The sequence below is a fragment of the Chryseobacterium proteolyticum genome, from assembly GCF_046591535.1.
In the GTDB taxonomy this organism is placed as follows: domain Bacteria; phylum Bacteroidota; class Bacteroidia; order Flavobacteriales; family Weeksellaceae; genus Chryseobacterium; species Chryseobacterium proteolyticum.
Genome location: NZ_JBJLWK010000001.1, coordinates 1,151,808 through 1,209,478 on the forward strand (window position 1 = coordinate 1,151,808; position 57,671 = coordinate 1,209,478).

49 protein-coding genes, 1 tRNA gene and 7 pseudogenes (2 of these 57 cut by a window edge) are annotated in these 57,671 nt (G+C 36.3%); 9 read left to right on the top strand and 48 right to left on the bottom strand.

What is annotated here, in order from left to right; all coding sequences use genetic code 11:
* Positions 1 to 1,271, top strand: partial view of a hypothetical protein gene (locus tag ACJ5H0_RS05405; protein WP_273648352.1) — the 3' portion only. 46 nt of this gene lie to the left of the window's left edge; the window shows 1,271 of its 1,317 coding nt (coding positions 47-1,317); the start codon falls outside the window, past its left edge; its stop codon occupies positions 1,269 to 1,271.
* 36 nt (positions 1,272 to 1,307) lie between these two features.
* On the top strand, positions 1,308 to 1,547 hold the full coding sequence (locus tag ACJ5H0_RS05410) for a hypothetical protein (protein ID WP_007845674.1): 240 nt from the start codon (positions 1,308 to 1,310) through the stop codon (positions 1,545 to 1,547).
* A gap of 49 nt (positions 1,548 to 1,596) precedes the next feature.
* Here the strand turns inward: ACJ5H0_RS05410 and ACJ5H0_RS05415 are convergent, their stop codons facing one another.
* The 3 genes from ACJ5H0_RS05415 to dnaN form a co-directional block, all read right to left on the bottom strand.
* Positions 1,597 to 2,007: an META domain-containing protein gene (locus tag ACJ5H0_RS05415; protein WP_172278924.1), complete on the bottom strand. Its 411-nt coding sequence runs from the start codon at positions 2,005 to 2,007 to the stop codon at positions 1,597 to 1,599.
* Positions 2,008 to 2,152: 145 nt separating this feature from the next.
* Complete coding sequence (gene pheT, locus ACJ5H0_RS05420) at positions 2,153 to 4,555, bottom strand: phenylalanine--tRNA ligase subunit beta (protein ID WP_172278926.1); 2,403 nt, start codon at positions 4,553 to 4,555, stop codon at positions 2,153 to 2,155.
* A 207-nt stretch (positions 4,556 to 4,762) separates the two neighbouring features.
* Positions 4,763 to 5,893, bottom strand: a complete 1,131-nt coding sequence (dnaN, locus tag ACJ5H0_RS05425; RefSeq protein WP_172278928.1) for a DNA polymerase III subunit beta — start codon at positions 5,891 to 5,893, stop codon at positions 4,763 to 4,765.
* Between the two features lie 257 nt (positions 5,894 to 6,150).
* On the opposite strand from dnaN, the gene ACJ5H0_RS05430 reads away from it, so the two are divergent.
* Positions 6,151 to 6,450, top strand: coding sequence for a diacylglycerol kinase family protein (locus ACJ5H0_RS05430; RefSeq protein WP_411247894.1), 300 nt, complete (start codon positions 6,151 to 6,153; stop codon positions 6,448 to 6,450).
* 48 nt (positions 6,451 to 6,498) lie between these two features.
* Here the strand turns inward: ACJ5H0_RS05430 and ACJ5H0_RS05435 are convergent, their stop codons facing one another.
* From ACJ5H0_RS05435 to ACJ5H0_RS05500, 14 genes and pseudogenes are all read right to left on the bottom strand, one after another.
* On the bottom strand, positions 6,499 to 6,831 hold the full coding sequence (locus ACJ5H0_RS05435; RefSeq protein WP_172278932.1) for a gamma-glutamylcyclotransferase family protein: 333 nt from the start codon (positions 6,829 to 6,831) through the stop codon (positions 6,499 to 6,501).
* The gene (locus ACJ5H0_RS05440; RefSeq protein WP_411247896.1) at positions 6,832 to 7,458 is read right to left on the bottom strand and encodes an SGNH/GDSL hydrolase family protein; all 627 of its coding nucleotides are present in this window, start codon (positions 7,456 to 7,458) and stop codon (positions 6,832 to 6,834) included. It abuts the gene before it with no gap.
* Positions 7,459 to 7,548: 90 nt separating this feature from the next.
* Entirely contained in the window at positions 7,549 to 7,929 is a 381-nt protein-coding gene (locus ACJ5H0_RS05445; RefSeq protein WP_411247898.1) for a barstar family protein, read from the bottom strand.
* Positions 7,930 to 7,943: 14 nt separating this feature from the next.
* Positions 7,944 to 11,639, bottom strand: a complete 3,696-nt coding sequence (locus ACJ5H0_RS05450) for a phosphoribosylformylglycinamidine synthase (RefSeq protein ID WP_411247900.1) — start codon at positions 11,637 to 11,639, stop codon at positions 7,944 to 7,946.
* Between the two features lie 51 nt (positions 11,640 to 11,690).
* Positions 11,691 to 13,121: a serine hydrolase gene (locus ACJ5H0_RS05455; protein WP_411247902.1), complete on the bottom strand. Its 1,431-nt coding sequence runs from the start codon at positions 13,119 to 13,121 to the stop codon at positions 11,691 to 11,693.
* 17 nt (positions 13,122 to 13,138) lie between these two features.
* Positions 13,139 to 13,315, bottom strand: coding sequence for a hypothetical protein (locus ACJ5H0_RS05460; RefSeq protein WP_411247904.1), 177 nt, complete (start codon positions 13,313 to 13,315; stop codon positions 13,139 to 13,141).
* A gap of 26 nt (positions 13,316 to 13,341) precedes the next feature.
* The gene (locus tag ACJ5H0_RS05465) at positions 13,342 to 14,100 is read right to left on the bottom strand and encodes a WG repeat-containing protein (RefSeq protein WP_411247906.1); all 759 of its coding nucleotides are present in this window, start codon (positions 14,098 to 14,100) and stop codon (positions 13,342 to 13,344) included.
* A gap of 46 nt (positions 14,101 to 14,146) precedes the next feature.
* A pseudogene (gene purB, locus ACJ5H0_RS05470) lies at positions 14,147 to 15,575 on the bottom strand (adenylosuccinate lyase).
* A gap of 336 nt (positions 15,576 to 15,911) precedes the next feature.
* Complete coding sequence (locus ACJ5H0_RS05475) at positions 15,912 to 16,325, bottom strand: hypothetical protein (RefSeq protein WP_172278943.1); 414 nt, start codon at positions 16,323 to 16,325, stop codon at positions 15,912 to 15,914.
* A gap of 109 nt (positions 16,326 to 16,434) precedes the next feature.
* The gene (gene bglX, locus ACJ5H0_RS05480) at positions 16,435 to 18,765 is read right to left on the bottom strand and encodes a beta-glucosidase BglX (RefSeq protein WP_411247908.1); all 2,331 of its coding nucleotides are present in this window, start codon (positions 18,763 to 18,765) and stop codon (positions 16,435 to 16,437) included.
* Between the two features lie 76 nt (positions 18,766 to 18,841).
* Complete coding sequence (locus ACJ5H0_RS05485; RefSeq protein ID WP_172278947.1) at positions 18,842 to 19,543, bottom strand: carboxylesterase family protein; 702 nt, start codon at positions 19,541 to 19,543, stop codon at positions 18,842 to 18,844.
* A 45-nt stretch (positions 19,544 to 19,588) separates the two neighbouring features.
* Positions 19,589 to 20,974, bottom strand: coding sequence for a glucoamylase family protein (locus ACJ5H0_RS05490; protein ID WP_411247910.1), 1,386 nt, complete (start codon positions 20,972 to 20,974; stop codon positions 19,589 to 19,591).
* A gap of 73 nt (positions 20,975 to 21,047) precedes the next feature.
* Complete coding sequence (locus ACJ5H0_RS05495; RefSeq protein WP_411247912.1) at positions 21,048 to 22,523, bottom strand: RagB/SusD family nutrient uptake outer membrane protein; 1,476 nt, start codon at positions 22,521 to 22,523, stop codon at positions 21,048 to 21,050.
* Between the two features lie 4 nt (positions 22,524 to 22,527).
* The gene (locus ACJ5H0_RS05500; RefSeq protein WP_411247914.1) at positions 22,528 to 25,368 is read right to left on the bottom strand and encodes a SusC/RagA family TonB-linked outer membrane protein; all 2,841 of its coding nucleotides are present in this window, start codon (positions 25,366 to 25,368) and stop codon (positions 22,528 to 22,530) included.
* Positions 25,369 to 25,743: 375 nt separating this feature from the next.
* Here ACJ5H0_RS05500 and ACJ5H0_RS05505 point away from each other — a divergent pair, with 375 nt between their 5' ends.
* Positions 25,744 to 26,421 (top strand): DUF4197 family protein, encoded by a 678-nt coding sequence (locus ACJ5H0_RS05505; RefSeq protein ID WP_273648363.1) that lies wholly within the window; start codon positions 25,744 to 25,746, stop codon positions 26,419 to 26,421.
* A 40-nt stretch (positions 26,422 to 26,461) separates the two neighbouring features.
* A complete protein-coding gene (locus ACJ5H0_RS05510) occupies positions 26,462 to 26,767 on the top strand; it encodes a DUF493 family protein (protein ID WP_172278957.1) in 306 nt (101 codons plus the stop codon).
* Between the two features lie 51 nt (positions 26,768 to 26,818).
* On the opposite strand, the gene ACJ5H0_RS05515 is transcribed toward ACJ5H0_RS05510, so the two are convergent.
* From ACJ5H0_RS05515 to ACJ5H0_RS05635, 25 genes and pseudogenes are all read right to left on the bottom strand, one after another.
* Entirely contained in the window at positions 26,819 to 27,001 is a 183-nt protein-coding gene (locus ACJ5H0_RS05515; RefSeq protein WP_411248067.1) for an ArsC/Spx/MgsR family protein, read from the bottom strand.
* Positions 26,970 to 27,170, bottom strand: a complete 201-nt coding sequence (locus tag ACJ5H0_RS05520; protein ID WP_411247916.1) for a glutaredoxin domain-containing protein — start codon at positions 27,168 to 27,170, stop codon at positions 26,970 to 26,972. The genes ACJ5H0_RS05515 and ACJ5H0_RS05520 overlap by 32 nt, the downstream gene beginning before the upstream one ends.
* A gap of 91 nt (positions 27,171 to 27,261) precedes the next feature.
* Positions 27,262 to 27,876 (bottom strand): deoxynucleoside kinase, encoded by a 615-nt coding sequence (locus ACJ5H0_RS05525; RefSeq protein ID WP_172278961.1) that lies wholly within the window; start codon positions 27,874 to 27,876, stop codon positions 27,262 to 27,264.
* A gap of 41 nt (positions 27,877 to 27,917) precedes the next feature.
* Positions 27,918 to 28,895 carry a hypothetical protein gene (locus ACJ5H0_RS05530; RefSeq protein WP_411247918.1) on the bottom strand — a complete coding sequence of 326 codons (978 nt, stop codon included), beginning with the start codon at positions 28,893 to 28,895 and terminating at the stop codon, positions 27,918 to 27,920.
* An 87-nt stretch (positions 28,896 to 28,982) separates the two neighbouring features.
* Positions 28,983 to 30,008, bottom strand: a complete 1,026-nt coding sequence (locus ACJ5H0_RS05535) for a glutaminyl-peptide cyclotransferase (protein WP_411248069.1) — start codon at positions 30,006 to 30,008, stop codon at positions 28,983 to 28,985.
* 192 nt (positions 30,009 to 30,200) lie between these two features.
* Positions 30,201 to 31,224: pseudogene (locus tag ACJ5H0_RS05540) on the bottom strand (glutaminyl-peptide cyclotransferase).
* A 35-nt stretch (positions 31,225 to 31,259) separates the two neighbouring features.
* Positions 31,260 to 31,643 carry a VOC family protein gene (locus tag ACJ5H0_RS05545; RefSeq protein WP_411247920.1) on the bottom strand — a complete coding sequence of 128 codons (384 nt, stop codon included), beginning with the start codon at positions 31,641 to 31,643 and terminating at the stop codon, positions 31,260 to 31,262.
* A 57-nt stretch (positions 31,644 to 31,700) separates the two neighbouring features.
* Positions 31,701 to 32,129: an SRPBCC family protein gene (locus tag ACJ5H0_RS05550; RefSeq protein WP_411247922.1), complete on the bottom strand. Its 429-nt coding sequence runs from the start codon at positions 32,127 to 32,129 to the stop codon at positions 31,701 to 31,703.
* Positions 32,130 to 32,151: 22 nt separating this feature from the next.
* On the bottom strand, positions 32,152 to 33,765 hold the full coding sequence (locus ACJ5H0_RS05555; RefSeq protein WP_411247924.1) for a Na+/H+ antiporter: 1,614 nt from the start codon (positions 33,763 to 33,765) through the stop codon (positions 32,152 to 32,154).
* Positions 33,766 to 33,839: 74 nt separating this feature from the next.
* Entirely contained in the window at positions 33,840 to 34,844 is a 1,005-nt protein-coding gene (locus ACJ5H0_RS05560; protein WP_411247926.1) for a bestrophin family protein, read from the bottom strand.
* Positions 34,845 to 34,854: 10 nt separating this feature from the next.
* A pseudogene (locus tag ACJ5H0_RS05565) lies at positions 34,855 to 35,530 on the bottom strand (DUF2490 domain-containing protein).
* 38 nt (positions 35,531 to 35,568) lie between these two features.
* Positions 35,569 to 35,982: a nuclear transport factor 2 family protein gene (locus tag ACJ5H0_RS05570; protein ID WP_411247928.1), complete on the bottom strand. Its 414-nt coding sequence runs from the start codon at positions 35,980 to 35,982 to the stop codon at positions 35,569 to 35,571.
* Complete coding sequence (locus ACJ5H0_RS05575) at positions 35,979 to 36,329, bottom strand: hypothetical protein (RefSeq protein ID WP_411247930.1); 351 nt, start codon at positions 36,327 to 36,329, stop codon at positions 35,979 to 35,981. The genes ACJ5H0_RS05570 and ACJ5H0_RS05575 overlap by 4 nt, the downstream gene beginning before the upstream one ends.
* A 265-nt stretch (positions 36,330 to 36,594) precedes the next feature.
* Entirely contained in the window at positions 36,595 to 37,044 is a 450-nt protein-coding gene (locus ACJ5H0_RS05580; RefSeq protein WP_172278979.1) for a VOC family protein, read from the bottom strand.
* A gap of 34 nt (positions 37,045 to 37,078) precedes the next feature.
* Complete coding sequence (locus ACJ5H0_RS05585) at positions 37,079 to 37,279, bottom strand: SRPBCC family protein (protein ID WP_411247932.1); 201 nt, start codon at positions 37,277 to 37,279, stop codon at positions 37,079 to 37,081.
* 4 nt (positions 37,280 to 37,283) lie between these two features.
* Positions 37,284 to 37,622 (bottom strand): SRPBCC family protein, encoded by a 339-nt coding sequence (locus ACJ5H0_RS05590; RefSeq protein WP_411247934.1) that lies wholly within the window; start codon positions 37,620 to 37,622, stop codon positions 37,284 to 37,286.
* Positions 37,623 to 37,630: 8 nt separating this feature from the next.
* The gene (locus ACJ5H0_RS05595) at positions 37,631 to 38,002 is read right to left on the bottom strand and encodes a VOC family protein (protein ID WP_273648373.1); all 372 of its coding nucleotides are present in this window, start codon (positions 38,000 to 38,002) and stop codon (positions 37,631 to 37,633) included.
* 39 nt (positions 38,003 to 38,041) lie between these two features.
* A complete protein-coding gene (locus tag ACJ5H0_RS05600; protein WP_273648374.1) occupies positions 38,042 to 38,512 on the bottom strand; it encodes a hypothetical protein in 471 nt (156 codons plus the stop codon).
* Between the two features lie 132 nt (positions 38,513 to 38,644).
* Positions 38,645 to 39,100: a DUF1569 domain-containing protein gene (locus tag ACJ5H0_RS05605; protein ID WP_411247937.1), complete on the bottom strand. Its 456-nt coding sequence runs from the start codon at positions 39,098 to 39,100 to the stop codon at positions 38,645 to 38,647.
* Positions 39,101 to 39,310: 210 nt separating this feature from the next.
* Positions 39,311 to 40,204 carry an ABC transporter permease gene (locus tag ACJ5H0_RS05610; protein ID WP_411247939.1) on the bottom strand — a complete coding sequence of 298 codons (894 nt, stop codon included), beginning with the start codon at positions 40,202 to 40,204 and terminating at the stop codon, positions 39,311 to 39,313.
* Positions 40,152 to 40,517 carry an ABC transporter permease gene (locus tag ACJ5H0_RS05615; protein WP_411247941.1) on the bottom strand — a complete coding sequence of 122 codons (366 nt, stop codon included), beginning with the start codon at positions 40,515 to 40,517 and terminating at the stop codon, positions 40,152 to 40,154. Before ACJ5H0_RS05615 ends, ACJ5H0_RS05610 begins: the two co-directional genes overlap by 53 nt.
* A gap of 63 nt (positions 40,518 to 40,580) precedes the next feature.
* The gene (locus tag ACJ5H0_RS05620) at positions 40,581 to 41,537 is read right to left on the bottom strand and encodes an HlyD family secretion protein (RefSeq protein ID WP_172278991.1); all 957 of its coding nucleotides are present in this window, start codon (positions 41,535 to 41,537) and stop codon (positions 40,581 to 40,583) included.
* A gap of 19 nt (positions 41,538 to 41,556) precedes the next feature.
* The gene (locus tag ACJ5H0_RS05625; protein ID WP_411247943.1) at positions 41,557 to 42,966 is read right to left on the bottom strand and encodes a TolC family protein; all 1,410 of its coding nucleotides are present in this window, start codon (positions 42,964 to 42,966) and stop codon (positions 41,557 to 41,559) included.
* Positions 42,967 to 43,223: 257 nt separating this feature from the next.
* Positions 43,224 to 43,712 carry an ecotin family protein gene (locus ACJ5H0_RS05630; protein WP_411247945.1) on the bottom strand — a complete coding sequence of 163 codons (489 nt, stop codon included), beginning with the start codon at positions 43,710 to 43,712 and terminating at the stop codon, positions 43,224 to 43,226.
* 42 nt (positions 43,713 to 43,754) lie between these two features.
* A pseudogene (locus ACJ5H0_RS05635) lies at positions 43,755 to 49,650 on the bottom strand (alpha-2-macroglobulin family protein).
* 18 nt (positions 49,651 to 49,668) lie between these two features.
* Here ACJ5H0_RS05635 and ACJ5H0_RS05640 point away from each other — a divergent pair.
* From ACJ5H0_RS05640 to ACJ5H0_RS05650, 3 genes and pseudogenes are all read left to right on the top strand, one after another.
* Positions 49,669 to 50,334 (top strand): UbiA prenyltransferase family protein, encoded by a 666-nt coding sequence (locus ACJ5H0_RS05640; protein ID WP_411247947.1) that lies wholly within the window; start codon positions 49,669 to 49,671, stop codon positions 50,332 to 50,334.
* A gap of 94 nt (positions 50,335 to 50,428) precedes the next feature.
* A pseudogene (gene recF, locus ACJ5H0_RS05645) lies at positions 50,429 to 51,509 on the top strand (DNA replication/repair protein RecF).
* Positions 51,510 to 51,777: 268 nt separating this feature from the next.
* Positions 51,778 to 52,014 (top strand): hypothetical protein, encoded by a 237-nt coding sequence (locus tag ACJ5H0_RS05650; RefSeq protein WP_411248071.1) that lies wholly within the window; start codon positions 51,778 to 51,780, stop codon positions 52,012 to 52,014.
* Here the strand turns inward: ACJ5H0_RS05650 and ACJ5H0_RS05655 are convergent.
* From ACJ5H0_RS05655 to ACJ5H0_RS05665, 3 genes and pseudogenes are all read right to left on the bottom strand, one after another.
* Positions 51,992 to 54,024, bottom strand: a pseudogene (locus tag ACJ5H0_RS05655) (recombinase). The gene ACJ5H0_RS05650 and the pseudogene ACJ5H0_RS05655 sit on opposite strands and share 23 nt — an antisense overlap.
* A 13-nt stretch (positions 54,025 to 54,037) precedes the next feature.
* A pseudogene (gene mtgA, locus ACJ5H0_RS05660) lies at positions 54,038 to 54,681 on the bottom strand (monofunctional biosynthetic peptidoglycan transglycosylase).
* Between the two features lie 42 nt (positions 54,682 to 54,723).
* Entirely contained in the window at positions 54,724 to 55,770 is a 1,047-nt protein-coding gene (locus ACJ5H0_RS05665) for an ABC transporter substrate-binding protein (protein ID WP_411247949.1), read from the bottom strand.
* A gap of 59 nt (positions 55,771 to 55,829) precedes the next feature.
* Between ACJ5H0_RS05665 and ACJ5H0_RS05670 the strand changes: the two genes are divergently transcribed.
* A tRNA-Arg gene (locus ACJ5H0_RS05670) sits at positions 55,830 to 55,903 on the top strand.
* An 11-nt stretch (positions 55,904 to 55,914) separates the two neighbouring features.
* On the opposite strand, the gene ACJ5H0_RS05675 is transcribed toward ACJ5H0_RS05670, so the two are convergent.
* The 3 genes from ACJ5H0_RS05675 to ACJ5H0_RS05685 all read right to left on the bottom strand — a co-directional run.
* On the bottom strand, positions 55,915 to 56,970 hold the full coding sequence (locus ACJ5H0_RS05675; RefSeq protein ID WP_411248073.1) for a recombinase family protein: 1,056 nt from the start codon (positions 56,968 to 56,970) through the stop codon (positions 55,915 to 55,917).
* Positions 56,948 to 57,439, bottom strand: coding sequence for a recombinase family protein (locus ACJ5H0_RS05680; RefSeq protein WP_411247951.1), 492 nt, complete (start codon positions 57,437 to 57,439; stop codon positions 56,948 to 56,950). The genes ACJ5H0_RS05675 and ACJ5H0_RS05680 overlap by 23 nt, the downstream gene beginning before the upstream one ends.
* 99 nt (positions 57,440 to 57,538) lie before the next feature.
* Positions 57,539 to 57,671 carry the 3' portion of a hypothetical protein gene (locus tag ACJ5H0_RS05685; RefSeq protein WP_411247953.1) on the bottom strand. It continues 95 nt past the right edge of the window, so 133 of the gene's 228 nt are visible here — the last part of the coding sequence; its start codon lies off the right edge, out of view; its stop codon occupies positions 57,539 to 57,541.

Sequence of the window (57,671 nt, forward strand, 5' to 3'; positions counted from 1 at the left end):
TTGTAATGATGACCATTTTACGTTTTTTACTCAATGAGAAAGGCAGGGTAAGCCCGGATTCAATCCGGTATATGAGATTTGCTCATGTATTCCCGACTATTGATAATACGACAACACCTGTAGGATATCCGTTAAGTATTAAGCTTTTTACATATCTGGGGATGGACGAATTCTGGAGCAGTAAAGTAATCGGGATTCTGGCTTTTCTTTTTATTGTGGCCTTTGCCTGGAAAAAAAACTTTTTCTTTAAAGAATCTGTTATCGTCAGTGCTTTATTCAGTTTCGTTTCAATTTACTCTTTTACGATGAGTGAAGCGCTCATCCTTCCATTTGTATTTTTATTCCTGTATACAGCACATTTAATTATTACTGGACAACTGGAAAAAGGAAAAGCTGTATTTTATCTTTCTTTATCATTAATTGCCTTATATAATATCCGCTATAGTTCATTGTTTATTATGGGGGGAACAGGGCTTTTCGGATTATTGGTATGGAAAAAAAAGTATGCCCGTACTTTCATTATTTCAGGTTTCATTGGTTGTGGTTTTGTAGCTTTATACAAGTTTACTTTTTTGGATTATTTTAATGAAAACTACATTAAGCAATCCTTAGAAATGGGTCTCCACCCTACTTCACAGCTGTTGGTTGAATTGTTTCAGGGTCTGGCTACTACTTTTAATCCTTTTATTCATATTGCAGATCCGGGAGGTGGTTTGATTAATAATGTGATTTATGGTATCGGATTTCTGAATATCTGTCTGATGGTATTTCTTTTTATTAAGATCCGGTTATCTGACAGTGATCTGTTCTTTCTTGTTATTGGAATTTCAGGAATCATATGTTCCTTTTTTGTTCAGTATTTTTATCCTGTCAATCCTATAGATTATCGGTTATTAGCTCCATTCAGCTTACCTCTGTGGCTAATGTACTTCAAAAGACTCTTTGATATCTTCAATATAAAAGTGTATGCAATCGGAGCATTAAGTTTGCTGTCAGGAATACTCTTTACCTGGCTTTCAAAAGGCAATTATCTGGAAAACAGAAAAAATATCAGTCAATTTTTAGAGACTGAAAATCTTAAGGATAAACCTATCACATTTTATTTGGAAACGACCGAAGACCTGGAAAAAATACAGGTTGCAGAATTAATAAGCACAGTCAATTCCAATATAAGCCTGACATTCAAGCCTCAAGATACCCTACAGAAAACTACACTTACCCAGTACAAAGTTTTACAAAAAATTAGGATCGACAAGAACAAATATCAATAATTTTATTATCTTTGAGAAAGTTAAAATATTAAAAAAATGAAATTACCAAAGTTTTTATTAGCAGACAATTCGGAATTTCCTGAGGATTTATTCGTGGTTCATACAGAATACCCAAGATTTATCTTGAACGTTGAGGAAGAAGAAGTTGAGTGGCTGGATGATTTGGAAGGAGACGATGAAGAGACCATGGCAGACGAAGCTACTAAAGTGGTAGAAGCAGCGTTCAAATGGTGTGACGAAGAATTAGCTAAATACGACGAAGAAGAGGAAGAATAAGAAAACCCTAAAACATAAAAAAGGAACTCAATTGAGTTCCTTTTATTTTTTATTCTGATTTATTAAATTTCAATAATAAAAGATTGTCCTTATACAATTCCAAAGTTGTTCCTGAAATTACGTATTTGTTTGCTTTTCCCATCATATCCATGAAGTTCTGCTCCACATTCATATTATCACAGGCCATTTTTGTAGAACCCATTTGCCCTGCTGAAAAATTACCTGTAGAAGCATCAAGCTTTACCGTACCAAAATAGTTATTACATCCGGCATTTCCATTGATCTTTTCTCCCTCGATATTCAATGTAGGAACTTTCCCTTTTACATTATCCGCTAAAGTCCATTTTGTATTGACCAATGAAGGCTGAGATTTTCCTACTTTTGAAGCAGATGCGCTTGACATAGTTCCGCACGACGCCAAAATCACGGCTGCACTTATACTTAAAAAAAGATTTTTCATTTTTTTCTTTTTTGATTTAACCAAATTTACGGAAATTATATTATTTAAACGGCTTTGAAAGAATTTTATTATTCTTAGAAGGCTAAAGCCTGTCCGTTATCAATGTATATAACAAAAAAACGGGCTTTAGCCCGTTTCTTTATATTTATGATCTTAATTCTGCGTTGAATTCTTTCTGGAAAGATTTAATCAAAGAATCCATTACTTCGGAAATTTCTTTTTCCTCAAGAGTTTTTGCCTCATTTAATAACTCAAAACTCATCGCATAGGATTTCTTTCCTTCCGGAAGGTTTTTTCCTTCGTATACATCAAACAGATTGATGTTTTTAATGAAAGGAGATTTATTCTTTTTGGCTGTCTGATACAGCTCCTGATATGTTATATTCTTATCGATCAGCAATGCCAGATCTCTTCTGATTTTATTGAATTTAGGAATATCCCTGAATTTCAATTCATTCCCAGATCGTAATTGTTGAGCCAATTCAAGTTCAATTTCGGCATAGAAACAGTCCTGGTCAATATCGAAATCTTTCAATAATTCCGGAGCCACTTTTCCAATTCTTACCAATACTTTTCCATCAGCTTCATAAGCAATTGCATCCGAGAATCTGTTATCGGACAAAGCAACTTCTTTATAATCGATTGCCAATCTTTCCAGCAATACTTTCACATAAGCTTTCAGGTTATAGAAATCCGTTGCTGATTTCGGCTGTAACCAGTTTTCAGCAACCTCTCTTCCTGAAACAAGAATAGCCAGCTGTTTTCTTTCCTCATATTGAGCTCTTTTGTGATAAATCTTTCCAAACTCAAAGAATTTAATATCCTGGTTCTTTCTGTTAATATTATAAATGGAATTTTGAAGAAGCCCTTCCAACAACGATTTTCTCATGAAAGCCAAATCACCACTCAAAGGGTTCAGAAGTTTCACAGCATCCGTTTCATCTTTTACAGAAGTAAGTGAGTTGTTCATTACTTCATTGAAACCTAAACTTTGTAAAGTTCTTGCCCAATTGTTTTCCAATTCATCCTGATCATTAGCGCTTAGCTTTACAGGTGTAAATGATATCTTTTGTGGAGCATCAATCTTATTATATCCGTAGATCCTTAAAATCTCTTCGATAACATCAATTTCCCTCGTCACATCAGCTCTGTAAGCCGGAACAGAAATTTCCAAACCATTCTGAATTTCGTTCAAAACTTTAATTTCAAGAGCTTTTAAAATTTCTTTTACTTTTTCTCTGTGAATTTTAGTTCCAAGAATCTGTTCTATTTTAGAGAACCTGATGATAACATAGCTGTCTTCAATTTTCTTTGGATATTCTTCCAGCAACTCTCCAACCAGTTTTCCTTCTGCAATTTCCTGGATCATTTTGATAGCGTGGGTAATAGCTGTTCTTGTAAGGTTAGGATCCACTCCTCTTTCAAACCTGAATGATGCATCCGTGTTCAATCCATGAAGTTTAGCTCCTTTTCTTACCGCTACCGGATTAAAATAAGCACTTTCCAAAAAGATTGTTTTTGTCTCATTAGAAACTCCGGAATTGGCACCACCAAAAACACCGGCAATACACATCGGTTTATCTTTTCCGTCTTTGATCATGACTTCAGAACCGTTTAAAGTTCTTTCCACACCATCCAAAGTCGTAAATTTTGTTCCTTTTTTTACAGTCCCTACTTTTACTTTTTTATCAGCAATTTTGTCTGCATCAAAAGCATGGAGCGGTTGTCCGAATCCGTGAAGAATATAATTGGTAATATCCACGATATTGTTGATCGGGCTTAAACCGATTGCTTTCAATCTGTTTTTCAACCATGCCGGAGATTCTGCTACTTTTACATCTTCAATAACAGCTCCGATATATCTAGGGCATAATTCAGCATCTTCTACTTCTAAAGTAAAGTTATGAGCACCTTCATTATTTAATGGTTCCGAAGCTACCTTTTCGAACTGGGCTTTTTGCTGATTGGTTGAAAGAAAAGCATAAAGATCCCTTGCTACACCGTAGTGCGACATAGCATCGGTCCTGTTAGGCGTTAAACCAATTTCAATTACCTCATCAGTTGCCAATTCAAAATAATCTGCAAAATTCTTTCCTACTTCATATTGTGCTTCGTCAAGAACCATGATTCCTCCATGATCCTCACTAAGGCCTAGCTCATCTTCTGCGCAGATCATTCCTTGTGAAACTTCACCTCTGATCTTTGCTTCTTTAATTTCAAAAAAGTTTCCGGTCTTATCGTAGATTTTTGTTCCCACCACTGCAACTGGAACAGTTTGTCCGGCTTCCACATTAGGAGCACCACAAACGATGTTAAGCACCTTTCCGTTTCCTACATCTACAGTTGTTTTCTTGAGTTTGTCAGCATTCGGATGTTTTTCGCAGGTTAAGACCTTACCTACTACAATTCCTTCCAGGCTTCCTTTTACACTTTCAAATTTATCTATACCTTCAACTTCAAGACCAATATCTGTAAGGAACTCACCGATTCTTTCAGTTTTCAATTCCGTTTTTATGTAATCTCTCAGCCAGTTATTTGATATTTTCATCTGCTTAAATCTATTTTTTATCGGTTAAATGCCAACCTATAAGGTTTCATTCACTTTATTTTGAAAATTTTTACTTCGAATTTTGCGTTTACAAAGGTCGTGTTTTTTTTAAGAAATAACGAAATTTTTAACTTCCCAACTGAACGCAAAAACAAAAAAAAGAGGTCCTGAAAATTCAAAACCTCTGTTATTTAATTGAGCTTAATCTTATAGTCCGATTACCGGCATTGATAACATTAAGATATTTTCGTTTTCTTCAAGACCGTCAAGAGGTTCAATGATTCCCGGTCTGTTTGGCTGAGACATTTTCATTGTGATATCGTCAGAACCAAGAATAGTCAACATTTCTGTTAAAAACTTAGAGCTAAACCCGATGTTGATATCTTCTCCGTTATAATCACAAGGGATCTGCATATCTGCTTTGTTTGCATATTCCGTATCTTCTGCGTGAAGGTGAAGGATGTTGGCAGATAATTTAAATCTTACCTGATTGGTTGATTTATTAGACATGATCGATGCTCTTTTGATCGCACCTAATAGCAGGTTTCTGTTGATTGTTAATACATTCGGATTTTCTTTTGGAATAACCGCAGTATAGTTAGGATATTTTCCGTCAATCAGTCTACAGATCCAGATATGTTTACCAAAAGTAAATTTAGCCATGTTCTCATTGAAATCGATAGTAACGTCTTCGTTGGAACTTGCCAATATATTTTTGAAAATATTTAAAGGTTTTTTAGGCATGATGAACTCCATAGGTTCTACGTTCATCAGGTCCATTCTTTTGTAAACAACCAGTCTGTGAGAATCTGTAGAAACAAAATTCGTCTCATTTTCCCCGAACTGGAATAGAACTCCTGTCATCACCGGACGAAGAGAATCATTACTTGTTGCAAAAAGAGTATTGGTAAGTGCTTCAGATAAAATACCTGCGGACATAGTCACGCTTTGTGAAGCATCAAATTCAGGAAGCTCCGGATAATCATCCGCATTATCCAATGCTACTGCGAAATTATCCTTTTCATCCAAAATTTCCAGCTGGCTACCCGTTCCCTCAGCATTATCCTTTACAGAAAATGTAAGCGGTTGTTCACCATATGTTTTGATAAAATCTTGAAAAATTTTAGCAGGAACAGCAAATTTACCCGAATCATCAGACTTTACTTCCAAAGAAGTTACAAGAGTTGTTTCGCCATCAGATGCTGTAATGGTAACCTGGGTTTCGTTTAATTCGAAAAGATAGTTTTCTAAGATCGGTCTCGATTGAGAGCTTGATATTACGCCACTTACAGTTTGCAAAGCCTTCTGCAATTCACCACTTGAAATAATAAATTTCATAGATTTAAAAATAAATTTTTACAAATATAATAAATAGAAAATAGATTAAAAAATATAATTCTGAGAGTTATTAACAACGAGTAAAAGATTTTTAAAACTACTTCCGGGATACTTTTTTAATGGATAAACCATCATTAAGGACTAAAGATAGGCATTTTCTTTGATCAATTAATTATATTTGTACATAATCTTTTTTATCATGCGTAAACCTCCTATTCATACAAGTTTCCGGAATGCTTTTCGAGGTCTTTTTTTTAATGATAAAAACAGAAAGAAATTTTCAGATCGAGTGTATTGCTCTGCTGATCAACATTTTCCTTATTTTTTATTTACAGTTATCAAAATTCGATACTGCCCTCGTCCTCATCGTTTGTTTTGGGGTTTTAAGTACGGAAATTCTTAACACTGCCATTGAAAGGATCTGCGATATCATTCAGCCTGAATTTGATAAAAGAATAGGCTTTATTAAAGATATTTCAGCAGGTGCTGTAATTCTTATGGCTATTGTATCATTAATTGTAGGGATTTTGGTTTATCCGAAGTATCTATTCAGCTAGAGAAAGCCGAAATCGTGCTCTGCTTAGAATAATTACTGTTGCTTAAAATTATCTTGCGACATAAATAAAGCCCTTTCTTCCGGATTTAAAAATTGTTTCGATTCTTTTATAATCGTCCACTTCGTACGCATCAGCCAACAGAATTTCATCGTCTGTAATCTCAAAAAGCATCCCTTCTACCTGGTCTTCGACATGACCTGAAAACGTTAAAATAGGATGGTATTTCTGGTTACTTTTTCTCAGAACTTCCGGATCTGTAATCTCAAGCATTTTTAATGTATAACCTATGAGAACATCTTTATCACCTTTGAGCAGCCTTCCAAAGGTTTGGGTCTGTACCTGCTCTTTCTGTAAAGTTCCGTATGAAAATAAATAAGGCATTTATAAATATTTTTCAATGGTTGGAATTGCAATTTCGGCCATCATTCCATAGCCTTTTTCATTAGGATGTACGCCGTCCTGGGAAAGAAGAACTTCTTTATCGTCTACCAATGCAGAATAAAAATCAATATAGGTTAAAGAATGCTTTTCTGTCATGCCTTTCAGAATACTATTGTAAGTAAGGACCTCATCATTGGTTCTCAGCTTTCCGGAAGCAACTTCAATTCCATCTACATCTTTAGAAAAAGGAAGAATGCTCACCAGATATATATCTGTAGTAAATTGTTTTGCAATTCTGATGGCCTCCTCAATATTAGCTGTAAAATCCTCAGGCGCTACCATTTTATTTCCATTTTTAATAGCTAGGTCATTTGCTCCATAGGCAATAAAAACAACATTTCCATCTGCGGAATTCCTTGCAGCCAGCTCATGAGGTATCCTCTTTATCAGACCTTCCGTTGTTTCTCCTCCGATTCCTAAATTATAAACAATCAATTCATTGTGACCTTCATGGAATTTCTGTAATGCATATCTTTTTAAAATATCAACCCATCCACCAAATACTCCGTCATATTCACCATATGTAATACTGTCCCCAAAGAACAGCGCATAAATCATTCTTTTCATTTCTAAGTCTTATAATTTAATCACTAAGATTTTAAAGCGGTAAGAAGTTACCTGACCATAATCTTTATCCCCTTTAATGGATTGTTAATTTCAATCCAAAATTAGCTTAATATTTTGATGTGATTCAATAATTTCTACGAGAATATCAAATAAAGTTTGTCCCTTTTGTGCTATCAGCTCGTTCAGTTTTTCTCTGATCATTTCTATATTAAAAGGTTTTCCCTGCTTTATTTTTCTCTCATAAAACTCGCGGGTGGCCTCGAAACCCAAATCATGTCCGGATTTTCCAGATTTCTTCCAGATCAATTCAATTTCTTCATGCGGTTCAAAAACTCCAAATCCCCCATACAGGATATCATCAAAACCATCCAAAGTTCCGACTTTCCAGTCAGCATTTTTCATCAGTACTTCTGAAACTTCTTCATAGAAGCCCGCCAGATCAAAAAAATGACCGCCATTAATGACGATCATTTTTTTTATTATTGTTATTTGAAGTACTCAACTCCATTTTTAAAGATATTGTGATAGTTCGCTGTTGGAATATTTTTCATGAGACCTTCAGCAAATCGTTCTGGGTGTCCCATTCTTCCATAGATCTTCCCACATGGGCTGGTAATTCCTTCGATTCCGAATAATGAGTTATTCGGGTTGAAAGGCATCCCGTGGGCAATGTTTCCATCAAGATCAATGTACTGGGTAGCAATCTGTCCGTTCTCATATAATTTCCTGATTTCATCTTCTGAAGCCATGAAACGTCCTTCACCGTGGGAAATCGGAATGGTGAAAGTCTGTCCTTTCATTCCTTTTAACCAAGGGCTTTCGTCATTTACTACCTGCACTGTTACCATCTGGGAGATGTGTCTTCTGATGGCGTTGTGAGCTAATGTTGGAGAATTCTCATCCAGATCTTTGATTCTTCCGTAAGGTAAAAGTCCCGATTTCACTAGCGCCTGGAATCCGTTGCAGATTCCGATGATCATTCCGTCTCTGTCTAATAATTCGTGAACTGCATTTTTCATTTTCTCGTTTTTCAGAACGTTTACAATGAATTTTGCAGAACCATCCGGCTCATCACCCGCAGAGAAACCTCCTGAGAATGCAAGGATCTGAGATGTTCTGATCTCTTCCACCCATGCATCAATGCTTTCATCGAGTAACTGGTGATTGATATTGATTAAAGGTAAGCTGCTTACTACAGCGCCTTCTTTCTGGAATGCATTCAGTGTGTCATATTCACAGTTGGTTCCCGGGAATACCGGAGCAAATACTTTCGGCTGTGCGATTCCGTGTTTTTTAATGATGATATTTCTTGGGTTGACCGAGTTATGTTTTGCATCAATTTCAACCGTGATCTTTTCTTTTTCTACAGTCGGGAAAAGATTTTCAAATGTATTAGTATTGGCCGCTACAAGATCTGTAATGTCTGATTCAATACCGTTAATTTTTAAGGTTCCTGAGTCTTTTACTTCTCCGATCAACTGAAGGGAAGCTGCGCTTAATTCTTCTTTCGCCTCGATAACTAAGCTTCCGATATTTTTTGCTAATAATACATTTTCATCAGCATTGATCTCTGCTCCTAATCTGTTTCCGAAACTCATTTTTGCCAAAGCTACGGCAAGACCACCTTCTTTTACTGTTTTTACAGAAACAATTTTCCCGGATTTGATATTTTCGAAAATGAATTCAAAAACTTCTTTTAAAGCATCATAGTTTGGAAGTCCGCTTTCCTGAGCAATGTGATTGAAGAAATACAATTTGTTTCCTGCTGTTTTCAATTCCGGAGAGATGATGTTTTCTTTATCTCCGTTGGCACATGCAAAAGAAATCAGGGTTGGTGGAACGTTAAGGTCCTGGTATGTTCCACTCATCGAATCTTTACCTCCGATTGCTGCCAGACCCAATTTGATCTGAGCATCATAAGCCCCTAAAAGAGAGGCTAAGGGCTTGCCCCATTTTTCAGGGTTTTGTCCCAATTTTTCGAAATATTCCTGGAAGCTCAGTCTGATATTTTTATAATCACCTCCCATGGCAATAATCTTTGCCACACTCTCCACGACAGCGTAAGATGCTCCTAACAGTGAGTTTTGTTTTGAGATCTCAGCATCGAATCCCCAGCTTGCGAGAGAAACGGTTTTGATATCTTTTGCTCCTAAAATAGGTAGTGTCTGCACACTTCCTTCCATCAGGGTTTGCTGGTATTTACCTCCCAAAGGCATAGCTACCGTAGTGGCTCCGATAGAAGAGTCGAACATTTCAAGTAGTCCTTTCTGGGAAGCTACGTTTTTATCTTTTAAGATGTTCAGGAAGTTTTCTGTTTTGAAAGCTTTTGTTTCTTGTTTTACTTCTTCCAGGTGAGTAATTTTCACTTCCTGAGATTTTGAACATCCGTTGGTATCTAAAAATGCTCTTGAAAGATCTACAATTTTGTCCCCTTTCCAGAACATCTGCATTCTTCCGGAATCTGTCACTTTTGCCACTTCTACAGCCACAATGTTTTCAGCTTCACAGAATTTAATGAATTTTTCTTTATCCTGAGGATCTACCACCACAGCCATTCTTTCCTGAGATTCAGAAATAGCCAGTTCGGTTCCGTTTAATCCTTCATATTTTAATGGTAATACATCAAGGTTTACTTCTAAAGAGTCTGCGATCTCACCGATTGCCACAGAAACACCTCCTGCTCCGAAGTCGTTTGATTTTTTGATCAGCTTCGTTACTTCAGGGTTTCTGAATAATCTCTGAATTTTACGTTCTTCTACGGCATTTCCTTTCTGAACCTCTGAACTCATGGTGTGAATAGAGGTTTCGTCCTGTTCTTTTGAACTTCCGCTTGCTCCTCCTACTCCGTCACGACCTGTTGCTCCTCCTAAGATAATGATTGAATCACCATTAGCAGGTTTCTCACGTCTTACCCAGTCTACAGGAACAGCCCCGGTAACGAAACCTACCTCCATTCTTTTGGCTTTGTACCCTTCATCATAGATTTCAGAAACCATTGTCGTGGCAAGCCCGATCTGGTTACCATAAGATGAATATCCGTTGGCAGCCTGTTTCGTAATGGTTTTTTGAGGTAGTTTTCCCGGTAATGTTTTATCAACCGGTTCTAAAACATCGGCAGCACCTGTTAATCTCATGGCCTGAAATACGAAAGATCTTCCGGACAACGGGTCTCTGATCGCTCCTCCTAAACATGTAGATGCTCCTCCGAAAGGTTCAATTTCCGTCGGGTGGTTATGCGTTTCATTTTTGAATAATAAATACCAAGGTTCTTTTTTACCATCGTATTCTGCTTCGATCTGAATGGTACATGCATTAATCTCATCAGAAATAACAAGGTTATCAAGATTCCCTGTTTTATGGAAATACTTTCCGCATACCGTTGCCAGATCCATTAATGAAATCGGCTTCAGTTCACGCCCTAAGAATTTTCTTTTTTCGATATAATCATTGAAAATAGTTTCCAATGTATGTTTGAACTGACCTTCAAACTGAATGTCTGACAATTCTGTTTCAAAAGTTGTATGACGACAGTGGTCACTCCAATAGGTATCTAATACTTTTAATTCTGTTTCCGTAGGATTTCTTTGTTCAGTTTTGAAATATTCCTGAATGAATTTCAGGTCGTCCAATCCTAGTGCAAAACCATGATTATTATAAAAGTTTTCAAGTTCCGCATCATTGAAATTGATGAAGTTTTCGTGGATGATTACTTTTGATGGTGTTTCATCAGCAGGAATATCCAGAATAGATAAATCTTTTTCCTGAGATTCCACTTTATTGATTAGAAGATCTTTGATCTTAACCAAATCGGCTTCAGAAACTCCTTCAAATTCAATCAGTTTTCCACTTCTTACTTTTGATTTTTCATTTTCTGTCAGTAAGGCGATACACTGCTGTGCAGAATCTGCTCTCTGATCATACTGTCCCGGTAAAAATTCCATTCCGAAATGAATAGCTTTTGCAGGGTTCTCTGTATGCAAAATATCAGTAACAGGGTCTACAAAAGTGTTATTGACCACTTTTTCAAATTCTCCGTCATTCAGGTTGAAAATATCATACACGTTGTATACTTTCACGCTTTGAACAGCCGGAACAACCGCTTTTACCTCATCAAAAATTTTTGGACTTTCAACATCAAAAATTCCTCTTTTTTCTACGAAAATTCTTTTGTTATTAGACATTAGATGTCAGATTTTATTTAATATTAGATTTATTTTTTTAATTTTCTGAGTTCAGAGCGTCAACACTAAATTGTTATCTTTTGTGCCATCAATATTGGACGCACTTTTGGGAGTTATTATCCACCAATTATTATTGAGTACAAATTTAAAGGAATATGTCTTATCTTTTTCAAATTTAGACACCGGAATTTTCAATTCATAATGATTATTTCCTTTTTTTGTCATTTGATAGTCCTTATTATTTGGATTCCAATCGTTGAACGAGCCTGCAACTGAAATAGTATTGATCAATCCAGAATCTGCTTTCTTTGGATGATCATAAGTAAAAACGACATTATTTCCCTTAATGGCATACCCGTAAATTTCTTTTTTATTTGCTGAGGGTGAAGTAAAATCCTCCATCATTTTTGAAACGCAATCCTGAAGGATAAAACCTCCTCCGGGTACACTTACGTTTACAATCACACAGATTCCTATATTCAATTCAGGATATACAGTAAACCAAGTCTGCGTACCATAAGCTCCTCCGTGTTTAAATCCTACTTTTCCAAATTCACTCACATAGTAATCATCCCAAAGGTAGCCATGCCAGTTTTCTTTGCTATCTTCGATATTCTTATGGGTTTCACGAACAACACTATCCGTTGAATACAATTCATCTTTCAGGAATTTCATCAAATCGCTAAGAGTTGATTTTGTTTTTGCTCCTGTAGAACCCCATAAATTAGATGCGAAATGCGGCATCAACAGATGGTTTTCTCCATATCCGTTAACTAAGGTTTCATTTTTATTCAAGGTAAACTTGGTATGCTTCATCCCTAATTTTGAAAAAATATTCTGATTGTAAAGGGCCTCTACATCTGTTCCATAAACATTTTCCAACATAATACCTGCTAATTCAAGACTCAGGTTGCTGTAGTTATATTTTATTCCGGGAATGGTATCTAATTTTACCTTTTCCAAATCTTTATAGAACTGATCTTTTGTATATCCAGCCTCACGTTCCTTCATTAGGAAAGGAGTTCTTTCGGTCATGTTAGCACGTAAATCATCTTCATTAGGCAACTCCCTTGGCAATGCTGTGGTATAGGAAAGAAGATTTTTCACCTTTATTGGAGTAGCATTATATTCCAGGTTGGGATAATCCTTCTTCAGATATTTCCGGATGTCATCATCAAGGTTTATTTTCCCTTCCAAGACCGCTTTTGCAAGCAATTGCCCCGTAAAAAGCTTTGTTACCGAAGCAATCTCAAAATACGTATTGTCATCCGCCTTATTTCCTTTTCCTTTGTCTATTTCTCCAAAATGGGTAGTGTATATTTTTCCATCCTTTACAATTCCAAGGGAAACAGAATAAGCTCCTGTTTTTTCCGCAATATTTTCAGCATTTGTATTCATTATTGAATAAATTGTCTTCTCGCTTTGTGCATAGTTTTTTACAAATCCAAAAGCCAATATCAATAGTATTATATGTTTTCTCATCTGCTGAGTAAAGTCTGTTATTTGTTTATGAATTTATTAGGATTATCAGGATGTTCTTCCTGATATTTCTGAGCTTTTCCGATTTCTCTCTTAAGCCACTTTTCAAAAGGAACTTTTTCATTATCATAGTCCAGTGCAAAAATTTCCTGGCCCTCTGCTGAGACTAAAAATTTGAAATCAAATGTTAATCCCACATCTATTTTCCTGTAATCATATGTATTTACCTGATAAAAAGGAAAGTTTTCTTTTGGTCTTTCAACGATTTCAAAAAAAAGTTTTTTTTCCTCTTTGGATAATTTATTATACCAGTTGACATAATAGATTTCCGAAAGTTTTGTATTTTGTTTTCGAAAAATTGAAGAATACGTTTCTCCTTCTCATTATATTTGAATGGATTTGGATAAAATTTCCCATTAACTTCTACGGAATTCGTTTGTGCCGCAACAGGTTGGATCACTTCTCCTTTAAAATTCATCACTCCCCATGTTCCTCCTACCATTGCTTTGTGCTCATCATTGGTTTTTTCCCAATCACATCCATCACAATAGGCAGCATATCCGTAATTAAATGGTGAAACAAAATCGTGTTTGGCTTCAATTACCGTTGTACCGTTTCTGTCTACAAAACCTACCTTTCCATTTTTAACAAACCGTCTTACTCCTTCAGAAAAATAGTCAGCGCCATTATCGTACAGGAAAGGTCTGTAAAGGAAATTCCCTTTTTTATCATAGACATATCCCCAGGCGTTTTTTTCTTTTATCTCATCCTTTTTAGACCCGTCGAAATAAATGGTTTCTTCTTTTACAGGATCGCCGTCTTTTAGAAATGAAAAGACTTTGAACTGTGCAGGAACAATAATTTTTCCGGTATGATCTTTTACCCCTACCAAAGAATCTTTTGATTTAAAGTAGGTTAAAACATCTTTTCCCTGTGAAAAGGAAAGAGTGGGTATCAAAAGGAAAAATAGTATTCTGTTCATACCTGCAAAGAAATAAAAAATGCAGCCGAAAAGACTGCATATGGTATTATACTTTAAGATCAGCCTCCAGTCCAATCATGTCTTTGTTCTGCTCCAGTATCGGCTGAACTTCATTTTTAATGAATTCCTCCGTTTGAATAGGTGCAAAGCCAATGAAATTTTTAGGATCCAGAACTTCTTTTAATTTTGATTTATCGAGCTTTAAAGAATCATCATTTAGAATCCTTTCAATCAGATCGTTTTCTTTTCCTTCTTCTTTTACTTTTTTAGAAGCTTCCATAGAGTGAACCCTGATGACCTCGTGGATTTCCTGACGGTCCCCTCCTGCTTTTACTTCTTCCATGATAATATATTCTGTTGCCATGAAAGGAAGTTCTTCCATTATGTGCTTATTGATTCTGTTCGGATAAACTACAATTCCGTTCATAATGTTATTCCAGATCAACAAGATTGCATCCACAGCTAAAAACGCCTGAGGAATTGTTAATCTCTTGTTGGCTGAGTCATCCAATGTTCTTTCAAACCATTGTGTAGAAGCTACCATGGCAGAACTTGTCGTCAGAGACATTACATATTTTGCCAATGCCCCGATTCTTTCGCTTCTCATCGGATTACGTTTGTAAGCCATAGCTGATGAACCGATCTGGTTTTTCTCGAATGGCTCTTCAATTTCCTTAAGGTTCTGAAGTAAACGTAAATCGTTTGTGAATTTATGTGCAGATTGTGCAATATTTCCTAATAAAGCCACCACTTTCGCATCAATTTTTCTATCGTAAGTCTGTCCGGAAACTCCAAAAACCTTATCAAAACCGAATCTTTTTGAAAGTTCTTTATCTAAATGCTTTACTTTAGAATAATCTCCGTTGAAAAGTTCAAGGAAACTTGCAGCAGTTCCTGTAGTTCCTTTTACTCCTCTGAAACGAAGGGTTTCAAGGAAGAAATCTAATTCTTCAATATCAAGAACCAAACTCTGCAACCAAAGAGTAGCTCTTTTTCCAACTGTTGTCAACTGAGCCGGCTGGAAGTGAGTGAACCCTAAAGTCGGAAGGTCTTTGTACTGAATTGCAAAATCTGCCAGGTTTTTCATTACGTTAACCAACTTTTTCTTTAAGATTAAAAGTCCGTCACGAATCTGAATTAAGTCTGTATTGTCTCCTACAAAAGCTGAAGTTGCTCCCAGGTGAATAATTCCTTTTGCTGAAGGTGCTACATCACCATATGCGTGAACGTGAGCCATTACATCATGACGGAATTTTTTTTTCGTACTCTGCTGCTTTGTCATAATCGATGTTTTCAGCATTAGCTTTTAAGTCAGCGATCTGCTCGTCTGTAATTTCAAGTCCAAGGTCTTTTTCGATTTCAGCAAGAGCTATCCAAAGCTTTCTCCAATTCTGGAATTTGTTATTATGCGAGAAGTTAAATAACATTTCTTCACTGGAGTAGCGTTCTTCCAATGGATTTTTGTAGGAATTCATTCTTTCTTATTACTTTTAGATGCACAAAAATACGGATTTTCAGTGAGAGAGAAAAATTGTTACGGAGGTTTTAGATTTTGATTAAAAACTATGGGTAATTTTAAAGAACACTAATTATTTCTATTGATTACTTTCAAAAATAAATCAGAGTGATCATTGAAAATTTCAAGACAATGCTAGCCCCGATTGCAGAGGAAATCCTTTTTTGAAAAAAAAAGATTGAAACGAAAAGCGGGAAAAAGCTCCAAATAAAAACCAATATATAACTTTTTTCCATAATGGTAAACATTTCTGGCATCAAAATAAAAAGCCACTCTTTCGAATGGCCTTCCTGATTTATTGGTAAATAACAACATCATCTTTCTTGATCTGATAACCTTTTTTCTTATAAGGAACCAGGACATAGCTTTCTTTTATATGTTTTCCACTTTTCCAGATGTTTCCTTTCCCTTCTCTTTCCAGAATAATACTTTTGGCATTCCCATCCGGAATAAAGATTTCCGCCTGTTTCATATTTTTGCTAAAAATAACGGCAGTCATTGTGGTATAGCTTTTATCCGAGCCGACTTCTTTTAATTTGATTTTTTGTTCGAAAACCCGTACACAATCATTCTTGATCTGTGAGTAAGTATAACCCGCAGAGCCTTTACAACCATGGACATCTCTGTCCCCTCCTAAAACCGGAGCTTTCTGTTGTGCAAAAGTGAAAGAACCCAGGAACATCGCGCTTAGTAAAATTGTTTTTTTCATATTTAATTTTTTAATGTTTTCAGATTGGTAAAAAGTATGCCAAAAATAGGGTATTAGTTAATTTAATTCTAAGATACAAAAAAAGCCATTCAAAATGAATGGCTTAAAATTATTTGCTCCAATTAATTTTAGAGTGTTTTACATCCTCTGAATTGGTTCCGATCATAATATCAAACTCTCCCGGTTCCCAGTCAAATTTTAAATCCCCATTATAGAATTTTAAGCTTTCCGGTGTTATATCAAAAGTAATTTTTTTAGATTCTCCTTTTTTAAGGAAAACCTTCTGGAATCCTTTTAATTCTTTTACTGGTCTTGTAATGCTTCCTACCATATCGCGGATGTACAATTGTACGACTTCTGCTCCGTCATAATTCCCTGAATTGGTTATCGTAACAGAGGCCTGAACGGTTTGGTTTCCTTTCGGATTAGGATCAGATACTGTAATATCAGAGTAGTTGAATTGGGTATAGCTCAAACCAAAACCGAACGGATAAAGAGGCGTATTACACTCATCCATATAATTGGAACGGAATCTCTGATACTCACATTTATCAACAAGATCCTGACTTAACGGACGTCCTGTATTTTTAGCATTATAATAAATAGGCACCTGTCCAAGACTTCTTGGGAATGTCATCGGTAATTTTCCGGAAGGATTCACTTTTCCAAATAATACATCAGAAATAGCATTTCCTGCTTCAGAACCAGAAAACCAGACGTTCAGAATGGCATCAGGAACATCTTTTACATTTGTAAGGGCTAATGGCCTACCCGTGAAAAGCACCATTGCAATAGGTTTTCCTGTTTTCTTCAGCTCATTTAATAGATCAACCTGAGACTGTGGAATGGTGATTTCCGTTCTCGAAGAAGATTCACCACTCATTTCTGCCGATTCCCCGATGGCTAAAACAATGACATCCGCTTTATTGGCAACATCCACAGCTTCTTTTAAAAGCACCTCTTTTGAACGGTTATCTCTATCTGTTTTCTTTCCATGAGCTGCATAGATCTCTTCTAATTTAGCACTGTAATCAATGTTAGCTCCTTTTGCTGAAATAAATTTTACTTCTTTTCCAAAATTGTCCTGAAGACCTTTCATCAAAGCAACAGATTGATCATGCTTTGCTGCGACGCTCCAGGTTCCTGCCATATTCAAAGAATTGTTTACCAAAGGACCAATGACTGCTACGGTCCCCGTTTTTTTCAATGGAAGAACCTGATTGTCATTTTTCATTAAAACCATTGATTGAGCAGCGGCATTTCGGGCAATCGTACGGTTTTCGAGGTTATAAACCTCTTTTGCTGCTAATTTAGCATTGCCATAACGATAGGGATCATCAAACAATCCTAAATCATATTTAGCTTCAAGAATCCTTTTAGCTGCCATATCAATTTCAGCCTGCGTAACTTTTCCTTCTGACAAGGATTTTTTAAGGGTTGTCAAAAAACCTTCTCCTACCATATCCATATCAACCCCGGCCTTTAAAGCTAAAGCCGAAACCTGCTGAAGGTCTCCCATTCCATGATCTACCATTTCATTAATTCCGGTATAATCCGTTACCACAAAGCCTTTGAAATTCCATTTATTTCTCAGAACCTCTGTCTGAAGCCATCTGTTTCCGGTTGCAGGAACTCCGTCCACTTCATTAAATGATGCCATTACTGATGCAACTCCGGCATCCACAGCAGCTTTATAAGGAGGGAAATATTCATTGAACATTCTCACATGACTCATATCTACGGTATTATAGTCTCTCCCTGATTCACCGGCTCCATATAATGCGAAATGTTTTACACACGCTAAAATGGTATTGCCTACAGAAAGGTCTTTTCCCTGATAGCCATATACCATATTTTTGGCTATTTCACTGCCTAAAAAAGGATCTTCTCCCGAACCTTCAGAGACTCTCCCCCATCTTGGTTCGCGCGAAATATCCACCATTGGGGAAAATGTCCAGTTAATTCCATCAGAAGATGCTTCTTTTGCGGCAACTCTCGCAGATTGCTGAATAATGTTCATATCCCATGAAGCTGCCAAGCCCAGAGGAATAGGAAAAGTTGTTTCATAACCATGAATAACATCCATCCCAAAGATCAACGGAATCTTCAATCGACTCTTTTCTACCGCAACTTTCTGAACTGCTTTTATTTTGTCCGCTCCTTTTATATTGAATAATCCACCGACCAAACCTTGTTCTACTTTTTTACCTATGTCGGAACTTTGAGCCAATCCTGTGGTAAAATCTCCCGAACTTGGTAAATTCAACTGTCCTATTTTTTCATCTAAGGTCATTTTTGACAAAAGCTGATCTACAAAGGCTTTTTTCTTTGCCTGATATTGGGCCGTCTGGTAGGACTGAACAGGTCTTGTAACCATTTCCTGAGCCGAAAACAATGGCGAAAGTGCTAACGCAGCTATTAAAACTAACTTTTTACTCATTTTATCTTCATTTTTTAATAGTAATTGTGAACATCAGATTCTTAATCCGGATTCTTACTTTTCGTTATTATTTATCTTACTTCTTCTTGGACAACATCCATTCGTATAATCCGGGGTCTGAATAAGCTGAGTCCCAGGAGTTATGATTATCATTCGGGAATATGATTAATTCCGCACCAGGGTTTACCGGATGTAACTTCTGGTATAATCTGAACGCATTTTCAGGCAAAACAATGTCATCCATTCCACCGTGAAAAATTTTCATATTCAGATCTTTATATCGATTGACATTTGCTGTCATAATCTGATCTGTAGGAGCACATACCGGGACTACAGCAGCAAACATTTCAGGATGCTCCATTGCCAGTTTTAAGGTTCCCCAACCTCCCAGTGAAAGCCCCGTAAGGTAAATCCTGGAAGCATCGATTTTATATTTTTTCTGAATTTCTTTAATCAGGTTATAAACGGTAATGGTATCCCACCAGCTATCTGCAGGACACTGAGGAGCTAAAATAGCAACAGGTTCCTTGATCAGATTTTTATAGGTAAAGGGACTATGGGCTTTTACCATTTCAAGGTCAGTTCCCCTTTCTCCCGATCCATGGAGAAAAACAATTAACGGAAGATTTCCTTTTACTTTTTGGGGATAGTCCAAAATATAAGCTATCTTTTCTGTTCTTTTGATTTCCTTGTTGAGTTCTGCCTTGATCTCCTGACCATTCATCTGTAAAGAAAAAAGCGGAAGCAGAAACAAAGCATGTCTAAGTTTTAATTTCATATTGTTAGTGAGATTTTGACTTATTATAAATGGGAACAAAGTCTTTTATTTGATTCCATATTTTTCAGATTTGAAACTTAATTTTTTCAAACCCTGTTGAATTTCAGGAGCATTCATAAACAGCTTCCATAAAAATCCTGTCCTGTAGTTTTCAATCATCGGAGCAATTGTTCCCTGGTCGATGGCAAGATACCGTGGGGTAAACCAATTGTTATAATGGATAGATGTCGCGTCATAAGGTCCTGCTGAACCCACAAATTCAGGTTTTTTAATATAAATAAATTTTAAAAAGTCCATTGATTCTTTCGGTGAATAAGGAAAACTGCTTAAAGCTGCAGTTGGAGAAATAACCCCATGGTCATTCTGAGGAAAATGAGCGTTGTATCCGGTAGTTCCATCGTTATTTCTGGAATAGCTTGCCGTAAGCCCCCAATAATCCGGACCATATCCTTTCCATTGTTTTGGGTTTTCCAGACAATATTTATAATCAATAAGGACCTGGTTTTTATTTAAATCAAAATAATTTTTAATCAGTTTATCTGAAAGGCCGGTGGGATCTAACCCGATATATGAATAATGTGCCCAGAATAAAGGTCCGCCATACTCCTCAGCAGAGTTATGCTTCACATACATCGGAAGACCGTATTTCGTTTTATCTGAAAGAAAAGTTCCGTTTCTGGTCCATCCTTTATAATAAGTTTCTGCATCAATTGAATAGGTTGGAGAAGATGCCGCCAGAATATAAGTAATCATACATTCATTATATCCTTCCAATGGAAAATTCATTTCCCACTGATATTCCGGAGACCAGTGCCAATACAAAACCTTCTCTCCGCCTTTGGTATACCAGTTCCATTGAATTCCTTTCCATAGTTCGTCACATTTCTTTGCCAGAGCTTTTTCTTCATCATTCCCATTTTTAAAATATTCACGGACCATTAAAATTCCAGAAGTTAAAAATGCGGTTTCCACCAAATCTCCTCCATTATCTTTTTTTCCAAAAGGAACTGTTTTGCCCGTTTCTCCATTGATCCAGTGAGACCATGCTCCTTTATGGCGATCTGCTTTAGCAAGAAAATCCATCATATGCGTCAATCTTTTCACCGCTTCTTTCCTGGGAACAAAACCTCTTTCCACTCCGACCAATATTGTAGCTAAGCCAAATCCTGATCCACCTGTAGTTATTACATGTTTATCATGATCCGGATAGATATCATCTTCATGGTAACGTTCTCTTCCCAACATAGAATTCGGTTCTGCATAATCCCAGAAATATTTTAAAGCATCCCGTTGAACCTTGTCCATCAGCTGTTCATCACTCATAGTACTTTTTACAGCTTCTTTTTTTACTATTTCCTGTTTTCCCATCTGGGCATTTTTACAGGAAAATAATGACGCCACTGCCAGAATAGAAATGATTCCTAACTTCATAAAATATACGTTTACATAGAGTTAATTAAAAAAATAGCCAAAGCTAAACTTTGGCTATTTGTATTATAATGAATTAATAACCTGGGTTTTGAGCTGATAAGCCACCTGCCTCAGTAATAAAGTCCTGAGGAAGAGGAAACAATTCATGCTTCCCGACAATGAAGTTTTTTCCCCCATCAGCTGCCATTGCTGTTTTTGCTTGCCCTGTTCGAACCAGATCAAACCATCTGTCGTGTTCAAAAGCCAGTTCCAATCTCCTTTCTTTCCAGATTGCAGTTCTTACATCGGCTTGAGAAGTTGCTGTTGTATTCGCAATATTAGCTCTTTGTCTCACCTGGTTCAACAATGGAATGGCAGAACTGGTCTGTCCTAATTCATTCAATGCTTCTGCCTTAATTAGTAATACTTCAGCATATCTTAGATAACGAATATTAACATCTGTCGAGGCCTGACTCGTATAATCAGAAGAGTAAGCTTTGTAATTATAGAATTTATTTTCTACAGTAGCAGGGACAAACCGTCCATCATACAAAGTCATTTCTCTATGAATAATTGTTGCATCCCTTCTCTCTGTGTCTCCTTCAGCAGTGTAGGCGTCATACAATCCCTGAGTTGGAGTTGCAAAACCCCAACCCCAGCCTCCTGCACCACGGGCACCCTGAACTTGGGAATATTGCTGAATAGCTCTGCCGTTATCACTCCCGGAACCATTAATTTCAAAAATGGACTCTGCATTATTTTCTCCGGAAACTTTATAAATATCAATAAAATTAGGTGTAAGTGAATAACCTGTAACTAAATTTGTTTGGTCGACTGCTAACTGCCATTTCTTCTGATAAAGATACACTTTTGCCAATAGAGCGTGCGCAGCTCCCACAGAAGCTCTTCCTACATTTGTCCCTGTATATGTTGTGCGGTCGGGAAGTGCTTCGATAGCATCTTTTAGATCTTTTTCTATAAAGGCATAGATTTCTTCTTTACTTACTCTTGTAAGCTGCATCTTTTTATCGTTCTCATTCCCTTGGACAGGTACATGATCTACTAAAGGAACCCCACCAAAGGATCTTACCAAGGTAAAATACATAAATGCTCTTAAGAATTTAGCTTCTCCGATTAGCCTTTTCCTTAATGCGGGATCAGCTTTATCTAATTGAGGAATATACTGTAAAGCCTGATTAGATCTATTGATCCCTTGATAATTTGAAGCAAATAATTCTTTAAAAGAAGGCGTAGTGGCTGTGATGTTTAAAGCATCCAGAATATCTTTATCTGATCCTGCATCTCCGGGGCTGGACCCTTTATCCGCATCATCGGAGATAATAGATGTGACACCAATCCAGGCAAATGTACTCATATTCCAATCTAAAAATTTAGCATAAATTGAATTTACGAAGTAAGTTGCTCCATTATCATTGTTGAATTTGTCCAGATCACCAATCGTCATTGATTCAGAAGGGGCAACGTCGATAAAATCGTCGCTACAATTTTGTGTAACCGTCCCTAATCCTAATAACATTAAAGAGACGAGTAATATTTTATTTCTTTTCATTTTTTTAGAAGTTTACGTTAAGACCAAATACAAAAGACCTCAATGTAGGGTAAGAATTTAATTCAACCCCAGCTAGTTTATAAGGATTCCCCTCAGCCTGTGCATCTGTAGCACTATACCCTGACAATTCAGAAGAGTATCCTGAATATTTTTGCCATACTACAGGATTTATAGCACTTACATAAAGCTTAATGGATTTCACATATTTAGCAATATCCTTAATTGTGTACCCTATGGTGATGTTATTAATTCTGAAATAATCTCCATCTTCTAAGAAATAGGTGGAGGCAATGGGAATACCCGTTGCAGGTCTTGGATTAGAAGCATTTGGATTAGAAGCGGACCAATAATCGTTGGCAACTGATGATTCAATGTTTTCGCCGTTAATCCTTTGAGCTTTTTTACCGTTATAAACTTTAAATCCAAAAGCTCCATAACCGTTAGCAGCAAAATCCCAATTTTTATATGTTAAGGAAACATTGATACCCAAAGTTGATTTTGGAATGTATGAATCAAAATATTTCCTATCACCAGCATCTGCTGACCCCGTAATCCCATTTCCATTAAGATCTTTATACTTCATATTGCCATTGGCGTCAACTCCATCATATTCCCATAAATAAAAGCTTCCCAATGCATGTCCAACCGTAGTTCCATTAAATAATTTTGTCCACTGTCCGTTACCAAGGTCTCCACCACTAAGCTGAGCAATATTTTTCTGAGTATCTACTCTGGTCAGCCTGTTTTGGTTTAATGAATAATTTCCACCAATTGAATAAGACCAATCTTGCCCTATTTTATCAGCCCAATTTAATGAAAATTCAAGACCTCTGTTTCTTACAGCGCCTACATGCGAATAATATGTTTCAGATTGCCCAGAGGTTATATAATTTGTGATTCCCAGAATAAGATTTGTGGTTTCTCTATTGTAGGCATCGATTGTTCCTGTCAATCTGTTATTCAATACACCAAAATCAATTCCTGCAGAGGTTTCCTCAGTTACCTCCCAACCAAGAACAGGGTCATAGCCTTTGTTCACAGTAATTCCATTACTTACATTGTTTGCATTTCCAAACCCGTAGTTATACGTAGTTCCTGAATTTAGCGGAAGATAGTTTAATGGAACATTCTGGTTTCCAAGTTTACCCCAGCCTCCTCTAAGTTTCAACAAATTGAAAAATCCATCTTTCATGAAGTCTTCTTCGGATACTACCCATCCTGCTCCAAACGAAGGGAATGTACCCCACTTTTGCCCATCTGCAAACTGAGATGATCCATCTCTTCTTATTGTTGCACTTAATAAATAACGATTCATTAATTTATATTGAGCTCTGGCAAAATAAGACGTTGTTGTATTTCTGTCAAATTTGATGGACGTTAAACTCTGTACATTATTTACATAATCAGTTCCATTTAAATTCCAATAATTCTGATCATTTAAAAGCAAGTTCTTTCTTTTTACAATAAGTTGATCAATACCATTTCTCACAGTTGTTTCTGTACCAATTGTTGCTTCAATATCATGAGCTCCAAACTTCTTATTATAAGTCAAATAATTTGTTAGAGCCCAATTGTAATAATCTTCTCTTGTATTTGAAAGTGTATTTACCGGATCCGAGGCATTATACCCACTTGCAACCCTCGTAGGGTCGGCTGCCAGCCAAACTCCTAAAGCATCAGTAAAGTTGTATGCCTTATAGTTAGAATATTCACCATTAAACTGGGAAGTAAATTTCAATCCTTTTAGGATATCAACATCTAATTTTAAACCTCCTTGTAATAGTGTGTTTTTATTTTTTTCATTGTTAAAAAATAGCTGACTTACAGGATTACCAACATCATTAAATTTTGATCCGGAGTAATCCACAACTCCATTTGCATTTACAAATGGAACTCCAAACTGACCTGACGGAAAGCGAACAGGAACTATTGGAGATTGTTTATAAGCAGTGGTAAAAGCATCCAGAGGTTTAGGTGTAGTTTTTGTAAAGGCTACACTGAAGTTCTGAGATAATGTAATACCCTTTGCAATTTTAAACTCATTATTTGACCGGATTGTGGCACGGTTAAAGTCTGTCCCCCTAAGAATTGACTGTTCATCATAGTTGCTTAAACTAAAGAAATATTTAACCGATTCAGAAGCTCCTGAAATTGATAAATTATGCTGGTTATACATTCCAGTTCTTGTAATCTCTTTAAACCAGTCTGTATCTACCGGTTGATTAGAAGAAAATTTATTGGTACCTAATGCAATATTATTATAATTGGCAAACTCAGAGGCATTCGCCATACTAACAGTTTTTAAAGGTGTTCTTACCCCCACTAAACCATCGTAAGTAACATTGAGTTTACCCTTACCTGATTTTGTTGTAATAATAATAACCCCATTGGCTGCTCTATTACCATAAATAGCCAATGCTGCAGCATCTTTTAATATATCATAGGTAAGAATATCATTAGAGTTGATATTATTAATATTGGACAAAAACATTCCATCCACTACATAAAGAGGAGTTCTTCCTCCGGTTACGGTACCAAGCCCTCTAATCATCACTGTAGGTGTGGATCCTGGTAAATCAGAGGCAATAACCTGTACACCCGCAGCTTTTCCCTGAATGGCTTGCGAAGCATTTAAAACTTTTGTTTTGGTTACCTCTTCAGCACTAATGGAACTGATAGATGTGGTATTATCCACTTTCTTACGGCTACCATAACCGATCATTACTACCTCCTCGATCTTCTGTTCTTTAGGGACAGTATCTTTAGGAGTTACCTGCGCATTCACATTCATACCAAAATACAATACGGCAATGAGTGATGAATACTTTAAATCACTTTGTTTCATATAGTCAATTTTATTTCGTACAATCAAATTTCTTAGCAGATTTTTAAACTGCAAAGCTGTCTTTAATTAAATAAATATTGTATTTCTCAAAAAAAGACATTAATCCAAAATTATAAAAATATATGAAACATTGTTAATATATCGTAATAATTCTAAAATTAACATGATACATCACACATCATGTGTGAAAAGTCAATTTTTTAACGTATTATCACTAAAAATAAATTTAATTTAACATTTAATTTACAATGAATATTAAAGGGTTTTTATAGAATAACTCCCCAAATCGCTAACATTTAATTAATATTTTGTTAAACAGATTTTCCTGTTTACCTTTGGCCCGGTATTTGAAAATTCAACCATTAATAAAAATCAATGAAAAAATATATTCTGGCAATAGCATTAGTTGCAGGAACTGCTACTGTAATCACAACTTCTGTACAATCCTGCACAAGTCTTGCGACGACTGATCTGGGATTATCCATCATTAAAAAGTTTTTATTGAACGGAATCGATAAAGGAATGAATATTTATGGCAATAAAGATGCATTTCTACAAAATAATCTGGTGGATAAAGCGTTACCAAAAGAATTAAGAGATATCAATTCGATGCTGGAAAAAATTTCCCCTTCACTAGTTGCTAAGGAAAGGGAATATGTTGCAGAAGCAGCTTCGTACACTGTAAATATTTCGAAACCAATCCTTCAGAATGCAGTTAACAGTTTGAATGCGCAGGATGTAACGAGAATCATTCAGGGAGAAAAAGGTACAGCTACTTTAATTCTGAAGGAAAAAACTTCGGATCAGCTTGTAGCTGCTATTACTCCAAAGGTTGATGAACAGCTTAACCGGTATGGTATCGTAAAAACGATTAATACAGCGTTGGCAGGAAGTAATTTCCTGGGTAACCTACTGGGTGGAAACAGCAATACTGTAAATTCGGGAGGATTAAGTAAGCTGGCCTCTGAACAATTGGTTAACGGACTGTTTAATATCATTGAAGATTACGAAATAAAGAACTCCAAAGCCCTGTTAGGTCCACTTGGAAAATAGAAAAAATTTCGTTAAATTTATATATAAATTAAATTGTTAGATGGATATCATTCAAGGAAATCAACACGCGAATCCTGAAGAATTTTATAATTCTTTAAAGGAAAAACTGGAAGGTCACCACGACTTTCCGGAAGATTATTTATTTAAATTTATAATTCCTACAGATCAGGCAAAACTTACAGAAATATATAAGGTTTTTGACGGCATTAAATTTACGCTTGGAAACAGAGAAAGTAAAAATGGAAAATATACAGCCTGCAATATCAATGCTTTTGTCTTAGACGCTGATCAGGTCGTAAATATTTATAAAGAAGTTGGAAAAATAGAAGGAGTGATCCTTTTATAAAAAATAAAAAAGTCAGCCGAAAGCTGACTTTTTTTATTTTTTCATTCTGGTTTATTTCTCAATAAAATATTTTACATTTTCTATAGGTCTTCCCAGCATAGCGACTGAGCCTTTTATTAAGATTGGCCTTTGAATTAAAGAAGGGTTTTTAGACAATATTTCCAACCATTCCTCTTCTGAGTAATTCTTTCCTGCAAATTTTTCAAGATATAATTTTTCCGTCTTTCTGATCAGATGAAAAACACTCTGGTTGAGTTTTTTTTAAAACTGTTTTTAACTCTAAAATACTTAATGGGTCCTCCACAATATTGATGATCTCAAACGGCACTCCATTCTCATCAAGATACTCTAAAACAGCATTTGATTTTGAACAACTTCCATTATGTAAAACCTTAACTAACATATTTAATAATATAAACAATTAAACTTGTATGTAACAAATTTAGATAAAATCCAAGTTACATCAATCCTAAAAGATCCTAAAGTATTGTTAATTAAAACAATCCATTCAGTTCAGCTTCAATTTTTTCCAGAATAAATCCAAAATCTTCAGGTTTTTCAACGAAATCAAGATCATCTACCTCAATGACCAACAATCTACCTTCGGTATAATTGGAAATCCATTTTTCGTATTTCTGATTTAATTTTGAAAGATATTCAATACTGATCGAAGCTTCATATTCTCTTCCTCTTTTATAGATCTTTTTAACCAGATTGGGTACATCAGATTTTAAATAGATCAACAAATCGGGGGCTGAAACAAAAGATTTCATTAAATTAAAAACATCCTGATAATTTTTAAAATCCCTGTCCGAAAGCAAGTGCATATCATTTAAATTTTCCGCAAAAATATGGGCGTCCTCATAAATGGTACGATCCTGAATGATATTCTTTCCACTTTCTCTTATTTCTTTTACCTGGCGGAACCTGCTTCCTAAAAAGTAAATCTGCAAAGCAAAGCTCCATTTGCTCATATCTGCATAAAAGTCTTCCAGATAAGGATTATGGTCTACATCTTCAAATTGTGCATCCCATCCATAATGCTTGGAGAGCATCGTCGTTAATGTCGTTTTTCCAGCTCCGATATTTCCTGTAACTGCAATGTGCATATTCTATTTTCCCTTATTTATTGATGTCCATGAAAAAATTATTAAATACCAACAGTCTGAACTTCTGCAGTCTCTTCAAGAAGCTTTTTCAACGTAGTATCTGCAGGTTTTTCCACAGACTGGTCTTTAATAAACTTGTCCTGAACCTTTTCTAATGATTTGTCTGCTGATTCTCCAGTTTGCTCTGGTGTCTTCTGAACAGGTTTTTCTGTATTTCCAGGTTCAGGCTCAGACTCCTGTTTTGCCTGTTTAATTTTTTCAAGGTTGTAAAGATAAAGGTTGTTCGCTTTGATTTCAAAATAAGCAAGCGTGTTTTTATCCACAATTTGTGCATCAGGATCTTCAAAAATTTTCACCAACCCTTTTTCCGGAATATATTTAAGAATTGAATTATTAGTTATGATCAGAACAGACTCATTCTCCCTTCTGAATCGTTTCCCGTTTTCTATGGGAATCTCTGTAAGTTTTTCAAATTTCAGGCTATAGATCCTGAAATGCTTTCTTGTCAGAATATACACTTTATTCTCATAAACCAGAAGATCCATCAGATCGTCAAAGCTTGCATCAAAAGGATAGGAATTTATTGTGGTATCATTTCTGAAATTGTACTGAATGAGACGTTTTGAGCTCTCATCCAAAAGCCATATCTGCTGGAGATCTTCTGCATATGCTATTTTTATAAATGCAAACTTCTGTTTAAAATCTATTCTCTGGATTTCATTGAGATTCTGATCTACAAACTTTAATTCCTGGGCATTTTCTGAAAACAAGGGAACTGAAAGTGGATTTTGAACCCCCTGGATTTTAAATGGTACCGTAAGCATCATTTTCCCAATCTGCTTTCCTAAAGAATCATATTTGGTTAAACTGAAATCTTTATTCTTATAGATATACAAATTTCCGTAATCGTCTGCAAAAAGGTCTTTTGCTTCTTTTAATTTCAAGGTATCCAGTGGCAAAGCCTTCTGCGCAGAAAGTGAGCAGAAAACAAAAGCAAATATCAGGGGTAATAATTTCAATGTTCTTTTACTAATATGATTTCCCGAAGGAATATGACCAATTTACACACTTTATTTTAATCGTGATTCAATTGTTATTATTTTAAATTATTTAATAGCAACCTCATAAATTTTCGCCCAATTTTTTCCTGTTACAAGCATATTATCACCTTTAAAGGCAATTCCATTTAAAACATGCTCAGTGTTATCTCCGAAATTTTCTGCTGTCAGTTGCGTAAAGTCAAATGTACCCACAACCTCTCCGTTCACAGGGTTAATTTTTAAAATGATCGGTTTATGCCAGATGTTTGAATAAATAAATCCATTGTGGTATTCCAGTTCATTAAGCTGATCATACACTTCAGCGCTTCCTGCCACAGGCATTGTTTTTAATATTATAGAAGGATCATTTACATTCAGAAAATAAAGGTTTTTTGAACCATCGGTCGCTATCAGATTCTTACCATCATAGGTTAGTCCCCATCCTTCTTTCATCGCTGATGCCAAAGGAAATTCAGAAATCAGTTTCAGAGAATTTTTATCATATACAAAACCTTTTCTATTTCGGTAGGTTAACTGAAATATCTTATCTCCTGCCGTGGCACAGCCTTCGGAAAAAATATCCGCTGGTTGTTTTGTTACACTAACGGGTATGGTTCCTCCCAAGTTATATTTTAAAAGCTTAGATGATTTCTCTAACCCTACACTCTCGTACACCGTATTCCCTTCTAAAGTAAATCCTTCAATAAAATTATCGGGATCATGTGGATATTCCGCTACAATCTGGTAGGACATTTTCTTTTCAGGATTTTTTGCAAAGACATTGATCGTGGCATCCTGATAAAGTGTTTTTCCTCCTTTTGTTTTAACAACAAATGTTACATCATTATCCCCAAGACCAAAAAACTTTGGATTAATGGTTAAATCTGAGGTTTCTTTATCCCCGAAACTGATGGTAATCGTTTCTGCATTTTCTAAGACATCCCCTGGAATTTTCAGTTTATCATTATAATGATAGCCTTTTTGTTCCATGGAAAGATTATAGTCGTTTAAAGAATTTAAAATCTCTTTATCTTTATTACAAGACACTAATAATACAACCGCTACAAGACCGGCTATCGGATTTACTTTCATTGAGTTTCCAAATAATTTCCTCAAAAGTAGCAAAATTTATTGCTTTGTACTAATTTCACTTTGGGCATCATCATGCTGTAACGTCATTTGGAATATGGAAATTTAATTATTAAAACCTCTTTTTCTGTTTTCCATTAAAATAGCGCCCGATGGGAGCGCTATTCAAATATAATTTTAAATGAGTTGTCTGTATTACTTAATGGCAACTTCATATATTTTTGGCCAGTTCTTTCCTGTTACCAGCATATTTTCTCCTTTGAAAGCGATCCCGTTCAATACATCATCACTTCCCTTGGTATTCTGCTTGGCAATATCTGTAAAATCAAATGTTCCCACCACTTCTCCGTTTGCCGGGTTTATTTTAAGAATAATAGGTTTCTGCCATACGTTAGCATAAATAAACCCATTGTGGTATTCTAATTCATTTAACTGATCATAAGCCTGTGAGCTTCCTGCTACAGCAATATATTTAACCAATTTTGAAGGATCTTTCGGATCAAGGAAATACAACAATTTACTTCCATCGGAAGCAATCAGGTTTTGTCCGTCATATGTCAGTCCCCACCCTTCTCCTAATACGTTCGGATAAGCAAATTCAGATAAAAGCTTCAATGAACTTTTATCGTAGATATATCCTTTTTTGCTTTGCCATGTCAACTGATATACTTTATCTCCTACAATCGTACTTCCTTCGGAGAAGTCTTCCTGAGCCTGCTTTGTTGAAGCTAAAGGAGTTGTTGTCCCCAGAGTGTACTTCAGGATTTGTGAAGATCCGTTTTGCCCGTCACTTTCATAGATCGTGTTTCCTTCGATCTGAAATCCCTGCACAAAGTTGGCTGGATTATGCGGGTATTCCGCAACGATTTCATAAGAGATCTTTTTTTTCAGGATTTTTTGCAAAAACATTGATCGTAGCATCCTGATTTAATGTTTCTCCTCCTTTTGTTTTAATATTAAAAGTAACGGCATTATCTCCTAATGTGAAAAATTTAGGATCAATCACAAGGTTTGAGGTCTCCTTATCTCCAAAACTGATGGTTACACTTTCCGCATTATCTGCAACATCTTTCGGAAGTTCAAGTTTATCCCCGAAGTGATATCCTTTGCTTTCCATTGAATTGTTATAATCACTTAAACTATTCAATATTTTTTTATCATTGTTACAAGACGCCAACATCAAAATCGCCGCAAAACCAACTATTATATTTTTTTTCATTGAATTTCTAAATATTTCCCCAAAAATAGCAAATTTTATTCCGTTATGCCAATTTGTTTGGCGGGTTGACCAAATTGTAATATGTACCCATTGTTATCATAAATAGCGAATTCCCGCATATCCCATTCAAAGGTTTCTATTTCGTAGCAAACTTCAGCCTTGTCTTTTAATTCTTCCCATAAATCATCTACACTGTCGACGTTAAAGTAAAATGAGCCTGTAAATCCTATTCCATTGAATTTTTCATGATCGTTAGGCTTCGAGAGCATTACCTCAACGTCATCTTTACGGATCGTTGCCCATTCCCATTCATCATTCCTTTCTACCAGGTTAAACCCAAGGATATGAAGATAAAAACCAAGGGTTTCATCAAGATTTTGTGTCCAGAGTATGGGACGAAGAGAAGTATATTTTATCATATTTTTAATTTATAAAGCAAAACGCAAAGACACTCAATCTGCGTCTTTGCGTTTTTGTTATTTATTTTCCAGATAGGATTTCAGACTTTCTCCAACGATCACATTCCATCCCTTTGTAAAGTTTTCTTTTGAAAATCCCTCTCCCAGGTTTTTAAAGAGATCCGTGTTTTCATGAGTCAGCGTTATCACTGTTCCTCCATCTTCCGGCTGAAGTTCCCAGATCACTGTAGTTTCAGCATCGGAAAATTCGGGATATGACCATGTATGTTTGAGTCGTTCATTGATGGCAAAATCCAAAATACTTCCCTGATGGTGGTATTTTTTTTCATTTCCAGGTTCATAGAAATTAAACTGTTTTCCTATTTCCAATTCAAAATCAGAGATATCAAAATACCAGGATTTCATCTGATCTCTATCTGTCAATGCCATCCAGACCTTATCAGGTGGAGCATCCACTTTCTGTTGAACAATAATAGGTGTACTCATGTTATTTTTTTATTTCTCAAATCTATCCGTGGGTAAACCCGGTAATTTTAGCTTCATCAAAATCCAGCTGCATTTCAATCGTCCGCATCACATGATCATCAAATATCTTTTCACGTTTCATACGGTGCAATTCATTTCGCTGCGCCTGTATTACCTGTCTTAAAACATCCTTATTCTCGTTCATTGCAGAAACGTAATCTCCTGTAGAAGCCATACATTGGGCTTTATCTGCCATCATCATCATTTCATTTTCCAGTTTATGTTTCTGATGACGTACAAGACTGTTTCTTTCTGCAAGATCTGAGAAATCAGTATCCAGTTTTTGCAAAGCGGTTTCTTTTAATTTTCTCATTAAAATAACCTCCTGCTTTTCTTCAGGTATTTCACTTCCTGCATCACTTATTTTCAACAACTTTAAAATAGGAGACAACAATAGCCCCTGCCCCACTAAAGTAATTAAAATAATAACGAAAGTTACGAATAAAATAATATTACGATGTGGGAACGCATCTCCGTTAGGTAAAAATGCAGGGATTGACAATGCTGCAGCTAAGGAAACAACTCCCCTCATTGCTGCAAAGCTGATGATAAAGGGCTCTCTCCAATCCGGTTTGAGGACCTTCAGCCTCAGTTCTTTTGAACAAAGTCTTGGAAAATACATTAATGCGTAACTGTAGATAATTCTTGTGAGAATAATGGCACCACCGATCACCACACTATAGAAGATTCCTTCAGAGATGGTATAATCTTGCATTGCAGCAACTACTATGGGTAATTCAAGACCAATGAGGATGAAAATGATGGTATTCATCAAAAAGATAAGAACACTCCATACGTTACCCGATTGAATTCTCGAAGTATGGCTCAGATAACAATGAGAGTTATAAGACATCAGTAAACCTCCAGCTACCACAGATAATACTCCTGAAAAATGAAAATGTTCAGCACCAACATACATGATGTATGGGACAATAAGCGTGATAATAGTGTCTATATTGGAATTGGAAGGAATGATACGAAGTAGAGCTCCGAAGAGGAAACCTACCGCAATTCCTATCGCAATCCCTCCAATAGCCATAATGAAGAAATCCTGGACAGCATCTCTAAAGATAAACTGCCCTGAAATAACGGCCGCTAAAGCAAACTTAAATACGATCAAACTCGATGCGTCATTAATCAGGCTTTCTCCCTCAAGAATACTCGTAATCTTCTTCGGGATCTTCATATTTCTGAGTACCGATGTAGCTGCCACAGCATCTGGTGGAGAATTTACTCCTCCCAACAGGAATCCCATCGCAACAGTAAGTCCCGGAATGATTGATGATGATAGATACGCCACTACTATTGAAGTAAGGAATACCAGCCCAAAAGCCATCGAAAAAATCTGCTTTCTCCATTTATGGAAGTCCTGCCATGAGGTAAACCAGGCGGCTTCAAATAAAATAGGAGGAAGAAAAATAAGAAAGACCAGATCCGGTTCTATTTCAATGTGAGGCATACCCGGAATAAAGCTTATCAATAATCCTGCTATAACAAGGAAAATAGGATACGCTACTTTCAGCTTTTGCCCGATCATTACTAATATCATCACAGAAAGCAATACTGCGATTGATATTATTACGTAATTGTGAATCATTTATTTATGATTTTATTTAATTAATATTAGGTTAGAAATCTAAATAAATTCTTTTGTCATTGTGTTTTTATTTCCTAAAGAACAATATTATTCTTCGGACTTATTGGTAAAGGAAGGTTATGTTCATCCAGCATATCTCTCATATCGATCTCAATTGTCCGGCTGATCTGTGTGATAGGAACATCATTAGGACTTCCTTCAAAAGGATTTACAGAAGCCTCTCCCACACTATCCAGTGTATGAAAGCACCAGGTTACCAAAAGTGAAAACGGAATATTAAACCATATGGTAAACCCTTCTAATAAAGTTCCCTCTCCCAGTTTATCAAATTCTTTCAACAATCCGAAAGGAACAAAAACAATAAACAGCAACAACAGGTAAGTAGTAATCGATGAAAAATTCCTGGGATATGGGAAGTTTTTTATTCTTTCAGCTTTTCCCTGATCATCGGTGAACTTTACCAGTTGCTGATTGATTTGTGTCCATTGGAAATCATTAATCTCTCCTTTTGCATAAGCTTCCGACAGTTCTTTGCTTTGGGCAGCCATCAATTGTGTAGCCCTGTTCTTTTTACTGAGAATATAGTGAAGTTCACTTTCAGAAAGATAAAGTTTTAGTTCTTCATCCAGCTTGGAAAGCCTTTCCGGAATGTCATATTTTTTTGAGTATTCGTCAAACTGTACCGTATTCATATTCTCCCATGCCCTTGGCTCCCTTAGTTGAAAACGTAATGCCGTTAACCATGCATAATGCCGTGAGAACATTTCTTTTACTTTATCATGATCTTTAGCAGAGAGCGAATCCCTGAGAATATATCCAAAACTCCGGCTGTTGTTAATAATAGAACCATAAATCTGCCTTGCTTCCCACAGCCTGCTGTAACTTGCATTATTTTTAAAACCTACAATGAAAGCTACCGCTGTTCCCATGATTGCAATGGGCTGCCAGGGAAATGAAACGAATGTTAAACCGAAATGATAAAGTACCGTAGGAATTGCTGCTAAAACGGCAAGGACATAGATACTTCTCCTTGTCCACATAGCAAATTCACGGGCTCCAAATCTTTTTCCTGAGTGCATAAATGTGTTTTTACTTTTTGTTAAATGGTATGTTGTTATAAAATCCGATCTGAATCTGTCCCCTGTTTCTATTCTCCTGGAGCTGATTCATATACCCTGCTTCGATTCTTAAATTCTTACTGATCACATATCCCAACGCTCCGTACACCCTGTTCCTGTCAAATACCGGGCTATCAAAGTGAAGAAAAACTTCATTATAGAGAGAAGCATAAAAAGTTTTCGGAAGCATTTCTTTATTATTGATCGGAATATTTAGCCCCAGGAAATAACGAAACCTCATTCTGAAATCCTCTTCAAGAAAGCGTTCTTCCAAACGGTAACGATGCTGAAGATAAAATCTTCCAAATTGTTGTTTGGTGATAAATTGCTGGAAAATCCTGTGTTCAATATTTTCTTTTTTTTTCGCCGTTTACATAGGGCTGACTTAAAATAAATCCGTATCCTAATAAAACATTATTATTATTTTCCGACAGATCGTATCCGATCCCTGTACGGATTAAAAGCTGCTCAAGATCTCCAACCGCATCAAAGTTACGATACTGAATTTCATTGTGCCAGTTCCATTTTTTATTGATTTTATTATTCCCGAAATACATATACCAGGCTCCCAAATCATTTTTCTGAGCAAATGAAAGTGTTGTTGCTAAAATAAAAATGACGAGGGATACCGACCTTATAATCTCCATACTAATCTTCTACGTTTATATTTTATTAATTAATTAGCCTAACCTATTTCCAACTTGTCAAACTTTCCGTCATTGTTGATATTAAATTTAAAAAAAGTTCTGAAATCCCCCCAGCTTTCTGTGTGAAACCGGCCATAGATGGTTTTACCTTCATTTTCAATAGTATCAATCGAAGTAAATTTCTCGTGTCCACAAGCATCTTTTACGAATTTCTTAAAATCCCTTGGATTACCATCGTCATATAATTTAGCATCTGCAGTAAAAAAAGAAGTAAAAGTTTCCGCATCACCTTTTTGCCATGCATCAAAAGCCTTTTTTACCGTTTCATTTAATTTTGTTGTATCCATATCATTTTTTGTCTGTTGTTGAGTAGGGGTTATTTTAACATCATTTTTCTGGGCACATGCGCAATACATGGAAAATACCGTCAGTAAATAAATAATTTTTTTCATGAGAATTTAAAGGGATAATTTAAGAAAATAATAAGAAGATTCAAACCCATGAACGGAAGCTCTATCAAAGCACCTTTTATATCCCCGTGAAAAAGCTCTAGCCCCATAATAAGCAAGATTGTTCCCGCCATTAAAAAATTTCCCCAGAAAAAAGTCTGTGGAATTACGATCAACACTGCACTAATTATGGTAATTATCCCCAAAACCATGACAGCGGTGTTGTTCATTCCTATTCTGCCAAGCATCTGTAGCATTTCAGGTTTCCCGGAAACCATTGCTATACCTTGTTTAAAGCCCATATACATTGCAAAAACAATCAATGCAATGGTGAGTATTTTTAAAATCATATGTTGTGTTTTTAATTGTTAAAGTTTGTTGAGAAGGAACCTGATTTATCCGGATTGCGCTTTATTTAACGCCATTATATCATAATTGTTAAATTCATCATCTTTTGTTTAATGGGTTTAAAGTTATGAATTCCTAATTTAATCTTCCGAAAAAGTGCTCTTTTTAAAATTAGAAAAATAGGAATGCAAATGTATAATAAAATGAAAACCGACAGGAATTCCTGCCGGTTCTTTTTAACTATATTTCGTATACAAAAAATGAATGTTACGGATGTACCTGAGCTTTAGCCGGATCATCATAATTTACCATCCAGTTGATTCCGAATTTATCTGTAAACATACCAAAATAAGCACCCCAGAAAGTATCTGCAAGTGCCATTGTCACCTGTCCTCCTTCTGAAAGTCCGTTGAATAATTTTGTAGCTTCTTCTTTTGACTCTGCATTAATGGAAACAGAAATATTATTTCCTGCCACAAAATGAGATGCCCACTCTCCGCCGGTGTCACTTCCCATTAAGACTGTTTCTTTAGAAATGGGTAAAGAAACATGCATAATCTTATCTTTATCTTCTTCCGGAGTTTCTTTTCCTTCCATTGGAGGCATTTCTCCAAAAGTTCCGATATAAGGATATTCGCCGCCAAAAACAGATTTATAGAAATCAAATGCTTCCCTGCAGTTCCCATTGAATGTAAGATAAACGTTTACTGTTGCCATAAAGTATTTTTTAAAATTGAGTTTGTCTGATGTTTTAAGGCTTTTCAGAAATTCTTTTCAACATGGAAAGCCCTTGCTCATAATCTTTTCCAATGGCACCATCCATATTCATAAACAGCTTCATTATGGTAAAAGGGTATGGAATTTGGGAGGTGAACCCCCAGGTCACCTTGCTTTCGTTTCCTTCATGAGCCACTATAACATAAGTATCTGCTTCACTTTCGTAAGGAGTCATGAATTTAATTGAAGTATCTATTCTTTTTAGGGAAGGATCTACTTTTTTTTATTTCCTGGCAACCTTTTCCTGCTTTATCATTTTTACTGCTCCAGCACATTTTTTCACCCGGTTGTCCTTCGGTTCCGGTCCATTCCTTTTTCATTCCCGCATCCAGCCTGTTCCATGGACTCCAGAGATCCATTGCTTTTAAAGTGTTGGTATTCTGCCATACTTTTTCTACAGGAGCATTAATTGTTATGGTTTTTTCATATTTGAAATCCCCGGAAATCAAGGCGGCTATTACCAACCAAACTATCAGTATTGCGGCCAATACGATCATGGTCCATTTTAAAATCTTCATAGGTATTTCTATCTGTGCTGGTCTATTAAAATCATATTCCCATCGGGATCTTTTAGGAAGATATGCTCCGGTCCTGAGGTGGTTTCATCAGCCTCTTTTTCCAGATGAATATTATTTTCTTTTAAATGTTTCTGAATCTCACGCACGTCATCGAAAGATTCCAGATTCTCTGCATTTTCATCCCACCCCGGATTGAAGGTAAGCATATTCCCGTCAAACATAGCCTGAAATAATCCGATCAATGTACTTCCGTTTTTCATGATCAGATAGTTTTGGTCCATGTTTCCTCCCATAGCACTGAATCCCAGCTTTTCATAAAAGTCTTTAGACTTTTGAAGATCTTTTACACTTAAACTGAGCGAGAATACTCCTAGCTTCATATTTCTTATTTATTTTATTAACAAGTTTTATCTTCAGTTTTACTGATTGGTTATATGGGTTTTGAAGTCCATTGTTCCATCATAGCTTTTCCAGTCACCAATGAATTCGATATAAGGGGACTCAATTTTCTCAGTCACTTTATTCCACTTAAAAGTATAAACAAATTTACCTTTGAAAATACCGGAATGTTTGCCTTTATTTTCCTCTGCCAGTTCGTATTCACCATACACAGTTCCTTTTCTTTTCGTGTCCTTATACTTTGTAATCGTCAGATTTCCTTCAAATTTAGAATAGGTTTTATCCACTAAAGAATATCCGGAAACAAAATATTCCTGATCATTTTTTCTGTTTTGTTCTGAAATATTAATCTTGAGCTTTATGGCCTGTTTATCATTTCCGATGGTTCCGGAGTATGCTTTACTGTTGTTGAGCCATACATTTGAAATATTAGGCATCTGAGCAAAAGCAAAACCGGAAATAAGAATGAGGAGTAGTACAAGTTTTTTCATATTGTTTTTTGTTTTTAATTGAGTATTACGTTAGCAATATCAATAAAAGGAAATTCTGTGACAGCATAGGGAAAGCCAATATTTCCTTAAGTAATTTTTAACCCGTCCTTACAGGTTCTAACCCATCCGAAGTTATACTCCGAACTGAGCCAGATGGTGATTTAAATGTTTCGCAAACATATTGCTCCACTCATGGGATTTTAGTTTACCAAATGAGAATGATTCTTTTCCATCGAAGGCTTCAGCTCCCAGTTGTTGCGTTTTTTGGATAAATCCTATCAGCCTCTTTTTTTCTTCTTCAAAATCCCTTCTTCCCACAATCATAAACTGGGGTGCAGTAGGAGAATCTCTGGGATAGGCTTTTTCACTAACGACTTTAGGTTTCACAAAATTTTTCAAGATAAATTTTGCTATAGTTCCGGGCTTTTTATGCTTCTCCGGTTCATACACCATCTCATAGGAAACGCAACAGTGAGCCAGCATCTGATCCACCATCATTTTTCCCCAAATACCGTGAGTATCTTCAATAAGATTATTGATCCTATTGATGTAATTCTGAGCAACTTTTGCATCAAATACGTTTTCCATTGTTTGTTAATTGTTCGGAAAACAAATATATCAGTTTTTTCTGATGATTTTATATCCTTTTTTTAAAAACCGTAAAAACCCTGGCGATGATATATGGATACCGGGTCTGAGGTATAAGTTACGGGGTTACAAAGTACGTGGTATGGATTAAGTTTGTGATGCAACTGATGCGATGAACTTATCTGGTCAATTTATATTTTGCTTAAAAATTTATCCGATTTCTTCGAAGGAATCTTCTTCTTTTGGATTCTCAGGTTTTACGTACCTGAATACCAGCCATAATTTGATCTTCAAGGCAATCCACCCTAAAAAAGCATAGACAAGTAAAAGAATTCCCAAATGCCTTAAATAGGGAAATGTAAGTTCTACCGATCCTTTTTGAATCAATAATATTTTGAAAGCCTGTAAGAATGGGGTTAAAGGAATAATATTCGCAATAAACTGTACAAAAGCAGGCATTGCATTCAATGGCCAGGTGAATCCGCTGATAATAAACGCAGGTGAAGCAATAACCATCAGAATTTGAGTTGCCTTCAAGGCATCCGGAATCAGGATACTGATAAAAACACCTAAGAAAGATGCTGAACTCACAAAAACAGAGGTCAGAACTATAAAATTAAAAATCCCCTGAGGCATAGGCACTTTAAAAATCATGTGCATGAAATAATACATTCCCACGATCAGTATAGAAAACATCCAGATCGGTATCACTTTGATCAGCATTGTAGGAAATGCCCATTTCCTCATTCTATAATATTCTTTCACGAAGGTTCCTCCCTGAAATTCTGCAGCAAAACTTACGGCCATAGCCAGCAATATCACCTGTTGTAAAACTACAGCCAACATAGCCGGCCACATGAAAATAAGGTAATTACTGGTTGTATTGAAAAGGGTGATATAATTGGTTTTAAAGGGTTCAAACTGGGTAGCTGCCCTTGTTGCCGGCATTCCGGCTTTCTGAAGGGCCTTTATCGATGCACCTGCAGAGAAAGTTCCAATCGTCAGCTGAAGGGCTTTTGTGGCAAAATTTGCTGTAAGAACATTTCCGGTATTAATGTAAACATTGACTTCCGGATATTTTTTTTTGCAGCATTCCAGCTTCAAACTTGGAAGGAATGATTACTACGGCTGCCGCATCATTTTTAATGACCTCATCTTTTATGCTTAATGGTTCCTGAACATACTTCAAAACCCGGATCCCTTTATTGTCCTGCAACATTTCCACCAGCTGATTCGACAACGGAGTATTGTCTCTGTCAATAACAATAACCGGTGTATGCTCTACTTTTCCGCTTTTGTATACAAACCCCAGCAATGTGGCATAGAATAGCGGTGCCACAAAGAATACGGTTCTTAAGGTGGAGTTTTTAATGAACATCTTAAACTCGCGCTTTAAAAGACGGAAAAATTCTTTCATTGTTTATATCTGTTTAAACAGCCTTATGAAATTTCAAAAATGCCATCGGACTGTATTTCATTATTATTTCAGGATCACATTGGCGTTGACGAGGATATTTTTAGCTTTATTCATATCCTTAGGTTTTACTTTGATCTCATAAATTGCATCCTGCAACTGATAATCGGGATAGGCAGTAGTAATATCCGCATATCTTGTCAGCTGCTTAATATACAGGATAGTTCCCTCAATATTTTCTTTATTATAAACGACCTGCATCGCAACGGTTTGCCCTTTTTTATATTTTGCTATTTCGCTCTCAGGAACGGTAAACCTGAAATAAGTACTTTCGGGAATGTAACCGTTAAACAGAGCAAAACCTGCGGTCGCAAGCTCTCCGGCATTAAGGCTGATGGTTTCTATTTCCATGTCGTTTGTCGCAATAATGTAACGTTCAGAATAAGCAACATTCGCCTCCTGTAAAGCTCCTTTGGCTTGCGAAGCCTGTCCGGCAGCCATTTCCACTTTTTCGAAACGGGTTCCTCTTTTTACATCATCCAGTTCCGCGACTACAGCGTCATATTGCGCTTTGGCACCCTGTAATTTAGCATATACTTCATCATAAGCCTGCGGAGACATCAAACTATCCCTAAACATATTAGAGGCTCTTTTGAAAGATTTCTGTGCGAAATCATACTGCTCTTTTAATCCTTTATATTTAGCCTGAAGCTGTCTCAGCTGATCTGCGGTAGCTCCGTTCTTAGCCATTTGTTCCTGTGCAGTTGCTGCACTTACGGCTCCCTGAGCCTGTGCAATTTTTGCTGAAACTTCAGGAACATCAAGCAATGCCAGGGTATCACCTTTTTTTACGGTCTGACCTTCTGTAACATAAATTTTGAGGATCCTCCCGGTTACTTTAGGAGCAAATGAAACAACATCCTTTTTGGTTTTTCCTTCCGAATCATTGAGGTTTTCTTTTTTCTGTGCACAACTTCCCAATAAAATCAGAAAGCCAAATAGTATGGAGATATTTTTTTGCATCATTTTAATTTTAGTGGGGTTAATACAATTTCGTGATATCCAGTTCCTGCGTGGACCTCATCAGTTCAATTCCCGCTCTGCGCTGGTTGAAAACCGCATTCTGATATTCAAGTTCCGCAACTTCAAGGTCACTTTCCGCTTCTATAAGTTGTGAAGATTTGCTCATCCCATACCTGAATTCTTTTTCAGCCTGTACAAGGGCATTTTTTGCCAATTCTTTTTCTTTACTTTTCAGGGTTATTTGCGCCGTGGCAATATCATAATTGGTTTGATTATTCGCGAGATTTAAGGTCAGTTTTTTCAAGGCATCTTCTTTTTTGTTTTGTAAAACTTCTTTACCTATCCGCGCCGTTTCTTCGGCATGCTTGCCCTCTCTTCCATCAAATATTTCCCATTTAAAACCTATACCGGCTGTAAATAAGGGCAGAATGTTAATATTCGTGGGCCTCCAATCCAATCGCGCACCTTCATATCCAAGGGCAGGGATTGCGGGGATTACATTTTCGGATGTTTTGACTCTGCTTCCATATAACCCGATATAGTATGCAGAAGCCATAAGCTGAACTTTTGGGATCATCCATGTTCTTTCTGCTTTAATTTTGTAATCCGCGGCTACAATTCCGTGATCCAATGCTCTGATTTCGGCTCTCTGCTCGATTCCTTTTTCCCGGGAAAGCATTTCTACAGGAGTTAAAACGGGTTCTATCAGGCGGAGGCGTTCTTTATTGATACCGGTTAAAATGTAAAGCTGGGTAAGAAGCAGCTCTTTTTTTCCTTCATACTCTACAATCTTAGCATCCAGGGTTGCTTGGGCAAGCTCTATCTTTTTATGATCGTAAGGTGTGATCAATCCGTATCCTAGAGCTTTATCGGCTGTTTTCCTGTTGATGTCCAGCCTCTTTTTACTTTCATCCAACACATTTTTAGACTGATGAATCAGGGCGAGCTGGTCGTATGCTTTAGAAACAGCAGCTACCACGTCATCCCTTGTCTTTTCAAGAAGAATGTCCTCTGATGCTTTTTTCTCTTCAATCGCCTTTTTAAGATATTTCACTTTACCTCCCGAGTACACCAACATTTTGGCATCTGCCTTTGCAATACCCGAGAAACCGGAAATATTAAGGTTGTTATTATACCTTCCTTCAGGAATTGTTAAAAAAGGTTGTAGGTTAATTTCAGGAGAAGTTAATCTTGCCGTTGCGTTCAGATAGCCGGCTTGCCCGCTTAATTCCAACGTCGGAAGGAAGATATCTTTCAGTTTATGACCGTCAAGATCGGTAAGTTTATTTTGGGTGATCTGCATTTTAAGATCCGAATCCCGAACCATTGCACTATCTAAAAGTTCCTTAAAGTCCGGCGCCGATTGTGCCCAACCAAAAGCTGGAAGTACAAAAAAACCAAGGGCAAAAATCAATAAATTGTTTTTCATGGTTCATGTTTACAACAAATATAATGCAAAAAAATGTTAAAACCCGTAGAATAATTCTCCTGTACAGTGAATTTAAAAGATGTTCAATGGTAATCGGCTTCCAACAGCATTTATTAAACAATCGTTTAAATATAGTTTAAGGGTAAAATAATTTCCTATAACCTACCTCAAGATCCTTCCTATAATCCATTCTTTTTAGTACTTCACAAAAAAAACTCCTCAGAAAACTGAGGAGTTTTATATTTAGAAGTTGGAAATTACTTTTGAACTGCTTTCTTCATTCCAGCGTCCGGATGTAAAACTCTGTAACGTACTTCCAGGTCTTTAGGTACATAAAATACCAAAGGTAATTTACTGTTATAGCCTACAATTTCCGGTTTGATATAAATAAACTTTTTTGTTTCCTTTTTATTTAAACATCCCTTTAAAGTTCCGGCCGTCTCTCCATTAGATTCCACTTCATAATAGTTGTAGCCCCATCCCTGAAGATCCTGAGATTTTACGCTCCCCATCATGAAATAGTTATTACAATCAACCATTTTCTCCTTACCCACAAAATATTCAACTTTCAGATCTTTTTCATTTTTAGCGACAGGCAGCTGAATGTATACCTGCTTGTATCCGTCCTTAGCCTTTGGGAACATTTCAATTTCCAATTTTTCAAACTTTTCAGCTTTCTTTTGAGCAAAAGTATTTACTCCAACCATCATGACTAATCCCGCAACTAGCGTCTTTGAAAATTTCATATTTTTTGTATTTATTTTTTACTGATTCTCTAAAGCCAAAAATCATTCCAAAATTTGAACATTGTCTCCTTTTGTATGAGCATTCATCTGCGGAGCATAGTAATTCTGCATCGTTGTAATACCATTTGAGAACTTTCCGGATGCATTGGCAACATAATCATACTCAAATACATATTTCCCTTTGGGCATATATTGAATATAAAAATTTGTGGACGCATCTTTAGTAGATTGATAATATCCTAAATTATTTTTCCACTGATATCCGGATAATACATTAAGAGGCTCAAATCCGGCTGCTCTCATATCTTTTATATGAATATACTCCATCGCACGGTCGGTATTTAAAATCATTCTTACTGTTACTTTATCCCCTACTTTCAGTGGTGTTCCCACAGCTATTTTCTGTAGCTCTTCACCATTTACTGTTTTCACTTTTTTATAAAGCTCTTTGGTAACAGAGATATAATTTTCTGATGATTTTATTTTATCCAGATCTTCATAATATTGCCAGAACAATCCTCCCTGCACAATTCCGGGACCCGGTTTGGTAACGGTAACCGTAGTCAGGCTTTTATCTACTGCATCCGTTTTCACAGTTGACTTTACATACCCCGTTGCCTGTGTTTGCGGTGCCAGTTCTTTTCCGCCCCAAACAATAGTTGCTTTATCACTTTCAGCACCGGTCCATGATTTTCCTGAATTTAATATCGTGAAAATCACTTCTGAAGTACCCCTTGAGCTTCCCCATGAATTAACTTCCTTCTGTGTTACCAGCCAGATCTTCATATCTTCAATGAACTTCTGATCGTTCGGTTTTAAGGTATTAAAAGCTTCTAATGCACCGGCATGGTTCACAACTTTTGAACTGAACCAGCCCCAGTCATTAAGATTCTGCTTCCAGTACACTCCCTGGGTTTTGGTATCTGTGGAAGTTTCTTTAAGATAGGTCATAAGCTTATCAGAAGTTTCCTTCATTCCATAATCGTTCATCAATAAAGCTGCCCGGTGAAGTCCGAAGAATGTAAAATCAGTGATTTTTGCAGTTTTTGCTTTTTGTTTGACCAATGATTTTAAAGTTGCCCCTTTTCCTTTCAGAGGGTATTGTTTCTCCCAATAGTTACGTGTGTCCAGATAATCCAGGATCCAGTTGTTCCAAACATTTTCTTTCGTATCCACATATTTATTGATCTCGTTATCTACATACTTTATCAATTGGGTTACCATTTCATTTTGCGTTGAACTTTGATAATCCTTGGCAATATCTTTTAACCATAAATTGATTTTACCCAGATTTTTAAGAATATACAATGACACTCCGTAAGAGCTAGGATACCCTGAATACCATGAAAAGCCTCCATCCGGATTTTGCAGTTTTTTGAAATCATCCCAATCCTGATTGATTGAATTTTTCATTGTGTTGGCATCAAACAATAATGCAAGCTTTTGCATCTGCTCCTGCTCATTTTTACTTTCCAGTACCCATGGAGTTTCCTCTAATAGTAACTGCTTTAATTCCTGATTTTTTTCAAGGTTAGAATTCAATAATCCCTTGTTCTGATATTCTTCAAAAATGGTTTTCATCTTTGGGTTTGCTTTGAAAATTTCAGAAGCCAAAACATCAGCAAACCACTTATTAAAGACTACATCAGCTGAACTGTTCTGATCATTTTTCAGGCTTGGAAGGGCAAACATAATTTCCCAGATCGGATTGGTTGTGAGCTCCAGTGTATTTGAAACATTCGTTATTGTTGCTGAATTCGCATCTTGAAGATGATCCAGAACAAAAGTTTTAGTCTCTCCTTCTTTTACAAAAACAGGGACTGCATCTGTTACCAGCATTCTGTTCGGTAAAACAGCAATTGCCTGCTGCTCCCCGTCTGAGAAAGAACCTGCTTTAGCCACTACTTTAAGGATAATAGATGAAACATTATCCGGAACCTTTACTTTCCATGTTGCAACCGAATTTCCGTTTTCACTTACATCAAAGTTCTGGGTTCCTGCATTCAATCCGAATTTTGAAGAAATGTCTTCATTAGTAAATGCATCCAGGATTTGTAAAATAGCAGAACCATTTAATCGCTTATCCGTTAAATTAGAAAGTTTTGTCTGGAGGTTTAATTCATCACCTTCTCTTAAAAATCTTGGATAATTTGGAGTTACGGAAAATTCTTTCTGTGTAACTACTTCTTTCTCCAATGTCGCCGACCTGGCATCTTTTGTGTGAGCCAGAAACATAAGCTTCCATTTCGTAAGCGCTTCCGGAGAAGTAAATTCAAAATTCACATTGCCTTCTGCATCCGTTTTCAGATCCGGATAGAAAAATGCTGTTTCATTCAAATTTTGTCGAACAGGAACTTTTTCCAGAGATTCTTTTGACTGTCCACCTTCTTGATTACTTGTTCCTTTACGAACAACAACGACTTCATTTATTTCAGCCATTGCATCTGCTGCGACTTCCTTAGCAGCAACAGCCGGGGCAGGTAACGCTTTACTGTAAGCAGCATTACCCTTAATTCTTATTCCACTTGCTCTTCCTTCAAGACTCTGAAGAACAGCACCATCATAATAAAGCGAATTGTCAAACCAGTTAAATACCGGTACTTCCACATATTTACCATTCATATATTTCAGTCTCTTCTGATAATATTTTTGCAGAAGATTCTCCCTGATATCGTAAGAGGTTATAATGGTATACGGAATATATAATTTTTCCCAATCGAAGCTGTTGGCTGCAAACTGATCAAGAGACATATCATACATATTGGCCAGAACCTCAGCATTGATCTTCTCCTTATCATTCCCTGAAACTTTTACATACCATTTCTCCTTTACATTAGGCTCCAGTTTATCTCTGAAAGTCACCGTCTCTATTTTAAGAGACTTTTCAGAGTCCTTAATTTTTAAATTGACAGATTCAGTCTGCACATCATTAAATGCAACAATCTGAAATTGAACATTTAAAACAGATACACTTTTATCTTTAGGAATATCTGCTGAATACTCCAGCATTCCGTTTTTCAGCTTATAGCTTTCAGAAAGGGTGCTTCCTGACCCATTCTGAACAAATACATTGACTACGGCATCAGGAACAGCCGAGTACACATAGATCTTTGCTTTTTCACCTCTTCCCCATTCATTTTTAGGTCCGATAACCTTTAGGAATGTTTTCTGACCAGGCTTTAACGCTCCTTTATCCCAAACACTGAAATTCTGTACGGATTTTATGGTATCTTTTCCTTCTATATTATACAATTCCAGCTGGTAATCCCCTGTTTCCAGTTTACCCAGTTCCAGATTGGTTGCCAATTGTTTCTGATCTCCAGATGGTTCCTGTGTTTTGGTAAGAACCACTTTTCCGACTTTCCAATTCTTTAACTCATCATTTTTGTCAAATAAATCATGCGGAAATTTCTTAATGAATTCCTCTTTGCTCAATTTGGGCTGATTCTGAACTTCTCTCAGGAAATTATCCCTGAAGATCCTGTCCGGAGACTCCAGTTTAGAAAGCTTTACCTGATACGATTTTTTAAGATCCTGTTCGTTATAGTTTTTTGTCTCTACTTTCACTTTTACATTCTCATCCGTAAAAGCATTATTAATCTCATTTGCCTTGATATAATGGGATACGGAAGCTACCTTCAATTGTGTATTCGCCGTCTGCGTTTCTCCGTTAATATCCGTTACAGAAGCATTGATCTCATAATTATCGATCTGGATACCTTCCAGTTTTTCATCTTTTTTAAGGTCCAGGCGGATAACAAACTCTCCTTTTTCATTTGTTTTTGCTTCACCCAGGATTGAATTTTCATTATCATCCCCTTCCGGATACCACCAGAAATATCTCCAACGGATGTTGCGTTTTTTGATTTCATAACTCACCGTAGTATTGCTTAAAGCAACACCGGAAAACATCGCTGCCTTTCCTTTGAGTTCTATAGTCTGGCCGTATTTATACTCATCCTTTACAGGATCGAAGGTTACCTCAAATTTTGGTCTCTTATATTCTTCTACCCTTATATCTTTATATCCCTGCGTATTGCCGTCGGTATTCAAATAGAACACCCCATTGAGTTGTCCTTTTGGTAAAATAAAGCTTCCATGATATGATCCGAATTCATTGGTTGTAAAATTTTGTGCAGAGACTTCTTGACCATTGGTATCCACAAGCGTTATTTTTTGTTTCAGGCCTGATACCACCCCTTCCGTTTCTTTATCAACCTTTGTATTGATCACTTTAAAATAGACTGTCTGACCGGGTCTGTAAATTGCACGGTCTGTAAAGATCTGAGCTTTCGAACGGACCTGCTTATTAGGATCATAATTGGAATAATCATCATTCCCATACACCTGCATGATTTGATAATCTTTGGTTTTTGGCTGTTGTATCAAAAATGTCCTGTAGTAATCCTTACTTGATGTTGAAGGAAATTTGAAAACACCTTTATCATTGGTTTTTCCATCAACTTTATTTAAAGTTTTATTGGCTACAAATTCGTAGAATGTAAGATTTTCATTAGCTACAGGTTTTCCGTTTTCGCTGTTTACCAGTTTCAATTCGTTTGAAAGTTGATTTCTGTCTGTTTTCGACTGGTAGATCACCTTGTTGTTTGAAACCAGAAAGTAAAAATTCTGTTTGGCATCATTATCACTGGCGCCAGCCCCTGCAACAAGATACTCAGCAACGTATATACCGGAAGGTAAAGGCTGAATTTCCACTGAGGTTTTATGCATCTGGTAATCTTTAGGATCCGGAAGCTGATAGCTTTCTTTTCTTACCAGGCTTTTTTTCACCTGCCCGAATGTATTTCCATATGAGTTCCTGATATATTGCATGAAAGAAGTAAAATCATCTTTTACTTCGTAAATATTCAATGAAAATTCTGAAACGTTTTTATATTCAGCAACCAGGTGGATAGGAAGATTGGCCTGGGTTTGCTCTTCATATTTGAGAGTAAGATTCGGATTAAGAATCTGATCTTCTTTATTTTTTATATTCTCAAGAAACGGAGATTTCGGATACTGGTTTTTTGCCTGGGCAGCAACTGCTAACGCTTCTTTCGCTTGCTTTTTTACCAGGTATTCATTCATGATCCCTTCCATGATCAATACCTTATAATCTCCTTCGGTATCAGTCTTCAAAAGATTCTGAAGTTGCACCAGTTTATCTTTGCACTGATTGGCATCACAGTTTTCAGAAAGCTTCTGGTGCATAAAATACAACTTTGCATTTCCTTTATTCTGTGCAATTAATTCATCAAAAATTGTATTGACCTGAACCCTGTTTTCGGCAAGCTCATTTTTTGTGAAAATTTCGTTATCCCCCAGAAAGTTGATTTTCCTCAGAGAATACCAATCCCACAATGTTGGAAAATAGATAATATCCTTAGTATTTGAAAATGCACTTTTATATTTATCCAAAGAGATTTTTTTCATTTGCTCTTTCTGCTGGTCAAGATCTTTGAAGTTTTTCGTCAGATAATTTTTAAAATCCAGCTTGCTCCAGGTTTCAATCTGAGAAACGTCCTGAGAGTTCAGGTTCGTCCGTCCATTAATCTCCCAGGAGTGCCGTTTATAATAATCCTGAAAAAAACTACTTAAGAGTACATCATATACCACCCTTTCATCACCTTTCAGCTGCTTTTGTGTATCCTGAAGCTTAGCGAAGAATTTAGAAGCGGAATTATTCTGATCATCGTCAGTCGTTTGATTTACAATACTAAATTCTGCTTTGAGGGATCTGATCAGCTGCAGTGTATTATTTTCTTTCATAGCTTGTTTTTGTATGTCTAAAACAATGGGAAGATTCGATTTGTACGCTCCTTTCTGGCTGTTGTCAGCAATTTTTTTTCCACTGATCGTCGTAGTATTTCTGTGCAAAAACTGCTGAGAAATTCAGCATTAAAAGCAAAAGCATAAAAACCTTGGAAAATCTTTTCATAAATGTTATTTTTGATAAATGAATTTCTTAAAAATACTGAAAAAATATGTCATAGACAGTCAAATTTATGTCTCCGTAATGGGAACTCTTTTTGCAGTATTTTTCATGAAAGAGCAAAACACATTCCGTTTCCCTTCCGTTTTCTTAATTTTTATCACGTATTTCAGTGGTTATCTTTACACTAAGTATCAATACACTAAGCATTTCTTTAAAATATTAATTTTAAATGCTATAGCCGGCGTAATTTGTGCATTTCTCATCATCCATAATCACAATGAAATAAGATTAATCAAATGGTTTATCATAGTCGTCCTCGGATTGTTATATAATAGCTTTTTTCTGGACGTTTATATAAGAAAAATCCCTTTACTGAAGGTCTTTTATGTGGGACTGGTATGGGCACTGGTAAATTGCTGGCTTACATTACCGGAATTCAGCCTTTCCATATTTCTGATCAGCTTCTTTTTTATTACGGCGCTTGTCCTTCCTTTTGATATCAGGGATATGAAAAGTGACAGGGTGCAAACCTTTCCCAAACTGATCGGTACCCAGAATACAAAATACATAGCTTATCTTTTGGTTTTTATAAGTAGCCTGCTGGCTTCTTTTTATCTGGATCCGCCCTACGCAGTTTCTTTTTTTTCTGGCCAGTGTGATCACCTATATCCTGATCTACTATTCTGAAAACAAAAGAGATGAGGCTTATTTTTCTTTTGGGGTAGAAACCTGTTCTGCACTTCCCTTTTTATTTTTGGGAATAATGAAGTATTTTTGACAAATGATTATTAAGAAACTTTCTCTGTACAATTTCAAGAACCATGCTGAGAAAAAATTTGAATTCTCCCCTCAAATCAACTGTTTTGTAGGTAACAATGGTGTGGGAAAAACCAACATCCTGGATGCCCTCCACTATTTATCCGTGGGAAAAAGTTTCTTAGGGAACACCGATCTTAATAACATAAAAAAGGAGGAAGACTTTTTCACCATTGATGCCGAAGTTCAGAATGATGATAGTGAGGATACTTTAAAAATATCGCAGCCCAAAGAGGCTAAAAAGATCATTAAAAAAAAATGATAAAAGCTATGACCGGATGTCTGACCATATCGGTTACCTGCCAAGTGTAATGATCTCTCCCTATGATTCCAATCTGATTTCGGATTCAGGGGAAAGCCGCCGGAAGTTTTTAGATTCTATGATCTGCCAGACTGATTCGGGATATCTTTTTGACCTCATCCAGTATCAGAAAATCATCCAGCAAAGAAATGCCTTATTAAAGTATTTTGCCAAGAACAGAGTATTCGATAAAGATTCCCTCGAGATTTATGATGCTCCTATCCATAATCACGGAACTAAAATTTTTGAGAAAAGAAAAGAATTCGTTTCCCAACTCAATCCTATTGTTCAAAACTTTTATCAGATTATTTCCGGAGGTAAGGAAATGGTATCCGTAATCTACGAATCTCATCTATTGGAATCTTCATTCGAAAATTTACTTAAGGAAAGCCTGGAAAGAGACAGAATGCTGACGTATACTTCCAGAGGAATTCATAAGGATGACCTGCTTTTCGAAATGGATGCCGCACTGATTAAAAAGATAGGATCCCAGGGCCAGCAAAAATCCTTTCTTATTTCGCTCAAACTTGCCCAAATGAGTCTCGTAAAAGAGCTTACCGGTAAAACGCCTATTCTTTTACTGGATGATATTTTTGATAAGCTGGACGACCATCGCGTGGCACAACTTATTGAGTTGGTCAATAAAGAAAATTTTGGGCAGATTTTTATTACAGACACCCATAGGGAAAGAACGGAAAGTGTAGTTAAGAAAATAAATGAGGAAAGTATAATTTTTGAAATCTGATGTGGGAAACAAAATAGGAAGTTCAGAATGCGGGTTAGAATAAAATTGCTTTTGATCTCCTCTTAAAAACACATAAAAACTCACTTTTCTTTATCAAGCATGAACGTATTAGAGAAAACAGAAACGAAAATATATCATACATTACCCCTAAAAAAATAAAAACTTAATCTACAAATTCTAATACATAATCCTAACCTCGGATCTAAAACAATGAAACGAAAAAAAAAGAGAATTTCAATCATCTGACCTTGTTAAATCCTTTGCCAGAATACACGGCTTTGAGGATAAATTGATCGCATTTGAAATCAAGGATTTTCTGGAAGATTATCTTGATGAAAGTCTTTTTCAGGAAATCAGAAGTGTAGGGATTCATGACCAATGTATTGTGATCAAAATAGATTCCCCTCTTTTAAAAAATGATTTTAAGATGCGGAGAAGTTTTTACCTGAAGAAATTCCAGGATAAATTTGGTCATGAGAAGTTTAATGATCTTCAGATTTTGTAGATATGGTATTGTTCATCAGGTCATCCGCATGTTTATCCAGCCTTGAACTTAAAGGGAAAAAGAACTTAAACGGATGACTTAAAAAAATACCTGAATATTTCTTTATAAATCTCACTTACCTGTCCGAAATTCAGCTTTCTGGAACGGAACGCTAAAAACATAGACAGCCCGAAGCTTACCAGGAAGTTAAAGAATCCGATTAAGAATACCGTAAAGAAGGAAATCCAGAATGTGTAGGCATCCACAGAGAAATCTTTTCCATATAATCCAAGTGCCAGATTTCCTGCAGCAAAGGTAATGTGCCGGATATCCAGATCCAAACCAAAAAATAAACCTACCGGAGCAGTAGCACCGAGGAAAACCCCGAACCAAAAATTAGATATAATTCCCGGCCAGTTCTTAGCATAGTATTTAGAAAGGTTTTTGGCAAATTTAACCCCGAATAATTTTCTGATGGATATATTTTTTGCGATCCTTTCAGGGATCTGGTAAAATACGGAGTTGTTTCCTATATTTCCCGAAATAATTCCTGAGATGAAAAGATAGAAACCTGCAATACTTGCATGCAAAATAGCTTTTGACTGAAAAGGATCCAGGTCTTTAAGCAGCTTGTCGGATCTGTCGACAGCCAGGTTTTGGGAGAAAAAAAACATCAAGCCCATAAATAATAGCCAGAGCTATCGGAAATGATAACGCTACATTTCCCACAAAAGCAATAAACTGACTTCTGAATAGTTTAGAGACAAGATGTGCAAATTCAGTGTTATTTCTTTTGCTGTTGCCTTCTTCAGCAAGTACTTTAGTCATAGTTGCAGCAGTCATCGCCGGCTGCTTGGTTGCTAAAGTAAATCCCATCAGGTAGATCATAACGAATCCCATGGCATAATTCATAGAATATAAAAATGCGTGGGAAAAATCACTTCCCGGAATATATCCATACAACATTTTCAACACACAGAGTGCTCCTACGATAATTCCACCACCACTGGCTTTATAGAACATTTTCATATATTCTTTCCTGGTGGAGGTAATATAATGTGATCCGGCTTCTGCCGTATGATTTGTAATAAGATGGGAAATCAGTCTTGTACTGTCATTAATAAGCTCTGCTATATTATTCTTATGGGATTTATACCGGAGAATATTAAACATCAGCTGTTTGGATTTGATAATCACATCTTCATCACCATTGATGACCAAAAGCTTAATGATTTCATTAATTCTTTCAATCTGCTGACGGATTTTCAGAAGTGACTGATTGATCTTCCCTGAAATTCCATATTTGGAAGAGTTTTTAAAAGCTATATTAACAAACTCATGACATTGCTGGATGTAGATCTTGATCTGCTTGTAGCTGCTGTCTTTTGAGTGAAGCTGCAATCCGGGGTCGGCTTCCAGTTCTGCAGCAAGGCTTTCCAGCTCGTTTTGTAAAGCGAGAAAAGGATTATCAAAATTCCTGTATTCTGGAGCCATTCTCACCACTTCCACCTCCATAGCCATTCCTGTAACACGCCAGGAAAGGATATTCATCGAGAAAATAAGCTCTCTTTTAACATTATTTTTTATAATAAAATCAGAAATCCCTAAAATAATGAGGAACTCATTGACTTCATTTTCAGGAAGATTGTGAAGATATTCAAGATCTTTCTTTGGTCTCAGGCTGATATTATCGATAAGATACCATACCGTTTTCTCCTTTTCTACAGGAGGAAGGACTTTATTAAGGATCCTTTTTTTCAGTTCCGGTAAAAAGGCATTTTCAGAAAGTATATTTGCCTCTGTAAGGGAAAGGTTAAAAGGCCTTCCCTCAAAAATATTGTAGATATAATGCTTAAAATTGGCTGTAAAATCCGGATTACTTTTAAAGAAATTGAGGACATCTGTAAAATCAGCTCTCTTAATGCTTTCCAAAAACTCGGCAAACGGTTCTAAGGAAAGAGTTTCGTTCTTAAAAGAAAAATATTTTTTAAGAACGGTTTCAAAATTTGTGCTGGAATTGAAAAATTTCATTAGTACAAAGATACTATTTCAAACTTACATTTCTCATTTGTCTTAAAATCCAGTTGTGTTTCCTTGTCAGGTAGGCTGAAGGATTTTTAGGGTCATACTCTTTAGGGTTTGGCAAAACAGCCGCTATCCAGGCCGCTTCCGAACTTGTTAAGTCTTTAGACGACTTCCCGAAATAATATTCGGATGCAGCTTCTACTCCAAATACCCCACGTCCCATTTCAATGGAATTAAGGTATCTTTCCAGAATAATGTCCTTACCCCATACTTTCTCAATGATAAAGGTGTAGACAGCTTCTAATCCTTTCCTGATCCAGCTTCTTCCCTGCCAGAGGAAAATATTTTTAGCCGTCTGCTGGGAATGGTGCTTCCGCCTCTTACTTTTTTTCCTTTTTCATTATGTTTCATCGCTTTTTCAATAGCCACATAATCGAAGCCGTTGTGTGTAAAAAACTTCTGATCCTCAGAAGCAATGACCGCCTTCTTCACATTATTACCCATTTCATCATAGGAAATGTAATCCCTTTGTAATTTTCCATACTGGAACAGGCCTCCGATTTGAGTAATTGTAATGGGTGGATTAAAGAATCTGCCCCATATAATGAACACCACATTCAAAATCAGAATGATAAACAACAGTTGTTTTATTTTTTTCCACATACCTTTAAAAAAAGCACTACAAAAATAAACAAATCCTCCGAGTTATTGCAATTCTTTCATATAGACCAGCTGATATCCCGGGAGAAGTTCGGGATGGAAAATCTTAATATAGTCTTTCAGTACCCAATCCGATCTTACCACACCACTTTCAAAAAAGTCATTGGCTTTTTTGATTTCCCTTCCCGAAATACTGTATATTTTCCCTTTCGAAAATACTCCCAGCTTACTGTAAAAAGGATTTATATTCAGCATTTCTTTTTTTGAAGTATGGTTTCCTGCATTGATCCAATACTGAACTTTATCAGACTTTGAGAAAACTTCCTCAAAACTCATGGTCACAGCTTTTTCCTCATTATTATTTTTCAGGATATATTCTGCATTGGCATCTGAAATAAAGTTCGCTACAGACGTTTTTCCTCCGGGTAAATACCAAACATCTCCATACATCTCATTGGCAAGAACTACCGGCATATCCTTTGCGGTTAAGGCAAGTTTTTTTAATTCGTTATAGTTCTTTTCAATTTCAGCGTATTTGGCTTCTGCTTCTTTTTCTTTTCCAAAAAGTTTTCCGAACACTTTCAGGTATGCTGTTTTTTCAAGTGCTTTCTGCTCAAGGTACTCATCAAAAAAGACAACCTGAATTCCGTTATTTTTTAATAACTGATAGGTATTTTCGAAGCTTGCAATATAGTTGGTGAAAACGGCATCCGGTTGTAAGGAAATAATCTTCTCCACATCGTATTTCTGATCACTTCCTACATTCTGGATCTTCCCTTCTTTAAGCAATCCCTGAATTTTTTCCGAATAAATATATTCGGGACTTGAAATCCCTACGACCAGATTTTCCGCATCCAAAGCTGAAACATATCCCATCAAACTGGCGTTGAGAAGGACCACTTTTTTAAATGGAACCTGATTATTTTTGAAATCATAGGTATAATTCCCCGACTTGATGTGTAAAATATTAGCTTCATCCTTGTATTGAAGCTTTTTTGAGATAACCGTCCAATCATCGGATGAAATTTTTTGCTCTCTTTTACAGGAAATTAGAGTACAAAACGCAAATAGTAGTAAAATTCTTAGTTTCATATTTCAAAGAAAAGAAAAAAGTGCTATATTTGCAAACCTTTAAACGATAAGGATACAATGGCCTCGTGGCGCAACTGAATAGCGCATCTGATTACGGCTCAGAAGGTTACAGGTTTGAATCCTGTCGAGGTCACAAGACGGGGATTAAGATTTTTCAAATTTTGATCCCCTCTTTTTTTTTCCACCTAATTCCTTCTTAATCAAGAAAATACTTTTAGCAAAACTATTCATTTTAGCGGTTCGAAAACTAGTTCCGTCAAAAGTTAACTTTTCAGGAAATATCGAACCAACAATCGCGCGTTTATCAATCAAATTGGCATTTCTATAACGATCTGCTACATTTATTACAGCATCTAATGCCAAAGAAAGTTTTGTTTCAATTTCACTCTCTGGGCTTTTTTTTATCAAACCTAACTTTTCTTTTAATTCGTCCAGTTCAACCTTATACCTATTCTTAATGTCTCTAAAATCATCCTCATCGATTTTATCAGATAAAAACATATCTCTTGCTTTTGAGATTCTTTCATTTAGAGCGTTGATTCTATTTGTAATAATAGATCTTTCATCCTTTATCGTTGATGAAACACTTTTAAAATTTTGTAGAATTATCGTATTTAAAATTTTTCTAATACCAGGCCGGAACTCATATTTTGAAAGTTCACTTTCAAATAGTTCATTAACTAAATCAGAATTATGTCTAAATCCACAGGCAGAACTGCAATGATAATAGTAGTAGTGCTTTTTTCTTCCTTTCGAACCGCTCGCAGTAAGATTGTTTCCACATGTAGGACAGAGCAAAATTCCTCGCAAAGGGTATCTTTCATCATTAATTGCTTTTCCTCCTGGCAGCCTCAGGTCCTTGGTCCCTTTTCGTCGTAAAACATTTTGGACCTTCATAAAGAGCTCTTCTGATATTAACGGCTCGTGTTTTCCCTCCACTATTTTCTCCTCTTCTTTTCCATTAGCACGTAATAATAGCTTCCCACAATAAGCTACATTCTTTAAGGCTTCCATAAAAGCATTTAAAGAAATATTCCTCCCATCACGTTTATTCATTTCAACACGCACTATAGCTGTAGGTAAATGACCTTTGGCCACTTGTTTAAATGCCCATATTATATTAGAAGCTTCCGGCTCCTTTATGGCAACATATTTCCTTCCATCTTCTGTGCATTTATTAATATAGCCATAAGGAGCAATTCCTCATCCTACCTTCCTTTATTGCTCTTCTCATCCCATTTGTTACATTCAGGGCTCTTCGATCGTTTTCAACTTCAGGTGTGGATAAATAAATTGCTAACAACACCTTATTTTCAGGAATACTCAAATCCAAAGATTGCTCAATGGCCTGAGGAGTGATATTTTTCTTTTTAAGATAACCGATCATCTGATATGCGTCACTTGTATTTCTACTAAATCTGTCCCATTTCGTAAAAAGCAGTAACCGTCCTTCCTTCTCTGCTTTCCTCCGGCTAAATTCAAGCATATATTTTTTCCATTCAGGACGTTCAAAAGACTTTGCTGAATGATCTTCAAAAATCACCTTACCAATTGTTAATCCGGTTCGAAAGCAATGACTGCGCAGCCTCTCCTCTTGATCTCTTTGTGAATACCCTTTATCCGCCTGTTCATCCGTAGAAACCCTTATATACAAATCAGCAATAGCCATAATGGAAAAAATTTAAAATTGGAAATCAATATAAAATCAGACGATACTGTAACAAATTGATTATTAAATTATTTTAGAGAACTAAAATACAAAAAAGATTTATTTAGCAGAGAAAACCTCTTTCAAAGTTATTTTTGCTATAATGTTCAGAAGCTGCATTAGCTCAGTTACCTCTTCGGCAGTTAAATCAAAACCAGAATTTATCAACATTTTCTCTGACTGCTCCAATGTC

Excerpts from the sequence above, each read along its gene's own strand:
- ACJ5H0_RS05535 (WP_411248069.1), bottom strand. The coding sequence starts at position 30,008 with ATGAAAGTAAATCCGATAGCCGGTCTTGTAGCGGTTGTATTATTAGTG.
- ACJ5H0_RS05445 (WP_411247898.1), bottom strand. The coding sequence starts at position 7,929 with ATGATCGTCATTAATGGCGGTCATTTTTTTGATCTGGCGGGCTTCTAT.
- ACJ5H0_RS05680 (WP_411247951.1), bottom strand. The coding sequence starts at position 57,439 with ATGGCTATTGCTGATTTGTATATAAGGGTTTCTACGGATGAACAGGCG.
- ACJ5H0_RS05465 (WP_411247906.1), bottom strand. The coding sequence starts at position 14,100 with ATGAACAGAATACTATTTTTCCTTTTGATACCCACTCTTTCCTTTTCA.
- ACJ5H0_RS05625 (WP_411247943.1), bottom strand. The coding sequence starts at position 42,966 with ATGAAAAACAATTTATTGATTTTTGCCCTTGGTTTTTTTGTACTTCCA.
- pheT (WP_172278926.1), bottom strand. The coding sequence starts at position 4,555 with ATGAAAATATCAAATAACTGGCTGAGAGATTACATAAAAACGGAATTG.
- ACJ5H0_RS05615 (WP_411247941.1), bottom strand. The coding sequence starts at position 40,517 with ATGAAAGAATTTTTCCGTCTTTTAAAGCGCGAGTTTAAGATGTTCATT.
- ACJ5H0_RS05430 (WP_411247894.1), top strand. The coding sequence starts at position 6,151 with ATGATAAAAACAGAAAGAAATTTTCAGATCGAGTGTATTGCTCTGCTG.
- ACJ5H0_RS05475 (WP_172278943.1), bottom strand. The coding sequence starts at position 16,325 with ATGAAAAAAACAATTTTACTAAGCGCGATGTTCCTGGGTTCTTTCACT.
- ACJ5H0_RS05455 (WP_411247902.1), bottom strand. The coding sequence starts at position 13,121 with ATGAGAAAACATATAATACTATTGATATTGGCTTTTGGATTTGTAAAA.
- ACJ5H0_RS05585 (WP_411247932.1), bottom strand. The coding sequence starts at position 37,279 with ATGACTCCTTACGAAAGTGAAGCAGATACTTATGTTATAGTGGCTCAT.
- ACJ5H0_RS05620 (WP_172278991.1), bottom strand. The coding sequence starts at position 41,537 with ATGCAAAAAAATATCTCCATACTATTTGGCTTTCTGATTTTATTGGGA.
- ACJ5H0_RS05525 (WP_172278961.1), bottom strand. The coding sequence starts at position 27,876 with ATGCACATTGCAGTTACAGGAAATATCGGAGCTGGAAAAACGACATTA.
- ACJ5H0_RS05495 (WP_411247912.1), bottom strand. The coding sequence starts at position 22,523 with ATGAAAAGAAATAAAATATTACTCGTCTCTTTAATGTTATTAGGATTA.
- ACJ5H0_RS05440 (WP_411247896.1), bottom strand. The coding sequence starts at position 7,458 with ATGAAAAGAATGATTTATGCGCTGTTCTTTGGGGACAGTATTACATAT.
- dnaN (WP_172278928.1), bottom strand. The coding sequence starts at position 5,893 with ATGAAATTTATTATTTCAAGTGGTGAATTGCAGAAGGCTTTGCAAACT.
- ACJ5H0_RS05415 (WP_172278924.1), bottom strand. The coding sequence starts at position 2,007 with ATGAAAAATCTTTTTTTAAGTATAAGTGCAGCCGTGATTTTGGCGTCG.
- ACJ5H0_RS05630 (WP_411247945.1), bottom strand. The coding sequence starts at position 43,712 with ATGAAATTTTCAAAGACGCTAGTTGCGGGATTAGTCATGATGGTTGGA.
- ACJ5H0_RS05595 (WP_273648373.1), bottom strand. The coding sequence starts at position 38,002 with ATGAAGCTAGGAGTATTCTCGCTCAGTTTAAGTGTAAAAGATCTTCAA.
- ACJ5H0_RS05590 (WP_411247934.1), bottom strand. The coding sequence starts at position 37,622 with ATGAAGATTTTAAAATGGACCATGATCGTATTGGCCGCAATACTGATA.
- ACJ5H0_RS05560 (WP_411247926.1), bottom strand. The coding sequence starts at position 34,844 with ATGCACTCAGGAAAAAGATTTGGAGCCCGTGAATTTGCTATGTGGACA.
- bglX (WP_411247908.1), bottom strand. The coding sequence starts at position 18,765 with ATGAGTAAAAAGTTAGTTTTAATAGCTGCGTTAGCACTTTCGCCATTG.
- ACJ5H0_RS05450 (WP_411247900.1), bottom strand. The coding sequence starts at position 11,639 with ATGTCTAATAACAAAAGAATTTTCGTAGAAAAAAGAGGAATTTTTGAT.
- ACJ5H0_RS05435 (WP_172278932.1), bottom strand. The coding sequence starts at position 6,831 with ATGCCTTATTTATTTTCATACGGAACTTTACAGAAAGAGCAGGTACAG.
- ACJ5H0_RS05555 (WP_411247924.1), bottom strand. The coding sequence starts at position 33,765 with ATGATTCACAATTACGTAATAATATCAATCGCAGTATTGCTTTCTGTG.
- ACJ5H0_RS05500 (WP_411247914.1), bottom strand. The coding sequence starts at position 25,368 with ATGAAACAAAGTGATTTAAAGTATTCATCACTCATTGCCGTATTGTAT.
- ACJ5H0_RS05510 (WP_172278957.1), top strand. The coding sequence starts at position 26,462 with ATGGATATCATTCAAGGAAATCAACACGCGAATCCTGAAGAATTTTAT.
- ACJ5H0_RS05665 (WP_411247949.1), bottom strand. The coding sequence starts at position 55,770 with ATGAAACTAAGAATTTTACTACTATTTGCGTTTTGTACTCTAATTTCC.
- ACJ5H0_RS05410 (WP_007845674.1), top strand. The coding sequence starts at position 1,308 with ATGAAATTACCAAAGTTTTTATTAGCAGACAATTCGGAATTTCCTGAG.
- ACJ5H0_RS05490 (WP_411247910.1), bottom strand. The coding sequence starts at position 20,974 with ATGAAGTTAGGAATCATTTCTATTCTGGCAGTGGCGTCATTATTTTCC.
- ACJ5H0_RS05520 (WP_411247916.1), bottom strand. The coding sequence starts at position 27,170 with ATGTTAGTTAAGGTTTTACATAATGGAAGTTGTTCAAAATCAAATGCT.
- ACJ5H0_RS05640 (WP_411247947.1), top strand. The coding sequence starts at position 49,669 with ATGAATTTCTTAAAAATACTGAAAAAATATGTCATAGACAGTCAAATT.
- ACJ5H0_RS05550 (WP_411247922.1), bottom strand. The coding sequence starts at position 32,129 with ATGAGTACACCTATTATTGTTCAACAGAAAGTGGATGCTCCACCTGAT.
- ACJ5H0_RS05575 (WP_411247930.1), bottom strand. The coding sequence starts at position 36,329 with ATGATTTTAAAAATACTCACCATTGCATTGATTGTTTTTGCAATGTAT.
- ACJ5H0_RS05605 (WP_411247937.1), bottom strand. The coding sequence starts at position 39,100 with ATGGAAAACGTATTTGATGCAAAAGTTGCTCAGAATTACATCAATAGG.
- ACJ5H0_RS05485 (WP_172278947.1), bottom strand. The coding sequence starts at position 19,543 with ATGAAATTAAAACTTAGACATGCTTTGTTTCTGCTTCCGCTTTTTTCT.
- ACJ5H0_RS05570 (WP_411247928.1), bottom strand. The coding sequence starts at position 35,982 with ATGAAAAAAATTATTTATTTACTGACGGTATTTTCCATGTATTGCGCA.
- ACJ5H0_RS05600 (WP_273648374.1), bottom strand. The coding sequence starts at position 38,512 with ATGAAAAAACTTGTACTACTCCTCATTCTTATTTCCGGTTTTGCTTTT.
- ACJ5H0_RS05545 (WP_411247920.1), bottom strand. The coding sequence starts at position 31,643 with ATGATAAAATATACTTCTCTTCGTCCCATACTCTGGACACAAAATCTT.
- ACJ5H0_RS05580 (WP_172278979.1), bottom strand. The coding sequence starts at position 37,044 with ATGGCAACAGTAAACGTTTATCTTACATTCAATGGGAACTGCAGGGAA.
- ACJ5H0_RS05505 (WP_273648363.1), top strand. The coding sequence starts at position 25,744 with ATGAAAAAATATATTCTGGCAATAGCATTAGTTGCAGGAACTGCTACT.